This is a genomic window from Brevibacillus sp. Leaf182, from assembly GCF_001423865.2.
In the GTDB taxonomy this organism is placed as follows: Bacteria; Bacillota; Bacilli; order Brevibacillales; family Brevibacillaceae; genus Brevibacillus; species Brevibacillus brevis_C.
The window spans coordinates 462,972-520,642 of record NZ_LMPN02000015.1; the positions used below are offsets into that span (position 1 = coordinate 462,972).

General features: G+C 48.1%; 47 protein-coding genes and 1 pseudogene (1 of these 48 only partly in view). 19 read left to right on the forward strand and 29 right to left on the reverse strand.

Features of this window, described 5'->3' with window-relative positions; translation table 11 throughout:
• A partial coding sequence (locus ASG16_RS05035; protein ID WP_241970689.1) for a collagen binding domain-containing protein occupies positions 1-4,452 on the forward strand: 4,452 nt, incomplete at its 5' end.
• Between the two features lie 53 nt (positions 4,453-4,505).
• Here ASG16_RS05035 and ASG16_RS05040 read toward each other — a convergent pair.
• The gene (locus tag ASG16_RS05040) at positions 4,506-5,456 is read right to left on the reverse strand and encodes a lipase/acyltransferase domain-containing protein (protein WP_056489093.1); all 951 of its coding nucleotides are present in this window, start codon (positions 5,454-5,456) and stop codon (positions 4,506-4,508) included.
• Positions 5,457-5,697: 241 nt separating this feature from the next.
• Here ASG16_RS05040 and ASG16_RS05045 point away from each other — a divergent pair, with 241 nt between their 5' ends.
• Positions 5,698-7,320: a family 10 glycosylhydrolase gene (locus ASG16_RS05045; RefSeq protein ID WP_056489319.1), complete on the forward strand. Its 1,623-nt coding sequence runs from the start codon at positions 5,698-5,700 to the stop codon at positions 7,318-7,320.
• Positions 7,321-7,426: 106 nt separating this feature from the next.
• On the opposite strand, the gene ASG16_RS05050 is transcribed toward ASG16_RS05045, so the two are convergent.
• From ASG16_RS05050 to ASG16_RS05060, 3 genes are all read right to left on the reverse strand, one after another.
• The gene (locus ASG16_RS05050) at positions 7,427-8,362 is read right to left on the reverse strand and encodes a hypothetical protein (protein ID WP_056489090.1); all 936 of its coding nucleotides are present in this window, start codon (positions 8,360-8,362) and stop codon (positions 7,427-7,429) included.
• Entirely contained in the window at positions 8,331-8,918 is a 588-nt protein-coding gene (locus ASG16_RS05055; RefSeq protein WP_056489088.1) for an RNA polymerase sigma factor, read from the reverse strand. Before ASG16_RS05055 ends, ASG16_RS05050 begins: the two co-directional genes overlap by 32 nt.
• 100 nt (positions 8,919-9,018) lie before the next feature.
• Positions 9,019-10,116 (reverse strand): nitric oxide synthase oxygenase, encoded by a 1,098-nt coding sequence (locus tag ASG16_RS05060; protein WP_056489085.1) that lies wholly within the window; start codon positions 10,114-10,116, stop codon positions 9,019-9,021.
• 396 nt (positions 10,117-10,512) lie between these two features.
• Here ASG16_RS05060 and ASG16_RS05065 point away from each other — a divergent pair.
• Positions 10,513-10,932, forward strand: a pseudogene (locus ASG16_RS05065) (DUF4280 domain-containing protein); the annotation flags it as partial.
• Positions 10,933-11,901: 969 nt separating this feature from the next.
• Entirely contained in the window at positions 11,902-12,195 is a 294-nt protein-coding gene (locus ASG16_RS05070) for a hypothetical protein (RefSeq protein ID WP_056489083.1), read from the forward strand.
• Between the two features lie 378 nt (positions 12,196-12,573).
• On the opposite strand, the gene ASG16_RS05075 is transcribed toward ASG16_RS05070, so the two are convergent.
• The 8 genes from ASG16_RS05075 to ASG16_RS05110 all read right to left on the reverse strand — a co-directional run bounded on the left by ASG16_RS05075 (position 12,574) and on the right by ASG16_RS05110 (position 21,110).
• Positions 12,574-13,140: a glycerol-3-phosphate responsive antiterminator gene (locus tag ASG16_RS05075; protein WP_056489081.1), complete on the reverse strand. Its 567-nt coding sequence runs from the start codon at positions 13,138-13,140 to the stop codon at positions 12,574-12,576.
• 1 nt (position 13,141) lies between these two features.
• Positions 13,142-13,963 carry a sugar phosphate isomerase/epimerase family protein gene (locus ASG16_RS05080; RefSeq protein WP_056489080.1) on the reverse strand — a complete coding sequence of 274 codons (822 nt, stop codon included), beginning with the start codon at positions 13,961-13,963 and terminating at the stop codon, positions 13,142-13,144.
• Positions 13,964-13,981: 18 nt separating this feature from the next.
• Positions 13,982-14,785: a carbohydrate ABC transporter permease gene (locus tag ASG16_RS05085; RefSeq protein WP_048035320.1), complete on the reverse strand. Its 804-nt coding sequence runs from the start codon at positions 14,783-14,785 to the stop codon at positions 13,982-13,984.
• 14 nt (positions 14,786-14,799) lie between these two features.
• Positions 14,800-15,687, reverse strand: coding sequence for a carbohydrate ABC transporter permease (locus ASG16_RS05090; protein ID WP_007717821.1), 888 nt, complete (start codon positions 15,685-15,687; stop codon positions 14,800-14,802).
• Between the two features lie 27 nt (positions 15,688-15,714).
• A complete protein-coding gene (locus ASG16_RS05095) occupies positions 15,715-17,031 on the reverse strand; it encodes an ABC transporter substrate-binding protein (protein ID WP_056489077.1) in 1,317 nt (438 codons plus the stop codon).
• 25 nt (positions 17,032-17,056) lie between these two features.
• Positions 17,057-18,157, reverse strand: a complete 1,101-nt coding sequence (locus ASG16_RS05100) for an ABC transporter ATP-binding protein (RefSeq protein WP_056489075.1) — start codon at positions 18,155-18,157, stop codon at positions 17,057-17,059.
• A 61-nt stretch (positions 18,158-18,218) separates the two neighbouring features.
• On the reverse strand, positions 18,219-20,300 hold the full coding sequence (locus ASG16_RS05105; protein ID WP_056489073.1) for a glycerophosphodiester phosphodiesterase family protein: 2,082 nt from the start codon (positions 20,298-20,300) through the stop codon (positions 18,219-18,221).
• Between the two features lie 21 nt (positions 20,301-20,321).
• Positions 20,322-21,110 carry an HAD-IIA family hydrolase gene (locus ASG16_RS05110; protein ID WP_048035324.1) on the reverse strand — a complete coding sequence of 263 codons (789 nt, stop codon included), beginning with the start codon at positions 21,108-21,110 and terminating at the stop codon, positions 20,322-20,324.
• Between the two features lie 370 nt (positions 21,111-21,480).
• Between ASG16_RS05110 and efeO the strand changes: the two genes are divergently transcribed.
• From efeO to ASG16_RS05145, 7 genes are all read left to right on the forward strand, one after another.
• Entirely contained in the window at positions 21,481-22,380 is a 900-nt protein-coding gene (gene efeO / locus ASG16_RS05115) for an iron uptake system protein EfeO (protein ID WP_056489071.1), read from the forward strand.
• A 4-nt stretch (positions 22,381-22,384) separates the two neighbouring features.
• A complete protein-coding gene (efeB, locus tag ASG16_RS05120) occupies positions 22,385-23,662 on the forward strand; it encodes an iron uptake transporter deferrochelatase/peroxidase subunit (protein WP_056489069.1) in 1,278 nt (425 codons plus the stop codon).
• Between the two features lie 27 nt (positions 23,663-23,689).
• Positions 23,690-25,474, forward strand: a complete 1,785-nt coding sequence (locus ASG16_RS05125) for an FTR1 family iron permease (protein ID WP_056489067.1) — start codon at positions 23,690-23,692, stop codon at positions 25,472-25,474.
• A 223-nt stretch (positions 25,475-25,697) separates the two neighbouring features.
• Entirely contained in the window at positions 25,698-26,627 is a 930-nt protein-coding gene (locus ASG16_RS05130) for a decaprenyl-phosphate phosphoribosyltransferase (protein ID WP_048035328.1), read from the forward strand.
• Positions 26,628-26,666: 39 nt separating this feature from the next.
• On the forward strand, positions 26,667-27,023 hold the full coding sequence (locus tag ASG16_RS05135; protein ID WP_048035329.1) for an SMR family transporter: 357 nt from the start codon (positions 26,667-26,669) through the stop codon (positions 27,021-27,023).
• Positions 27,024-27,046: 23 nt separating this feature from the next.
• Positions 27,047-27,487, forward strand: coding sequence for a divergent PAP2 family protein (locus tag ASG16_RS05140; protein WP_056489065.1), 441 nt, complete (start codon positions 27,047-27,049; stop codon positions 27,485-27,487).
• A 27-nt stretch (positions 27,488-27,514) separates the two neighbouring features.
• On the forward strand, positions 27,515-29,203 hold the full coding sequence (locus tag ASG16_RS05145) for a hypothetical protein (protein WP_056489063.1): 1,689 nt from the start codon (positions 27,515-27,517) through the stop codon (positions 29,201-29,203).
• 325 nt (positions 29,204-29,528) lie between these two features.
• Here the strand turns inward: ASG16_RS05145 and ASG16_RS30635 are convergent, their stop codons facing one another.
• From ASG16_RS30635 to ASG16_RS05155, 3 genes are read right to left on the reverse strand one after another with little or no spacing between them, the layout of a single operon-like run.
• The gene (locus tag ASG16_RS30635) at positions 29,529-29,684 is read right to left on the reverse strand and encodes a hypothetical protein (protein ID WP_157966762.1); all 156 of its coding nucleotides are present in this window, start codon (positions 29,682-29,684) and stop codon (positions 29,529-29,531) included.
• A 14-nt stretch (positions 29,685-29,698) separates the two neighbouring features.
• Positions 29,699-29,914, reverse strand: coding sequence for a helix-turn-helix domain-containing protein (locus tag ASG16_RS05150; protein WP_056489061.1), 216 nt, complete (start codon positions 29,912-29,914; stop codon positions 29,699-29,701).
• Between the two features lie 13 nt (positions 29,915-29,927).
• The gene (locus ASG16_RS05155; RefSeq protein ID WP_056489060.1) at positions 29,928-30,263 is read right to left on the reverse strand and encodes a sigma factor-like helix-turn-helix DNA-binding protein; all 336 of its coding nucleotides are present in this window, start codon (positions 30,261-30,263) and stop codon (positions 29,928-29,930) included.
• A gap of 271 nt (positions 30,264-30,534) precedes the next feature.
• Between ASG16_RS05155 and ASG16_RS05160 the strand changes: the two genes are divergently transcribed.
• A complete protein-coding gene (locus ASG16_RS05160) occupies positions 30,535-31,134 on the forward strand; it encodes a hypothetical protein (RefSeq protein ID WP_056489058.1) in 600 nt (199 codons plus the stop codon).
• 35 nt (positions 31,135-31,169) lie between these two features.
• On the opposite strand, the gene ASG16_RS05165 is transcribed toward ASG16_RS05160, so the two are convergent.
• On the reverse strand, positions 31,170-32,129 hold the full coding sequence (locus tag ASG16_RS05165) for a DUF4855 domain-containing protein (protein ID WP_056489055.1): 960 nt from the start codon (positions 32,127-32,129) through the stop codon (positions 31,170-31,172).
• A gap of 326 nt (positions 32,130-32,455) precedes the next feature.
• Between ASG16_RS05165 and ASG16_RS05170 the strand changes: the two genes are divergently transcribed.
• Positions 32,456-32,923: an OsmC family protein gene (locus ASG16_RS05170; RefSeq protein ID WP_056489053.1), complete on the forward strand. Its 468-nt coding sequence runs from the start codon at positions 32,456-32,458 to the stop codon at positions 32,921-32,923.
• Between the two features lie 42 nt (positions 32,924-32,965).
• On the opposite strand, the gene ASG16_RS05175 is transcribed toward ASG16_RS05170, so the two are convergent.
• The 9 genes from ASG16_RS05175 to ASG16_RS05220 form a co-directional block, all read right to left on the reverse strand.
• Positions 32,966-33,799 carry an undecaprenyl-diphosphate phosphatase gene (locus ASG16_RS05175; protein WP_056489317.1) on the reverse strand — a complete coding sequence of 278 codons (834 nt, stop codon included), beginning with the start codon at positions 33,797-33,799 and terminating at the stop codon, positions 32,966-32,968.
• Positions 33,800-34,232: 433 nt separating this feature from the next.
• Positions 34,233-35,297 (reverse strand): glycosyl hydrolase family 18 protein, encoded by a 1,065-nt coding sequence (locus ASG16_RS05185; protein ID WP_056489051.1) that lies wholly within the window; start codon positions 35,295-35,297, stop codon positions 34,233-34,235.
• 27 nt (positions 35,298-35,324) lie between these two features.
• The gene (locus ASG16_RS05190; RefSeq protein WP_056489049.1) at positions 35,325-37,085 is read right to left on the reverse strand and encodes a polysaccharide deacetylase family protein; all 1,761 of its coding nucleotides are present in this window, start codon (positions 37,083-37,085) and stop codon (positions 35,325-35,327) included.
• A gap of 36 nt (positions 37,086-37,121) precedes the next feature.
• The gene (locus ASG16_RS05195) at positions 37,122-39,005 is read right to left on the reverse strand and encodes a glycosyltransferase family 2 protein (RefSeq protein ID WP_056489048.1); all 1,884 of its coding nucleotides are present in this window, start codon (positions 39,003-39,005) and stop codon (positions 37,122-37,124) included.
• 26 nt (positions 39,006-39,031) lie between these two features.
• Positions 39,032-40,345, reverse strand: coding sequence for a nucleotide sugar dehydrogenase (locus ASG16_RS05200; protein WP_056489045.1), 1,314 nt, complete (start codon positions 40,343-40,345; stop codon positions 39,032-39,034).
• A gap of 33 nt (positions 40,346-40,378) precedes the next feature.
• Positions 40,379-41,833, reverse strand: coding sequence for a polysaccharide deacetylase family protein (locus ASG16_RS05205; protein WP_056489043.1), 1,455 nt, complete (start codon positions 41,831-41,833; stop codon positions 40,379-40,381).
• Positions 41,834-42,067: 234 nt separating this feature from the next.
• A complete protein-coding gene (locus tag ASG16_RS05210) occupies positions 42,068-43,492 on the reverse strand; it encodes an aldehyde dehydrogenase family protein (RefSeq protein WP_056489041.1) in 1,425 nt (474 codons plus the stop codon).
• A gap of 26 nt (positions 43,493-43,518) precedes the next feature.
• The gene (gene gabT / locus ASG16_RS05215; RefSeq protein ID WP_056489039.1) at positions 43,519-44,868 is read right to left on the reverse strand and encodes a 4-aminobutyrate--2-oxoglutarate transaminase; all 1,350 of its coding nucleotides are present in this window, start codon (positions 44,866-44,868) and stop codon (positions 43,519-43,521) included.
• Between the two features lie 202 nt (positions 44,869-45,070).
• Complete coding sequence (locus ASG16_RS05220; RefSeq protein ID WP_056489037.1) at positions 45,071-46,474, reverse strand: sigma-54 interaction domain-containing protein; 1,404 nt, start codon at positions 46,472-46,474, stop codon at positions 45,071-45,073.
• Positions 46,475-46,618: 144 nt separating this feature from the next.
• Between ASG16_RS05220 and ASG16_RS05225 the strand changes: the two genes are divergently transcribed.
• Complete coding sequence (locus ASG16_RS05225) at positions 46,619-48,157, forward strand: hypothetical protein (protein WP_056489035.1); 1,539 nt, start codon at positions 46,619-46,621, stop codon at positions 48,155-48,157.
• 47 nt (positions 48,158-48,204) lie between these two features.
• Here the strand turns inward: ASG16_RS05225 and ASG16_RS05230 are convergent, their stop codons facing one another.
• Entirely contained in the window at positions 48,205-48,873 is a 669-nt protein-coding gene (locus tag ASG16_RS05230) for a class I SAM-dependent methyltransferase (protein WP_082517201.1), read from the reverse strand.
• 113 nt (positions 48,874-48,986) lie between these two features.
• Between ASG16_RS05230 and ASG16_RS05235 the strand changes: the two genes are divergently transcribed.
• Positions 48,987-49,361 (forward strand): BlaI/MecI/CopY family transcriptional regulator, encoded by a 375-nt coding sequence (locus ASG16_RS05235; RefSeq protein WP_056489033.1) that lies wholly within the window; start codon positions 48,987-48,989, stop codon positions 49,359-49,361.
• Positions 49,362-49,365: 4 nt separating this feature from the next.
• Complete coding sequence (locus ASG16_RS05240; protein ID WP_056489031.1) at positions 49,366-50,799, forward strand: M23/M56 family metallopeptidase; 1,434 nt, start codon at positions 49,366-49,368, stop codon at positions 50,797-50,799.
• A gap of 46 nt (positions 50,800-50,845) precedes the next feature.
• On the opposite strand, the gene ASG16_RS05245 is transcribed toward ASG16_RS05240, so the two are convergent.
• From ASG16_RS05245 to ASG16_RS05255, 3 genes are read right to left on the reverse strand one after another with little or no spacing between them, the layout of a single operon-like run.
• On the reverse strand, positions 50,846-52,012 hold the full coding sequence (locus tag ASG16_RS05245; protein ID WP_056489029.1) for an MFS transporter: 1,167 nt from the start codon (positions 52,010-52,012) through the stop codon (positions 50,846-50,848).
• A gap of 6 nt (positions 52,013-52,018) precedes the next feature.
• Positions 52,019-52,795 carry an arylamine N-acetyltransferase family protein gene (locus ASG16_RS05250; protein WP_056489027.1) on the reverse strand — a complete coding sequence of 259 codons (777 nt, stop codon included), beginning with the start codon at positions 52,793-52,795 and terminating at the stop codon, positions 52,019-52,021.
• A 59-nt stretch (positions 52,796-52,854) separates the two neighbouring features.
• Entirely contained in the window at positions 52,855-54,609 is a 1,755-nt protein-coding gene (locus ASG16_RS05255; protein ID WP_056489025.1) for a sigma-54 interaction domain-containing protein, read from the reverse strand.
• Between the two features lie 262 nt (positions 54,610-54,871).
• Here ASG16_RS05255 and ASG16_RS05260 point away from each other — a divergent pair, with 262 nt between their 5' ends.
• The 3 genes in view from ASG16_RS05260 to gcvPB are tightly spaced (at most 52 nt apart) and all read left to right on the forward strand, a layout consistent with a single transcriptional unit that may run on beyond the window.
• Positions 54,872-55,654 carry an SDR family NAD(P)-dependent oxidoreductase gene (locus tag ASG16_RS05260; RefSeq protein WP_056489023.1) on the forward strand — a complete coding sequence of 261 codons (783 nt, stop codon included), beginning with the start codon at positions 54,872-54,874 and terminating at the stop codon, positions 55,652-55,654.
• 52 nt (positions 55,655-55,706) lie between these two features.
• Positions 55,707-57,092: an aminomethyl-transferring glycine dehydrogenase subunit GcvPA gene (gcvPA, locus tag ASG16_RS05265; RefSeq protein ID WP_056489021.1), complete on the forward strand. Its 1,386-nt coding sequence runs from the start codon at positions 55,707-55,709 to the stop codon at positions 57,090-57,092.
• Positions 57,093-57,108: 16 nt separating this feature from the next.
• Positions 57,109-57,671, forward strand: partial view of an aminomethyl-transferring glycine dehydrogenase subunit GcvPB gene (gene gcvPB / locus ASG16_RS05270; protein ID WP_056489019.1) — the start only. Its footprint extends 1,027 nt past the window's final position; only the first 563 of its 1,590 coding nucleotides appear in the window; its start codon is at positions 57,109-57,111; its stop codon lies beyond the right edge, outside the window.

Below are 57,671 nucleotides of genomic sequence, written 5' to 3' on the forward strand. Positions count from 1 at the left end.
CCGGGCACAGGAACTCCTACCGATCCGGGCACAGGAACTCCTACTGATCCGGGCACAGGAACTCCGACTACTCCGCCGGGCACGGGAACTCCGACTACACCACCTGTTGAACCACCAGTTCCTCTACCCGAGGTACCGGTACCAGTTCCAGACCCTGAAGACAACATCATCAAAGACAACATCATCACCAGCGTAGTCATGAAGGACAAAGACGGAAACAACATTGAAGACATCCGCCCCGATCAGGGCTCGCGTGTTCAAGTTGATTTCACTTGGCAAATCCCTGCTGGACATCCTTACTCAGAAGGTGCCACCTTTACCTTCCCTCTCCCAGACAAGTTTCGGACCGATCGTGATTTGACCGGAGATCTGAACGGAGGCTACGGCACTTATGAAGTGACAACAGACGGCACTGTCACCTTCACTTTCAGTGATGCCATCAATGATGGCGCTGAGATCAATGACGGAACGTTCTTTGTGTGGCGGGAATTCGATGAGAAAAAGTTTGAGGGCGGCACGAGACAGGAGATCGATTTCAAATTCGATGGCATCGCCCCGATCTCTGTCCATTTCAAAGGCAAAAACAACAATGAAATCGACAAGAACGGAAAAGCAAACAAGGGCATGAATCCTAGCTATCTCGACTGGACCGTCGATTTTAACCTGAGTGAAAATCCGATTAAAGGCGCAGTCTTTACGGATGAGCTTCCAAGCGGTCTGGATATCGACATGAGCTCAATTAAGGTCTTCCCATTAGAAGTTCAGTTGAATGGCTCTGTTCATCCAAAGGCAGAGGTAACCACCTTCACTCCTGAGAAATTAACAGAAGGAAACGGGTTCAAAATTAACTTTGGCGACATCGACGGTGCTTATCGCGTCGCGTACAAGACCAACGTCACCGGTACGACAGATACAACCTACACGAATAAAGCCACTATCACAGGAACGAACCTTCCAAAGGATTTAATCGATTCCGCGAATGTCTCTGTCCGGTTCAGCCAGCCTTTGAACAAAAAAGCAATTGGCTATGATTACACCAAACAAACGATCACCTGGGCTATTCAGTACAACTACAATGAAAAACTGATCAAGCAAAGCGATGCATGGCTCGAGGATCGATTCGATACGAGTCATCAAGAGCTCGTGAATGGTTCCTTTACCGTTCATAAAATGACCATTGGTGACAACGGAAACGGAACAAAAGACGGGGCTGCCATCACAGAGTACAACGTAATCCCATCGCCTACCGGCTTCCGCTTGGAGTTTGGCCATGACGTGTCGGCTGCTTACGAAATCACCTACCAAACCAAAGCCAAAAATCGGGTCCACCAAGACAGCTACCTCGTGAAAAATGAAGTAGAAATCTATGATGGAACCAAAAAAGATGCATCCAGAGAGATCAATCAAGCAATCTTCTGGAAAAACGCAAAAAAGGAAAAAGTGAACTACCTGGATAAAACGATCGAATGGACGCTTAGTCTAAACGAAGACAATCAGGTGATGGATGAAGTCGTCATTACCGACAGTTATGCGGGTCAAGGGCTCACTCTTCTTCCTGACAAAGTAAAAATCAACGATTGGACAAAGGATTTGGAAGAAGGTCCTGACAAAGACTACAGCATCTCTCCGAATCCAAAATACGAAGACGGATTCAAGATCACCTTCCACAAACCAGTCACAAAAGGTCTAGTCATTACGTACCTGACGAAGTTCGATCCTACTTCCAAGGACCGTCCATCTGTGTACCAAAACAAGGCCGAACTGAACTGGAAGGAAAACGGGAAACCACAAGACCCTATCACGAAATCCGCTACTGTTAAACCAGACAACTACACCAACAATAACGGCAACAAAACGGGTACATACGACGCCCGCACAAAAGAAATCACGTGGACAATCGATGTGAACTACAACCTTCACAAGATTAACAACGCGATCATCCGGGATTTTTATACCGGAGAACAAACTTTTGTGAAAGACTCGTTACGAGTGAATAAGCTGCTGCTTACAGGTGGAGCAGACGGCGTAAAAGTGGTCGAAGGACCAGTTGTTCCTATCAAATTCGACCCACTAACCAACGGTTTTGAGCTCCATCTTGGAGAGATCGACTCTGCCTATCGCATCACATACACAACCAGTTTGGCTAATCTGCCTGTCGGAGAAGTGTACGAAAACAATGCCACTATGCATGATAGTGACATAACAGGCACTCCACTCTATAAAGGCAAGACGACCGTCAGACCGAAATACGGTGGGGAGTACGTCCTCAAAACAGGCGTACAAGGTACAGGAGCAGATTCAGAGTATGCAACATGGACTGTAAAAATCAATCCGAGCCAGTCTCATATTTCGGCAGGTGCTGTTTTAACCGATACCCTGTCAAGCAATCAAATCCTGATGAAAGACTCCTTCAAACTCTTTACGACAACCGTCTCTGAATCCGGTTCTTTGGCTATCGGAAAAGAAATGGCCTCCGAGGACTACACGCTAGAAGTGGTCGGCAACACCTTTAAACTGACTTTCAAAAACGATCTGCACACTGCCTACATCCTGGAATACCGTTCCTTTATCAATGCTGATCATGGTGAGGTCATCAAAAACGAAGCCTCCTTTGCAGGGAAAACAGTGGTAGGTAAAGGCAAAGACGGACAAGAGGGTATCAAAGTCAGCTTGTCCGGTGCTGGTGGCGGAGCCAGCACACCTGGTAAAGGCGACTTAAAAATCGTCAAAACAGATGCAGATACGAAAAAAGCATTGGCAGGCGCTACGTTTGGTCTGTACGACAAAGCAGGGAAGACCTTGCTGGAAACAGTCGTGACTGATGAAAATGGCGTTGCCACCTTCAAAGGCTACAAATTTAAAGCCTACAAGCTAAAAGAACTATCCGCTCCTGTTGGCTACGTCATCGCAGACGAGTACAGAAACGGAAAAGACATTACCTTAAAAGCTCCTACCGGTGCTGACCCTGCTGTTCCAGTTACAATCGAAATAACCGTCGACAACAAGCTGCTTCGTCAAGGATTTGAGTTAACCAAAGTTGACGCGGAGAATACTGGAAAAACGTTGGAAGGCGCTGTCTTCAATCTACAGGTTGAAAAGAGCGGAGCATACGAAACGATCGCTGAGCTGACAACCGGCTCTGACGGAAAAGTCTCTAAAGGCGATCTGGCAGAAGGAAATTATCAGCTAGTCGAAACGAAAGCTCCGAAGGGATACAAGCTGGATGCGACTCCTATTTCATTCAAAATCGCCTCCAACCAGACAGAAATTGTGACCCTTACGAAAAAGAACGCCAAAAATATCGGGTCCGTTCAATTGCTGAAAGTGGACCACTACACCAAAGAACCACTTCCTGGCGTAACCTTTGAGCTTCAAGATGCTGACGGGAAAGTACTGCAAAGTGGACTCACAACGAATAAGGACGGTATCCTTCTCCTCGAGAACCTGAAAGCAGGATTCTACCAGCTCGTGGAAACTAAAGCTCTTGCTGATTATGAGCTTGCTGAACCACTGAAATTCGAAGTGACAGAGGAAGGCACGACCTCTCTCACGTTGACCAACAGATTGAACCCAGGATCTGTGAAACTGACCAAAATAAGAAAGGGATACCCAAATCATAAGCTCACAGGAGCTGAATTTACGCTCCGCGATGAAAATGGTCAGGTAACCAAAGACAAGAACGGTCAAGAGCTGACAAAGCTGACAACTGATGCAAACGGTGAACTTCTAGTCGAAGGCCTAAACCCTGGCAAGTATGAGTTTATCGAGACAAAGGCTCCTACTGGTTATGTAATAAACAGCAAGCCAATTGCTTTCGAGATTAAACGAAACCAAGTAGTTGGCGAGCATGTGCTTGTTACTGCCGAAAATGACGTAACCTCTAGTGGTGGCGGCGGTGGTGGCGGTGGCGGCGGAAATCCTGAGCCAAAACCTGAACCGGAGCCCGAAAAGCCAGAACCGAAGCCAGAGCCTGAACCAGAACCAAAACCAGAGCCCGAACCGGAAAAGCCAGACAAACCGGATAAACCAGACAAACCGGATAAACCAGACAAACCAGATAAACCTGGCAAACCGGATCAGCCTGGCAACCCAGACCAACCTGGCAAACCGGACCAACCTGGCAACCCAGACCAACCTGGCAACCCGGACCAACCTGGCAAACCGGACCAACCTGGCAACCCAGATCAACCAAGCACTCCTGATGCAAGCAACGACAACACTACGAACCCCAACACTTCAGGAGAGTTGAATCAAATAAGAAATACAACCAAACCGAACGATTCAGGAGCTGCTAATAACTCCAATGTCTTGGAAACCAGCAACGAATCTCCATCTACAGGCAAAGTATTGCCGCAGACTGGCGAACAGGCTAACCCAATCCCGATCGTTGCAGGTATCGTTTCGATCTTGATCGGTATGTCGATCATGTATCGCAGAAACAAAAAAGCATAGCTCATCTAAAGGACCAAGTCCAGGGGATTTCCCGGCTTGGTCCTCTTTTTTCCCTACTCTAGCAACTGCCGGAGTAGCGGTTCACTTTTATACAGAATCTCCAGATGTGTCGCCTCTACGTAATACCGCTCACCTTCCAGCGCAAATACACTGTTTGCCATGACACTCCCATCCCCAGCGTCACTATTGATCGAACCCACTACTCTGCCATCGACCCATTTATCGGGAGACAGCGAAGGGACTGTTCGCAGGTAATGAATCGTTTCGTGTCCGATACCAGCTACCAGCGTGACGCGAATATTGCGGGCTGCGATAATCCCCATCGTTGCGTTCAAGTAGTCCATGTATTGATTTTTCACGACAATCTGTTCATAAGGTACGAAGGCTTCGACCCCCTGTGTTTTCTCCAGCAAATAATCGCCATATGCTGCTGATGGAGTGAGGTCAAGGAGACTGGGAAAATGTCTGTGAATAGCTTGTATACGATGAAAAGGGATGCTTTGCTCCAAATAAGCCAGATATACATTCATGTATAGCTCTACGACATTTCTTTTGGCAGAAACGGAGCGCGGCAGCTTCCCCCCTGCCCAATAGCTGTAGGCGACAGGCGATCCGGCGTTGGGAGTCGCAAAAATGAGCAGCTGATCCACATCGTTTTGGTAAAATTTGCTCTGGACATAGGCTCTAGCAACAAGGCCCCCCATGCTATGGCAAATGAGATTGACATAAGGGGAACCGGTCGTTTGCCTCGCTCGCTCGATGACAGGCAGCAAAAAGCGCTCGGCTGAAATATCAATCTGCCTTCGCCAATCATAAAAAGCGACAAATAATTGTTCATTGAGGGGGTACCCCATTTTTCCAAGTAAACGGATAAATGGCTCGTAAGCTGTTCGGGCAAACCCGAAGCCCCAGTCACCAGTACCCGGAATAATTTGATCACTCATCGACCCAAACAGCCCCGGAACAAAAACAATCGGTGCCTTTTGCGCAAGAAAAGAACTCATGCTTGCACTCCTCTCCCTCCCTTTTGTCCCATGACCAGAAGGAAAACAACATATGCTTTTGCCTATGCCAGAGCAGCTTGGGTGGTTCCCTTGCATCGATGAGTCTCGTCATTTTTTGCCGAAATGGAGCGAATCGTTACAATTATCTTCCCACTTGAGCGAAACAAAGCGATATAATAAAGCGTCTAACGAATTGGCTAATGTAGTAAGCAAATCTATACTTGTCGGAGGATTGGCAAAAATGAAGGTACGCAAGTGGTTTATGCTTTTGCTAATGTTCGTACTATGTATTCCAACGATGGGGATATCCGTGCAGGCCGCGCAGACATCCTCTGGCATCAGCATCTATTTGGACGGGCAACAAATCAAAAGTGACGTCGCTCCGTACATTGTTCCAAAAGCAAATGTAACGATGGTTCCCATGCGAGTGATCGGTGAAAATCTGGGAGCGGAAGTAAATTGGGAGCCAAAGTCTCAAACCGCAACGATCAGTAAGCAAGATACCTTGTTGTCCCTGCAGGTTAATCAAAAGAACGCTCTCGTGAACAACAGCAGCGTCCCACTCGATGCTTCTGTTCAGAACAAGCAAGGAAGAATCATGGTTCCGCTGCGTTTTGTCTCCGAGCAATTGGGTCTTGCGGTAAACTGGGAAGACAAAACAAGAACCATTCGCCTGCAAAGCGGCAACGTCGCTACCATGACTCCGCCACCACAGGATGTATTGAGTGAAACTGGCGGAATGGAACCAGCCACACCTGTCGTGACAAACGGAGATTTGCGCGGGGTATGGATATCTACGGTCTACAATTTGGACTGGCCATCTTCCGGTTCTTACGCAAACCCAGCGAAACAGCAACAAGAATACATACAACTGCTCGATGAGCTGCAAGCCATGGGAATGAACGCTGTTTTCGTGCAAGTGCGTCCATCTGGAGATGCGCTGTATCCTTCTACACTCACCCCATGGTCGAGATTTTTGACGGGAACCCCGGGGAAAGATCCTGGCTACGACCCCCTTGCATTCATGGTAGAAGAAACACATAGACGCGGGATGCAATTCCATGCTTGGTTCAACCCGTTCCGTGCCACTACGGATGCCAAAACAGATCAATTGCCAGCGAATCACGTGATCAAGCAGCACCCTGACTGGATTGTGAATGCCAACAAAAAGCTGTACATTAATCCGGGTATTCCGGCGGCACGTCAGCAAATTATCAATGAAGTAATGGAAGTCGTGCAGCGCTACGACATCGATGGCGTCCATTTGGATGATTATTTCTATCCTTCCAATGTCGCCTTTGCAGACGATGCAGCATTCAAGGCTTACAACAGCAAAAAAATCGTGTCGAAAGCAGACTGGCGCCGCGATAATATCAATCAGTTTGTTCAACAATTGAATCAGTCCATCAAGAGCGTCAAGCCTCACGTTCAGTTCGGGATCAGTCCATTCGGTGTATGGCGCAACAGCAACGTCGATCCAACCGGCTCCGATACAAAAGCTGGCGTTACTGCGTATGACCACATGTTTGCCGATGTGCGCACATGGATTCAACAAGGCTGGATCGATTATGTAACTCCGCAAATTTATTGGAGCTTTTCCTTCGCCCCTGCCCAATACGACAAGCTCGTTACGTGGTGGGCAAACGAAGTACAAGGGACGAACGTCAAGCTTTACATCGGTCATTCCCCTTACAAGCTAGGAACGGCTGAAGCTGGCTGGCAGAGTGCCCAGGAGATTATTAACCAGTTGAATTACAACGCGATGGTTCCTCAGGTTCAGGGCAGCATTTTCTTTAGCGCCAAGGACCTGCGGAAAAATCCACTCGGACTTCTCCCGGCGCTTACTAGCTACTTCAATCGGTAAATGACAGGGCTTGAAGATGCCTAGTCCATGAGAAGACAAAAACCCACGATCGGTACTTTGACAAGGAATGTTGTCCAGTACCAACACGTGGGTTTTCTTTTTATCTCTATTTTTTTTGAATCACGGCATTTACAAATTGACTGATATTATCTTTGGTCAATGTATTTCCTCTCGAAGATACTTCGTACTGTATTTTCTTTCCAGAAATCTCAACAACCCAGACTATGCTCTTGTAAACCCTATCTTTCCTGGTTTCTTCTGTATACAGCACTTCGATTTGCCCAACCTTAACTACCTGTTTTTTCTGCTGATCCAGGTCTACTATATAAGTTGTGCTGTCTTCTACCCCTTCATAATTCCTGATGTTCAAATGGATATAATTTTCCCCAGACTTATACGTTGCCATTAGTCTATCCATTTCATTCGTCCACTCCAATGGCTGTATGACGTATTCCTTTTTCTCCTGCTCTGCCTTTTTGTACAACGCTTCCTTGTCGAACTCCTCCTTGATGCCAAAGGTAAGAGCGGCATCCGAAAAGGTAAAGCCTCCTGGCAATGTCTCAGGTACAAATATCTGATTACCCAATTTCTGGCGAAGATCAGCCAAAGTGCTAAACGCAAAAGGGTTAAAGCTCTTTTCGATTACTTTTGTTGGATTGTGAACGGCGATATAGAGTGCGGCAGCAGTTCCCGGCTCCAAGCTGCTCTCAATTTCCCAGCGCTTATTGTCGTATTTCTCCGTTTCAGGATCGAGTTCTTGCACGATTTCCGATTTACTATCAAATTGCGAAATATCTTTCTCCTGATACAAAACCTCACCTTTTTCATTCTTCAATTGATAGTACTGTACAGCAGCATACCCCGTTGTGAGGCTTGCAATTAATCCGATCGCGACTAAAATACTCACCTTGTATTTCACAAAAAATCTCTCCTTGTCTCGTTTGATTTTTGTCATGACTTGATTGCTAATGTCAATCTCCTGCGGGATGCGCGGGTCATTGAACAGGTCCTTAATACTCTTTTGCGATTTGTTTGGACTCATCTTGAGCTGACCCTCCCTTCCCTAGCGGAGAATAAGCGGATCGGAACTTCGCTGCAGTGCGCTCGAATTTTTTTCGCAAGCTCGCTGCGTTTTTGTTCATGATCAACGAAATTTCCTCGTACGTTTTTTCTTCCACGCCGCGCAGCAAGAGGAGTGTTCTTTCCTCCACCGAAAGTGTTTGCATGGCGAGGAATACATCCTCGCTGAAATAAACATTTTCAATATGCCGCTCAATGTCTGATTGAGGTTCTTTGGCCTGCATCAAAAATGGCAACACTCTTGTCCATTTCCTTTTCCTGATGAGATCAATGCAATGGTGGTAGGCTATTTTATAAAGCCAAGCTGCAAACGGCATGGTTGGACTATATTTTTTCAAGTTGCGATAAGCCTTGAAGAAGACCTCCTGTGTGGCGTCTTCCGCTTCGTATCTGTTCCCCAAGATGTGATAGCAATAGTGAAATATGGGGGTTTGGTAGCTTTTCATGATGTCGGCGTAGCGGTCATCCGCCCCCTGAACAATCTCATTCAGGAGTTCTTCTATCTGTTTCGTGTCCACTCTCTCCCTCCTTCCAACTGGTATAACGTACCATATGCCCCTTGATGTGACATCCACGCAAAAAAAATGCCGCGAAGCAAATTCGCGACATGTGAAAGCCTTATTTTTTGCCGAGCTCCGGCTTGTCTTGGTAAAAGAAATTCGGCGTATGGATTGTGTTGTCGTACAGACTATGGAAAATGTGTGTAGCTGTTCCGGAGATCGGCGGAACCAGCCATGTCCAGTCACCAGTAACGGGTCGACCACATTTCTCTTCTCTTTCCTCAAAGCGCTTGAACTGCTGACTCGCCGTATGGTGATCGACTATCGATACTCCTTTTTCCTTGAAGGAATGTAGGACGGCTACGTTCAGCTCGATAAGCGCTTTGTCTCTCCACAGTGTCGCTTCCCTGCTCGTATCGAGCCCCATGACCTCTGCGACCTTTGGCAGCATGTTATATCGTTCTTGGTCAGCGAAATTGCGCGCACCTATCTCCGTTCCCATGTACCAGCCGTTAAAAGGCGCGGCCAAATAGTCGATACCGCCAATCTCCATGCGCATATTCGAAACAATAGGAACCCCGTACCATTGCAATTCCATATCAGCAAAGCCCGGCAAATCGGGATGCACGATCGGTACCTCCAAGACTAGCTTCTGTGGTATCTCAAAAAACTGCGGCGTCCGATCTCCAATCTGCACGACAAGCGGTAAAACGTCGTAGTTAGTGCCTTTCCCTTGCCATCCCAAGCTCTCACATAGCTTCGTCAACGAAAGCGAAATCGGGTCACCCAGTACGCCGTATTCTGTCTCGTATCCCGCGTAGCGAATCAATTGGTCGTTCCAGATGCGCATGGGAGCTCTGCCCGATACGGCAGGTGCAAAAACGGTGATGGTCGGTCGAATTTTCCCTCCATTGGTGGCAAAATCGATGTGTCGGAGCATGGCCTGCGCCATCTCTTCTTCTGTTTCGACATGCCGCTCATCTATCACCACTAACGATTCCCAAAAGAATCGCCCAATACATCGATTGCTATTGCGCCAGGCCATTTTCGCTCCGTGACGAAGCTCCTCGGCCGTATGCTCATAGTATCCCTGCTGGTGAATCAGCTCTCGTACTTCTTGCAGCCGTTGCTCGGTTTCATCCGTTGTCTTGTCCAGTTCACGATAGCATGTCCGAATAAATTGCTCTGCCGCTTCCATCAGTTGAATTGGTTCCATATAACCCTCTTTTCACGCTGAAGGGTGTCACTTCGCTGTTATTTTCTTCATCGTAGAATTTTGTTACCTACATTATAAAATTACTTGTGCTTGATTACCAATCATGTAGGCATATGGACACATATCTGTAAGAAACATTGGCCGACGTGGTACTACGCACGATAAACAAGTAGCTTTGGTAAAGAGACGATTGTTTTTGGATGGAACAATCCCAAATACCTATGTGTATATAAGCGAATACACAACTTTATATCTATTGTTAGCGACCGACTTTTACTCGATATTTCATTATATGGGCATAATTTACTTTTTATATATGGATTGGATATCTAACGAACCAAACAACATGAACACTTTTCATCTGAATCGAAAATTTTACAGAGAGGAGGAGACTCTATGCCCAATATTGAAGGTATCACCGTCCAGAAGTCGAATGCTGAACGAAAGAGCTATGTGGTTGTTGGTGCCATTTTATCGTGCAGCAGCGGAAGTCAACTCAGTCGTTTAAAAATGCCATTCAGCCATGGTGTTTTTGTAAAAGGGAAGCCGCAAATGAATAGCATGGACTTCGTTCCCAACATCAATATTATGCCATTTGGAAAGTGCAGCAGCTTGAAAAATCCCGCGGTCGCCTCTGCTACAGCAGCCAATAACGGCGTACTAACGCCGATGCCGTGCACACCAGTGATGACCATGGCATGGATCGATGGTAAACCAGATAAAATAGTAGGCGGACATCCAGCTTTGCTGAACAAATCAACAAATATGTGTTTCCACTGTGGGCTGATCAAGATAGAGGATGACGGTCAGGATTTAGGTGGTGTTACCGTAGGAAAACAGTCGCCCGCAAATAGCGAATCAGCCAATGCCAATTTTGAACAAGGACCAGCTTGTGAGAAGCCACAGGAAAAACCAAGCATGTGGGATTATTTCGTCAAAGGTATCTCGAAGCTGGGAGACGTTCCTGCTGCGATGCAAAAAGCGGCAAGTGAGCTGCCAGGGGCTTTGGAGAAAGCAACAAATGATTTGCCAAAAGGTTTGCAGAAGGCGGCAGAAGATTTGCCTAAGGGTATTGGAGTGTTTGTAAGGGAAGGTTATATCGAGCCAATACAAGAAGATTTGAATACGTTGCGTGATGATAAATTCAATCTCGCGGATGGAATTGCACTTGGTGGCCTTGCTTTGAATGTACTTACGCTGGGGAGAAGTAAAAACATTAAGAATGTAGTGAATGTGGAAAGGAAGAAAAAGCAGGGGAAGGGTAAAAATTTTATTGATACTAAAGGATATAGAAATGATACACCTCTTACCCAGGAACAAACAGATGAATTGGTTAGTTATGCAAAAAAGTTGGGTTTCCCAGAAGAGAACATTCACATTGCCGATAGTGTAAACACCACGCCTACAAGCATAATGTATGATACGATTCTGATAATTAATAATGATGTTTTTCCATCTAAATTACCAACCAAAAATCCAAATTCATTGATTAGTGGTAAGGGTACTATAGCACATGAAGTAGTTGGACATTATGAGACAGTTAAAAAGGGAACTGCTTTTAATCAATATGATTTAATAAACAATGAGATGGTATTAAATCCAAGAAATTATGCTCTAGATGAAGCACAAGCTAGTATAAGGGCGGCACGATTTGCTCCAGAGTTAAGCCAAGCAGAGAAAAGGATGCTTATAAAAGATGGTATTCAAAGACTAAGAAACGCAAATTTGAAGATTAAAGATGTCAGGCATTTACTAGATATTGTTGAAAGATAAGGAGAAATACAAATGATGTATGAACATATCATGCGGGTGGGAATGACCATTAATGATAAAAAACGAGGGGGAATTATTTTAGGAGGAGTTGATCCAACGTTCTCCTCAAACAATACAAAAGTACCAAATATTGCTGACAAATATATTATGGTCAAAACCACAACAGAAGAATTAAAATTTAAAGTTAAGAAAATGGATCTTTCAACTTCCATCACAGGAAATCTTAGTATTGGAATTAACATTTATGATTCGGATGATTTTATTAAGATAAAATCAGGTGATGAAGTGTTGCTAGTATTGGATTGAGTAATACATACGGGGTTGAAGCCTATGTCCTATTTTGAGCCGGCTGATGTCTTGGGCATCGCAAAAGCCGAACTGATCGAACACTAGATTCGAAAAGCGGCCTGATGCCTTGCAAGAAATGCTGCGAGAAGCCGCCTAATTATCCAATCTGCAATTCGTTACGAAAATCGCTGAAAAGTTCCTTGAATCTCCCCGTCAAGATACTGAAACGGTGTTGAAACGGCTATATGATCTAACTGTTATCATCACAGACAAAGGAAAAGACACGTATGAAGGTCAAAAAAGCTAACCTTAAGCAACCTCCGTCATAGCGTGAAAACAATGGTTGGAGTTGATAATATACAAAAAAGACAGGTGCTTACACACCCGTCCTTTCTCCTAAACAGTCATATGATTCCACATCTCCGACTTACTCAACGAAACAGCATCTGCTCCACCCTTCAACGCTTCGTTGACCTGCTCCATATTCCAAATCAACCCGCCCAAAATAATCGGTTGCGACAAATGCTCCTTGATATACGAAATAATAGAAGGCGCTATCCCCGGCATGATTTCAATCGCATCCGGCTGGTTTTCCAAGACGTTTTTGATGGTCGTCGTGAGGGAGGTCGAATCGATCAAAAAGACTCGCTGGATCGTCAGCATCCCTTCCTTTTTGGCTGCGCGAATCATCGGTCCTTTGGTAGTGACAATGCCCGTTGGTTGGATATAGGTCGACAAAAAACGAAAAGCCTCCTTGTCATTGGACAAGCCATTCATGAGGTCTGTGTGCAAAAAGATCGGCTTGCTAGACTGACGGATGGTCTCGGCTTCCTCCATCAGCTTGGTCAGCTTTCCGTACATCAAAAGGATCGCGCATGCTCGGGACGCCATCGCCTCTCCCAAGCGATCCTGTTCGGTCGCCGCAATAACCGGATTCGTTTTCAAAATCGTATGCATGTCCATGTTATTCGCCTCCTGCCCTCAGTAGCCGTTCAACACTTACCTCAGCGCAGCCAAGCTGCTTTGTCTCTACAACCCAATGACCCGCGAATCCGTTGTCTTTTAATAGAGACAGAATCGATTCGAATGGGATCGTTCCATCACCTATTGCCAAATGATCGTCCAGCTTGCCAAAGTTATCACTCAGGTGAAGAGCGGATAAATAAGGAAGCACCTCCTGCAATGCATCAATCGCATATCCCGGACGAATCAAATGAGCATGGCCTACGTCGTACACGATCCCCACGCGAGATGAGTTTACATGACGGCATATACGCACGAGATCCTCGACGTTCCACCCCAGCACTTTTGGATAAGGAGGAACATTTTCGACCGTCAGTATGGTTGTACTCTCTGCGGACAGCTCGGAGGTCAACACGCGGAGTGCCTGACTCACATTTTCCACACCTCTGGCACGCTCTGTTTCCGCGAGTCGATCTTCTACCTCCCCCGCATGCATCACGACGTGGGTGCAGTCGAGAAAGCTGGCAATCTCCAGGCAGCGCTTCATCGTGTCCATTGTTTGATCCCGGGTTGGTCCTGTATCCGCCGCCAGATTGCAGCCACTAATCGGTGCATGAATCGACCAGGCAATCCCGCTCTCGTCTCCCAGCTTCTTCAACTCTTTCAACTGCTCCCAGGACCAGTCCAAGAGGTCGGCATGATTCTCTTCACACATAATCTCGATGCCCTTCCAATCATGCTGCAAAAGCTGAAAGATAGCATTGCGCAAGGACAGATCAAATACCGCATAAGTGGATACGGCAAACGAGCTTTTGTCTCTCATCTTTCATGACCCTCCCTCTTATTTCACGCCGGAGTGGATGAAGCTGTTGATAAACTGCCGCTGGAACAACAAAAATGCCAGCAACAACGGGAAAATTACCATGACCGTCGCTGCACTTACCTCGGCCCACTGCGCCCCTGTCTCAAACGATTGGGCAAAAATCGCCAGACCGACTGTCAACGGGCGATTTTCCACGGAATTCGTAATAATCAGCGGCCACATAAAATTGTTCCAATGGTAGCTGACCGAGACCAAACCAAACGCAATGTAGGTCGGCTTCGCTAACGGAACGTACACCCGCCACAAAATCTGGAACCAGGAGCATCCTTCCATCCGTGCCGCCTCCTCCAGCTCGTGCGGGATTGTCTTGAAGGTTTGTCGCAATAGAAAGACCCCGAAGGCTGAAGCGAAGTACGGCAGCATAATGCCGATTTTGGTATCCAGTAAAGACAAGTCACGCAGGACGTTATAGTTGGGGAAAATCAAGATATCCGCCGGGACCATGAGCTGGATCAGAAACAGGACAAACAGCACATCCTTCCCCCAAAATTGCAGCTTCGCAAAGGCATAGGCTGCCAGTGTAGCCGTGATCATTTGCGCCACCAAAATACCAGTCACGATCAAAAAAGTGTTGATGTAGTACTGGTCAAAGGGCGCTGCATCCCACACCTTCGCAAAGTTATCGAGTGTAAAATCTGTACTGAACGACCACGAAGTCGCCAGCTCTCTCGGGCGAAAGGAAGTCCAGACCGCCCAGAGCAAAGGGAACAACCAGAGAACGGCCAAGCCGTACATTCCAGCCGTTGTGATTTTGCGAAGCATCTGCCATCCCACCCTTAGTTGTAATGAATCTTTTTATCCATACCAAAAAACTGAAAAGCAGCGACTAACAGCAGCAGCACGACCATGACAATCGTCAATGCCGAAGCCATTCCTTGATCCCAGAAAGAAAACGCCGTCTCGTATATGTAGTACAGCAAGAGATTGCTGGCATTATCCGGCCCACCTTTGGTCATGATCACCAAATGATCAACCAGCTTGAAAGAGTTGGTGAAGGCGATAATACTGACAAACATCGTCGTTGGCATAAGCAGCGGAAAGGTAATGCGGCGAAAAACCGTCCACGATGATGCCCCTTCCATGGAGGCGGATTCGTATAGCTCCTGTGAAATGTTTTGCAGCCCGGCCAAATAAAAGATCATGAAATAGCCCGCTTCCTTCCAAATGACCATGAAGATCATCGCCCACATCACATTTTTCTGATCGCCGAGCCAGTTCATGTCGCCTTTTCCGAACCACTCCATCACATGACTAAGCGCTCCGTACTCCGGTGTGTAAATAAACAGCCAGATGTTCGCCACTGCAATCATCGGAACAACTGTCGGGTAAAAATAAGCCGTGCGGATAAAGCTCTTCCCTCGTAATGCCTTGTTGGCGAACAGAGCCATAGCTAGCGCGAGAGCCACACTCGTCGGCACCGTTCCGATGGCAAACCAGATATTATTGGTCAGCACCTTCCAAAACACTTCATCTTCCACCATTTGTTTATAATTATCTATCCCGTTAAAAAACGGCTCTGGAGAACCCAGATCCGCTTGATGAAAACTGAGTATGAACGTTTGTATAACCGGATAGAAGGTAAACAGCAGCAGGAAGATGAGGGAGGGAAGGAGCAAGAGCCAGGCGTACATGTTCACTTTCCATTTTGCGCGTAGTTCCCCCATTGTCGCTCCCCCATTACCTTGCTTGATTTATTTGTTAAACGGCGCCAACATCTTGTCCGCTTCTTCCTGCGCTTTTTTCAATGCTTCCGCAGGCTCGGATTGACCAGTGATCACGGATTGCAGCGTGTCGTTCAAGAGCTTTGTCACTTTACCGTTATTGTGTGTAGAAAGCTCAGCATGACCGAATTCCAACTGATCACGAGCCACTGCTGCTGCCGGGAAGTCCTTGACGTATTGCTTCATAGTCTCTTCTTCATAAGCAGACTTTCGTGTAGCAACGTAACCCGTATCAACGCTCCACTGTGCAGCGCGCTTAGGCTCGGTCATAAAGCGTATGAACTTCCATGCCGCTTCCTGTTTCTTTGCATCCGTTCCCTTGAACATGTAGAAGTTGCCGCCACCTGTCGGGCTGCCGTAGTTCTTTTTCGCTGGCAAAAACGCTACGCCAAAATCAAACTTCGCGCTTTTCTTCACGTTCGTCAGGTTCCCTGTCGTATGGAACATCATCGCCGTTTTGCCTTCCAAGAAATCAGACGGTACAGTCGCCCACTCGTTGACTCCTTCAGGCATGACTTGATGCTTTTTGGACAAATCTAGCCAAAATTGCAGAGCTTCTACATTTTCTGGCGTATCAAAAAACACTTTTTTCCCATCTTCGGACATCAAGTTCTTACCGTTTTGCAGGGCCAGCGCTTGGAACATCCAATACGTGAAGCTCGAGGAAGGAATCTCGACGCCGTAACGTCCGTCCTTTTTCAATTTGGCCGCGTACGAAACCAGCTCGTCCCATGATGTCGGCGGTTTTTCCGGATCAAGTCCGACTTCCTTGAACGCGTCCTTGTTGTAATAGAGCACGATGGTGCTGCGCTGGAATGGAATGCTGTATGTCTTGCCGTCTACTTGGGAATTCGCCAAGAATCCCGGGAAGAAATCATTTACGTATTCGCTGCCACCATCTTTGGCAATGAAGTCGTCCATCGGAAGGATTGCATCCATATCCATCATCGTATGCAGCTCAGTCGAGAGCATCACCGCTACGTCCGGAGGAGTTTTGCCCTGTACAGCTGCCTGTACTTTTGTCGTCGTATCCTGATAGCTGCCCGTATAGACTGGTTTGACTGTGATATCTGGGTTCTCTTTGTTAAATTCCTCTGCCATACCATCCACGATCTTGGTCAAAGGACCGCCAACCGCAACCGGATAATAGAAGGACAGCTCTGTTTTGCCTGATGAATCGGCTCCTTGCGCCGCGTTGTTCGTGGACGAAGAATTGCCACTGGAGCAACCCGTGATCAGACTCATACTCATAACGACCGCAAACAAGCTTTTGACAACTTTACGCATCGCAGTACCTCTCCCTTTTCTTTTCTCAATTAGTCGTAACTGCTAGATTTTTTCCGGTTTCTCCATCAAACACGTTCACCTGAGCTGGATCAAAACGAACATGCATGGTTTCGCCTCTTTTGCAGTGCCATTGCCCGTTCCATTTGGCCTTCCACAGCTTGTCTCCCACGGTGAATTCCACAATAGTCTCAGAACCGAGAATCTCTACTCCCTTCACGGTGACAGGGAATTGGCAGGAAGCATCAACAGATTGCCCTTCAAGGACGGGTTGAAGTGACTCTGGACGCAAACCGAGAACGACCGGGGTTTGGTCCTTGATACCGTGAAACATAGAGAGTGGCAAAAAATGCTGACCTGCCAGCTCAATTCCTGCTTGATCGCCTGCCCGCCAGATGGCAGGTACCGTATTCATCGGGGGTGCCCCCGTAAACTCCGCCACAAATAAATTCGCTGGATGGTTGTAGACGTCGAGTGGTTTTCCGACTTGCTGGACCTCTCCGTCGCGCAGGACCATCATGCGGTCTGCCATCGTCATCGCTTCCACCTGATCGTGCGTCACGTAAATCATCGTGATGCCCAGCTCTTGCTGCAAGCGACGGATTTCCGTACGCATGTGCCCGCGCAGCTTGGCATCCAGATTGGACAAAGGCTCGTCCATCAGGCAGATAGGGTGCTGACTGACGATAGCCCTTCCGAGTGCAACACGCTGTCGTTGTCCCCCGGATAATTCCTTCGGCTTGCGTTGCAAAAGATGTGCGATACCCAACATCTCCGCTACACGCTCCAACCGCTTGCCCTGCTCCGCTTTGTCTACTTTTCGAACCTGCAAACCAAACAAAATATTATCTTTTACCGTCAAATGCGGATAAAGTGCGTAATTTTGAAACACCATGGAGATGTTTCGCCCGCTCGGAGGGACTTGGTTCATCGGCTTGCCGCCAATCAACAGCTCTCCCGTGCTGATCTCCTCCAGCCCGGCAATCATGCGCAGTGTGGTTGATTTCCCACAACCAGAAGGCCCTACCAGCACGAAAAATTCTCCTGGCAGAATACGAGCACTCACTTCATTGACTACCTTCTGGCCCCCATACATCTTGGAAATGCGCCGCAATTCCACTTCAGCCACGACTTTCCCCCCTGGATCTCTCGCTGTTTTTTACGTATCACTCGACTATAACAATTGCTTACTAAGGTAATATTTGGGTATTGTAAAGTTTTTGTGCATAGTCGGTAATAATCCCCCCGACTCCCGCCTCGGTTGCTCGTTTCATATCTGCTTCCTCGTTAACGGTATACACGGTCAAAATAATTCCCCGATGCTTGGCGAATCGGATTAGCTCTGGCGTGACGATTTGATGGTTGATAAAGTATTGGGCATTCAGTTGAACTGCGTCTGTTACCTGCTTTTCGGCATACTGTTCCAGTTGTTCCTTTGGCTTGGTCCCGCTCAAGGTAAAGCCTAGTCCCAATTCCGGATTGAGCTTGGCGAAACGCTCCAATACTTCTGAGCTGAAGCTACTGACAATCACATCTTCAACCATGTCCTGCTCTTTGATGACCTTCGCCATTTCCTTTTCGTACCCAATCCCCTTTGCTTCCAGAATGAGCACTGCTTTGCCCTTGGCCGCTTCCAGCAATTCATCCATGGTAGGGATGACAGCATCGGTAATATCGGGCTGGTACCAGGAAGGATTTGCTGGGTCGAGCTTGTTCGCGTTCAATTCGCGCAGTTCCTTCAGCGTGAAATCCTTTACCTTCCCTGTCCCGTTGGTGGTACGCTCCAGATCAAAATCGTGGATCAGGACAAGGTGGCCATCCTTTGTTTTGTGGACGTCTGTCTCGATGATTTCCACACCGAGTTCCATCGCTTCTTCAAAGGCGTACATCGTGTTTTCTGGTTTTAAAGAAGGGATACCTCGATGCGCCATCACCATCGGAGGTTGCGTGATGCTTTTCTCCGGGTACGCAGCCAGCAGCTCATGTACCTCTTTTGGATCGTGTGAGACAACCCCGGCCACACCCATCTCGATCATTTCACTCGCTTGGCTCTTGTTCGCCCGATCGATTCCCCACACGGACAACCCGCGATTGCGGAAGTAGCGAATGACATCCTCCGTCATCGCCGTTTGCGAGAGAACGATCACATTGGAACGACTGCTCCTGGCTGAGCGCACGAGCTCCTTTTGCTTCTTTTCGTTCAGCTTGCCGTCGATATACACGAGGGCACCACGGTATTCATTGTTTTTCTCCCGCATCTCTTGGACGATTTCCGGTCGGGAAGACACAATGTGCACATCAGTGAGGTTCTCTTTCTGGAGCAGGCGGTCTACCTCCGCTACCAATTTCTTGTCCTCGATATGAATCACCGGGATCGCCTTGCCCTTGATCTGCTCCAGTACCTCGTCCAGTGATGTGCCATCCTGAGTGACGACTCCGTTCTTCCCGGATTTTTTCACCGGTATAAAAATGGAAGACGCTTCTGCTTCCAGGATCGCATCGACCTCGGACTTCTTGTCGTACATGGCAATCACCGTCGGCGGAAGGACAATTCCCGTCTTAGGTTCAGGGACAATCAGCACGTCTTCCTTCAGATCAGAGACCGGAATCATGTCTTTTCGGGCATTCGGTCCAAACAACAACTCACCAGGGGTCGGCTTGGGCTGATCGACAAAATCTCTGGACGCATCATTCGTATCCTTTTCCGTCAGGCGTTCCATCGAGTGTCCGCCAGCTACTCCCGGATGAGAGGTGACTCCCGGAACCTTCGCATCCATATAAGCCATCGAATCCACCACATTGTACTCAGGGTCCATCAAAATGACGTGGTCGCCGCCATTCGCCATATAAATGCTGCCTGTGGCCCAATCCGTCGGCAATAGCTCAGGGACGTCCTCCATGGAATCGAACAATTCAAAATCAGGCGTGACGTCATGGCGTTCCACGATTCCGTCAGCATAGCGGGAAATGACAATCGTCTGGTAAGGATCAATCATGGTGCCCTCCGGAAACGCATGCATCCCCTCATTTCCTCCACGCTTTTCCTCGTCGCCGATCATGTAGCCACTCAAATCAATCGGATCGTCGGAGATATTGGTGATTTCGATAAACTCGCCTGTGCTTTCATCAAAGAGAGGATCATTGACAACTTCTGTGATGAGCAAGGTTTTGCTCACCGCGCTTTGCGCCATCACGGACGGCATACTGCCTGTCACCAGACTTGCTGCCATTAGTGACCACAACCATTTTTTGCTGCTCTTTCCCAACTCCATCTCCCATGCCTCCTCGTTTTCCTACTCGACTTGCACCATGGCTTCCATCGTCGGAAGGATGTAATCTGGCTGAATCTCTGTGGCTTCCAGTTCGCGGCTGGTTGTCACCCCTGTCATGACCAGCGCCGTTTTCATGCCGCTGTTTTTCCCAAGTAAAATGTCTGTTTCCAAACGGTCACCTACCATGACGCATCTTTCTGGCTGCACTTGGAGCTGTTGAAAAACCTGATCGGCGTAGTACCGGGACGGCTTGCCAGTCATCGCCCAGACAGAGGCTCCACCAGCCGTTTCAATCGCTCTCGCCAACGCCCATGTATCAGGAATAGCTCCCCCTGGCACCGGACATAGCGGATCGGGGTTCGCTACGATCAGGTGTGCTCCGTTTCGCACAGCGTCAGCAGCCTGTTGCAGCTTTTCATACGTAAATGCACGGTCCATTCCAACCAATACATGCGTTGCTTCCTCTGCATCTTGCACCTGCTTTATATGAAAGCTCGCAATCTCTTCCTCCAAGGCAGGCTCCCCAATGATCAGGACACGCGCTTGCTCCGCATTTTCTTGAAGATACAATCCTGCCGCATAGGCTGCCGTCATGATTTCTTCCCGCCGAGCAGCCAATCCGAGCTTCTGGAGGCGAGTCTGACAAGCTGTTCTTGTCTGTACCGTCGTATTGGTCAAAAACATGATTTTTTTCTGCTTCTCCCGCAGCGCGGCAAGTGTCTTTTCCACCCCAGGAAGCAGTTCATTCCCGAGAAAAATCGTTCCATCCAAATCAAAAAAATACGCATCGTACCTATCTGTATCTAGCAAATCCCCTGCTCGCTCCTTTCATTCGAAAACACAAAAAGCCCTCATACACGGCAATAGCACAAAGAAACAAACCGATCGAACGGTCTTTTTCGAATCTATTGCTGTATGAGGGCTTTCTCCACGTCTCGACCCACTTACAGACGTTATTCATTTGGTTGATAGATCGATCATAACAAGACATTGTTAAGGGATTGTTGAGCTACTTTTGGTTTTATGTGAACAACGCCAAAACTAACCAAGTGATTGATGCCAAAAAAAGATTGCAAACTGTCTAAGAAAGAGTAAAATTCTTTGTGGATGATAATGATATTCATTATCGAAATATAATCATATAATTATACACTCATATCATATGAAGGGATGTCTTTTCATGATTCAAAAATGGGGTTATCCAATCGCCGCAGTTGTTCTCGGCTCTTCCTTGCTCGCCGCTTGCGGAAACGCACAAACACAAACCGAAGAGAAAAAACCAGAAGCCGCGCAGCCTGACAAGCCTGCCGCTGCTGATCAGTCTGCATCAGCGAGCACTGCTTCTGCTCCTTCTCCTGAGCTGCAAGCTTCTATTGATCAATACCGAAAATGGGTCGTCGACCAAACCGACCAATTCGTAAAAGCAACAGAAAGCTTCACCACCGCCGTCAAAGCAGGCGATATGGAAAAAGCGAAAAAGGAGTATGCTCCAGCCCGTGCGTACTTTGAGAGAATCGAACCTATCGCAGAATCTCTCGGCGATTTTGACCCGTGGATCGATGCCCGCGAAGGCGATGTGCCTGATAACGAATGGCGCGGCTATCATAAATTGGAGAAAGCACTCTGGGAAACCAAATCGGTTGCTGACCAAGGAAAAGTCGCGGATCAACTGCTGCAAGATGTGAAGCAGCTCCGCGTAAAAGTAGAGAGCGTCGAAATCGATGTGCCTATGCTGGTAACGGGTGCGGTTGAGCTCTTGAACGAGGTATCGACGAGCAAGGTGACTGGCGAGGAAGAACGCTATTCCCATACGGACTTGTACGATTTCGCTGCGAACGTGGAAGGCGCTCACGAAATTTACAAAGTATTGAAGCCTGCTGTTACGGCGAAAGACTCTGCTCTTGCAAATGAAATTGAAGCTCGCTTCGCTGATTTAGACAAAGCACTCGCACCATACCGCAAAGGCGACGGCTATGTGCTGTACACCGAATTGAAGGAAGACCAGGTGAAAAAGCTGAGTCAGTCCCTCGATGCATTGGCTGAACCATTGTCCAAAATGGGTACGATCGTAGGAGGCTAACAAGATGAATGACAAGCATCTCGCAAACACCACAGCGAACAAATTCACACGTCGAGAAGCTCTGAAGTTGGCTGGTGTCGGGGGGATTGGACTGCTGTTGGGGGCGACTGGGGTCAATAGCCTTTTACCCTCCTCTCCTAAAAATGAGCAGACAAGTGCCACTCCGACCGGTGCAGATGAGGTCATTCCCTTTTATGGCAAGCATCAGTCCGGGATCATTACACCTATGCAGGATTTTATCTGCATGGGTGCTTTTGATTTGACGACGACCTCGCTAGGGGATGTCCGCACCTTGTTTCAAAGCTGGACGCAGGCAGCAGCACGCTTGACTGCCGGCAAAAACGTCGATGAAGAGAGCGATAACACCCTTCTTCCTCCTGTCGACACCGGGGAAGCCATGGGCCTGCGCCCAATGAAATTAACGATCACATTTGGGCTTGGTGCTTCCTTCTTTGACGAGCGCTTTGGCCTTGCAGCCAAACGCCCAGCTCCCTTGGTCGATTTACCTCGCTTCAACAGTGATGAAATGCGAAAGGAATGGTCGGGTGGCGATATTGTCGTGCAGGTGTGTGCGAACGATCCACAGGTCGCCTTCCATGCCCTGCGGAATTTGGCCCGGATCGCTCGAGGCAAAGCTGTCCTCCACTGGCTACAGGAAGGCTTCCAGCGTACCAGCGCATCCGACCCGACTGGCTCCACACCACGAAATCTGATGGGCTTCAAGGATGGCACGAACAATCCGCAGGTGAACGATCCCGCTACCGCAAATGAAGTCGTCTGGGCTAACACTGCTGAAAGTCCTGCGTGGATGGCAGGCGGAAGCTACATGGTCATGCGTCGAATCCGCATGCGGATCGAGGTGTGGGATCGCTCCACCCTCACCGATCAGGAGAATACGTTTGGTCGTCACCGTCTAACCGGAGCTCCGCTTGGCAAAGCAAATGAGTTCGACGAGCTGGAGCTGGATCGCAAGGATGCCAAGGGCAAACCCGTCATTCCTGTGGATTCCCATGTCGCCTTGGCCCATATGGAGGGCAAGGTAAAAATTTTGCGGCGCGGTTACTCCTATTCCAGTGGAATGGATCTCAAAACTGGACAGCTCGATGCTGGACTTTTGTTCATTTGCTTCAATCGTGATCCGCGCAAGCAATTCATTCCGATGCAACAAAGGCTCGCATCCGTCGACCTGCTCAATGAATATATCACCCATGTTGGCAGTGGTTTGTACGCCTGTCTTCCTGGTGCAAGTGAGGGCGGATACATCGGGGACACACTATTTTAACCAACTACCAGGGATGGAGTGAACACCTTGAAACGCTATCTGTTTATCATTTGTACCTGCATGCTGCTATGGACATCTGCTCTGTCTGCTGCTGTAGCCGCCCCGCTGGTGCCAGAGCAGCTCAAGCAAATAATCGCCCTCTCTAGCGATGCCTTGATTAGCAGTGGAGATAACAACTGGGAAGAAGCAGCGAAAGCGATCAGCAGTATGAAGAGCATCTGGGAGGGCAATTCAGAAGAAACCTCCGCAGATGCACAAGCATTGACGCAAGCAATCGCGGAAGCAGAACAAGCCCTTGCCCAAGCGAAGGCGAATCCTGACACTGCAAAAGCAGCCATCTCCAATCTGGCAAAAGCAACGGATCGTTACGTCTCATCCAAAGAAGAAGGCGGTCAGCCAAAAGAACGCGCGCACAAGCAAATTGCCGCATTGCTACCTCTCTTGCAAAACAGCATGACAGCCATCACGGAAGGCGATCTGCCGAAAGCCAAGCAATCGTACAACAGCTTCGTCACCGGCTGGTACAAGGCAGAGGGTCTTGTGCGAGCGGAAAATGCCGCAATCTACGGGGATATGGAAATCAAAATCAGCAGTGCACGCATTGCCTTGAATACAGAACCACCCGACCCTAAAAAGAGCGCAGAGAAAGTACAGGCACTCATTACTACCGTGGACAATTATTTATCAGGAAAAGCAGGCCAACAGGCAGCTACGAATGCTTCTACTGAGCAGCCGTCCATCTCGTCTCTACTGGAACTCCTTGCCTCGGTAGAAACAGATATCGCCAATCAGGATGCAACCGCTGCTTCGGACAAAATGGAGACCTTTATCACCGCTTGGCCCTCTGTGGAAGGCGTGGTCATGACTAAATCACAAGCTACCTACAGCAGCATCGAAGCCAAGATGGTCGCCATCCCGACACTCATCCTGTCCAATCCCCCGCAATGGGAAAAGGCCACGGCTCATCTTGCGGAAATGAAGACAGAGCTGGCGCCATTTGCGACAACGTCCTCGTACACCGCTTGGGATGCGGGACTCATCTTGTTCCGCGAAGGACTGGAGGCTATCTTGATCATCGTCTCCCTGCTCACTGTCCTGAACAAGTCAGGCAATGCCGACAAGCGCAAATGGATTTGGTCTGGGTCCATTGCCGGGATCGTAGTTTCCGCCATTCTTGCCGTCATCCTCAGTTTCGTTTTCTCCAACCTCTCCACAGGCAACTCGCGAGAAACGATTGAGGGAGTAACTGGACTGATTGCCGTCTTCTTTATGGTGACGATCGGTGCCTGGTTGCACAAGAAGTCCAATTTGCAGGCATGGAATCAGTTTGTCGAGAAATCTATCGGCTCTTCTTTGGCAAAAGGAGCTCTGTTGTCACTCTCCTTCACTGCCTTTCTCGCTGTCGCCCGCGAAGGGGCAGAAACGATTATCTTTTATATGGGGATGGCCGCTACAATCTCCATGACAGACCTGGTGGTTGGCATTTTGAGCGCACTTGTCGTTTTGGCCGTGATTGGTTTGGTCATCATCAAGCTCAGTGCACGTATCCCGGTTCGTCCGTTCTTTTTTGTAGCCAGTCTCTTGCTCTACTACATGGCGTTTAAATTCGTCGGCGTCAGCATCCATGCTTTGCAGGTGACGGGAAGCTTATCTGCACACAGCAGCGATTATTTGTTGTATGCACCAACTCTCGGCATTTACGCTAGCTGGGAAACGACGATCCCGCAATTGATCATACTCGTGATCGTTCTCGTCAATTTGTTCCTGTATTCGCGAAAAAAAGCAGCCACTCCGATTCCGCGGGTAAACTAAAAGAGAGAAAACCTGAAAAACGCAGCTCCTTCATGAGGGCTGCGTTTTCTTGTAAACCCCGATATTATTTTTGGCAATCATTCTTTATCGCAAGTTCACATTTTTTCTGTTATCGTTAAATATTTATGGGACAAGTTATGTTACCATATTACAGGTGTAACCTTCTTTTTACATTTTTCGTCATTAGAAGGTACGCGATTCGATACTAGGATAGGAGTTAGATATGGGGGCAACATCAAATTCTGTTAAAGTTGACGTCAAAACAACGCCACGCGTTCGACAAAATATGGTCTACCTATTAGTGAAGCAGCTTCGTCCACATCAATGGACGAAAAACCTGCTTGTCTTTGCTGCCTTGCTATTTTCCTTGCACAAAGTAAGTCCGGATGTCATTGGAAAATCAGTGCTGGCCTTCCTGCTGTTTTGTTTTGTATCTGGCTGTGTCTACATCCTCAATGATTTTGTCGATATCAAAAATGACCGAAATCACCCGGAAAAACAGTTCCGGCCCATGGCTTCTGGTGCATTGCCGCCAGCGCTCGCATTAGCATTCGGTGCGTTTTTGCTACTGGGTTCCCTTTTTAGTGCTTATTACTTTGACCGATTATTCGCGCTCGTACTGCTCGTTTACTTTGTGCTTAACGTCGCTTACTCGTTGAAGCTGAAGCATGTGGTCATTCTGGACGTCATGATTATTTCAGCCGGTTTTGTTTTGCGTGCCATCGGTGGAAGTCTGATGATTCAAACGCCGTTCACCCCGTGGTTTTTGCTCTGTACGATGCTGCTCGCGCTGTTTTTGGCCATCAGCAAACGTCGCCACGAGCTGATTTTGTTGCAGCAGGATAAAGGAACGCATCGCAAAGTGCTCGACAGTTATTCCTCCGAGCTGTTGAATCAGTTGAATACGATTGTGACGACCATGACGATCATCAGCTATTCCTTGTTCACTTTTACATCTGGACGCACGATTCACTTGATGTGGACCATTCCGCTCGTGATCTTTGGTATTTTCCGTTACCTGTATTTGATCACCGTCGCAGGCCAGGGCGGCAGTCCGGAAAAAGTTTTGTTGCAGGACAAGCCGATTCTCATTACGGTGTTCCTGTATGTTGTCATGGTGGCCGGGATTATTTACGTATTTGAATTTAAATAAGGAAGTATTTCCTTGCACAGATAGGTTGTGGATCAGGCTATGCCATCAATTGTTCTAATCATCATTTCCGTGGTCCTCAGCGCGTGTGGACAAGTCGCGATGAAGATGGGCGCATCCTCGCTCACCAGCAACAATGACATGCTGCTACTCAAGTTCCTGCACTATTTCACGAACCTGCCGATTATGGTGGGACTTGCGCTTTACGGACTTTCTGCGTTTATCTGGATTGCTGCGCTGGAAAAGGTGCAGCTTTCCTATGCTTATCCCATGGCAGCACTCGGATACGTGTTGGTAGCTGTGCTGTCCTTCTTGGTCTTCAACGAACCATTGTCCCTTACACGTATTGTCGGTCTGGCGATTATCGTCGTGGGCGTCGTCGTCATTTCCCAGTCGTAATCATCATGTAGAGGAGTTTTACCATGTTATATGCGGTAGCGCCGTTTATCGGCTGGCTTGTGTCCGGAATAACCAAATTTTTGATTAATTACCTCCGCTTTGGGTCCCGGGCCAAAGAAATGGTCGGGAACGGCGGGTTTCCCAGCACGCACACAACTGTTATGGTCACAACTGTGTTTTTGATTGGTTTGCAGGAAGGCTTTACTCATCCTGCATTCGGGCTGGGTGTGGCTGTGACGTTTATTGTGATCATCGATGCGACTGGATTGCGCAGAGCGGTAGGAAAACATGCAGAAGCACTCAACAAGCTCGCAAAGGAACATCCGGACGTGTTTCCCACCAAACCTTTGCGCGAAAGCATGGGACATACCAGATGGGAAATTGCCGGGGGTCTGGTGCTCGGGGTACTGCTTGCAACCGTATTGCATCTGCTGGCAGCGAACCTCCCTAACCTCATTGGCTAGTAGATTCGTAGACAGGAGATTATGTTCATGAATAACCGTACAGCTACGTACTCGTTCCTGCTCGGGACGACTTTGCTATTGTTTATGGCTACGATTGTGCTTAGCACATCGGTTTTATTTTTGTTCGGCGTATCCGTGACGGCTGCCAGCTTTTGGATTGGCCTTGTTGCGGCTTTGGCTGCGATGGGCGGGATGGTGTCAGTCTTCGTAAGTTCACGTCGTCGGGCCTGGTTTTTCTCCCTGTTGGCTGGACTGGCGATTGTGTCAGGCATCAGCTACTCCATCAGCGCCAATACGTTTGATCTCTCTTTTGACGGACAAACGTATCATCAAGAAGCAATCGTGAAGATAACCGAAGGCTGGAATCCGGTTCATGACCAGCCTATCCTCAAGCCTCCTGGTTCAAAAGAAGTGGAGGAGATGGATAATAGAGAGGTTCTCTCGGCCTTTCACCTGTGGATCAATCATTACGCCAAAGGTCCTTGGATGCTCGATGCCGTCATGTATAAACTGACTGGTCAGATCGAGGTTAGCAAAATATTTAACCTGTTGTTGATTGCATCGTCCTTTTTCCTGACACTCGCTGCCATCCAGACCGCTTTCCCAGAGAAAAAAGGGGCGGCGATTGCCTTCGCGCTGCTCGCAGCGTTCAATCCAGCGGTGATCACGCAATCGACTTCCTTCTATATTGACGGACAGCTTGGCTCACTCGTGCTCATCATCTGCGCTCTCGGCTATCTGCTGTATAAGCGCTACCATGTTTGGACGCTACTAGCGCTGTGCGCAACACTCATGCTGCTGGCGCAGATCAAATTCACGGCATTGGGGTATGCCGGATTGCTCGGCTTGGCGATTCTCGTGCTCTTCTTTTTCTACGATCGCCGTCAACACATCAAGAGCATGCTCGCGTGGCTTTCGGTTAGTCTGGTTATCACGGTAGGGGTTGTTGGGTACAATCCGTATGTCACCAACACGCTAACAAAGGGACATCCCTTTTATCCGTTGGCGGGTAAAGGCGCCGTTGATATCATGACCTCGAACAGCCCGCATGGCTTCAAAGACAATACGAGCATAGAAAATCTGGTTATTTCCTTATTTTCCAAATCGGAAAATATCGCAACTCCCCATAGCCCTACATGGAAAGTGCCATTTACGGTCACAGGGAAAGAGCTCGCCGTGTTCTACTCTCCTGACGTGCGTGTAGCCGGATTCGGACCGCTTTTCGGAGGAGCTATGATTGTCACATGCCTGATTCTCGTCGCCTTGCTTTTGGGGACTCATCGAAAAAAAGCGGCACCTTTCTTGTGGATCAGTCTGGCGCTCTTCGTGACTGTGCTCATTAATCCGGAAAGCTGGTGGGCGCGCTATGTTCCGCAGCTTTGGTTGATTCCACTCCTAATTGCGCTGGCAGTTTGGGATGTCCAGAAGGGCTTTTTCCGCCATGCGGGCAAGGTCTTGGTCGTCATCTTACTCGCCAATATGGTGATGGTAAATGCTTCTCATATCATTGGACAATCTGGCGCCAATGCGTTTGTGAAAAAGCAGTTGGAAGAGATTAAGGCAAGCAACAAAACGCTGGTCGTAGACTTCCACCATTTCAATGCGGTGAAAGTACGTCTGCAAGAAGCTGGCATTCCTTTCGTCGAGCAAAAGCTGGATAAAGGCGAAGAAGTCAAAGGATTTATAACTACGCGTGCGGTTTATCTCTTAAAGTAATGAGTAATCCCCTTCACAACCAAATGGAAGGGGATTTTTGTTTATCGCTGGCTAAAATGTTGACCTCTTTGCTCACCAAAAGTTACCCACCTGACAGACTGAGGGTAAATCGAAAGTGCCTCCAATTCAGCTCCTCCACCTACTTCTTAATTGCTTTTAGCTCTTTAGACAATTTTTGTTGACTTATGAGTATCTGGACCAAAGCAGCACTCGATACAAGGAATAATATCGTAGACAAGAGGCATGCTCCTATTCACAATAAGATAGAGGTAGAAGGAAAAGACCCTTTCCCTTCTACAATTTATAGAGAGAAGGAATGACCGCCTTACGGTGATTCTTCTTTTTCGTCATTCTTAGTGGCACGTAATGTTACATTAATCAAATCGCGAATTTGTACTTTCAACTCAACATGCTTATGGATCACCAACAAAGTCAAAATTGCGATAAGTATTGCAATGATGACTGTAACTGTTTCATTCATTCAATAGCCTCCTTTTATGTAGGAGTGGCCGTTGATTGGATCAGCTCCACCAACATTAGCTTTAGAGATTGCATACTATCTTCATGTGGCATACGAATAAACCAAGTCATCTTTTTCATATCGGGTTCGTAGTGCTGGATTAAGGCTTCAATTGCAAGCGTATTTCCTTTTTGAGCATCATCAACTAATTTACAAAAGTCTATTTCGGATAATGTCTCAGCTATTACCACACTACTCCCCCTTTTAGGCTAATATGAGTTTATTTCGCAAACGTTGTAGGGCCTGTACTTTACATGCGTGTAGTCGAGAGGGAGAAAGTTCTAACCTCTTTGCGACTTCTCTTTCAGATCTTCCCTCAATGACCACCTGTTTAATGATGAAACGTTCTCGTTCTGGTAGACTGTTCAGTAACTCCTCAACAAACATCTGGGAATCAACTTCTTCTGTATGACCGATGTCCCACTTTTCGTTGGTAAACTGAATTTCCATACGATATTTTTTCTTTGCCTCGTATTGCAACTTCCAAGCTGATCGTTTCAACTGCTGCCTTATCTTCTCCTCAAGTGATTGTTCTGTCATATAATCCCCCCTACCTACTAGGTAAAATAAATGGGTATTTGCTCACAGATTTTTAAGAAAAAAGGAGATCATACGTTCTATTATACCGCAAAAACTGGCAATTTTCGCCATGAAATTCAATATTTTGATACGTTATTGCATCATAGTTCTATGAGTATTTAGGATCATTTTCAAGCAGAATTCTTTATAACACCATGATAAACGGAACTTTTTCCCAGTCGGAACGTCTAACAAGTAAAGCGGGAAATTAACTTAGGGGGAGGTAATAGCCGTGGTAAAAACTTCGCTTCTCACATCATTGGCCTTGGCCATTTCAATTGGATTTTCAGGAATTATTGCTCCGTCAGTTTCTGCGAATACTCCTATACCAATTCAAAACGTTCAGTCCCAGCCTTTGATTGAACATGTAAAATCCATAAAAACAGAACATAAGGGTATTTTCTCAACTGCAATTACTGAAGAATGGTTTAACCCACAAAATGGTTTTCTACGAGAGGACAATTTTGTAAAAGAACAAGAAAAAATCACTTTAAAATCCAAGGTACGTCAATACCCTAACCAAAAATCACTGTTTAAAGAAACAATTGACCGGTATCAAGACAAGGATATTTGGACATATTTAAGTGTTGAGACTTTAAATGGGCAGCAAGTTAAAAAGATGAAAACCATTATTGAGCCGAAAAGTGGTATTTATCACATCGCGTACGTGAGTTCATCTACGGGGTTACCCATAAAAGAGTATAAATTTGATAACCAGAACGATTTATTGGCTACTTATGTCTACTTTTATGCTCAAGTAACCGATCTGAATGGTGAGATCTTTAAGGTTAAGGAGAAAAATTTAGAGATCGATCTGCAAAAAACGAAGTGATTATCACTTCGTTTTTTGCATTCTCAACTATGAGATTACACTTCGTAGAAATTGTTGATTGCATCAAAAAGTGAGTTATTATTTAGAAGGTTATGCGTCGATCCAGCATAGAAAACCATTGGCGCTTCTTTAACAATTCCAGAGAATGTATCAACATAGTAATCGAACCTGTCAGATCGGCTTTTGCGATAATTATCATCACCTTCCATGGTTACCCCAATTAATGCGGTGGCCGAAGTCTTTCTTCCACCTCCAACAACGTCTCCATCTAAATCATAGACCTTTTGACGATTGGCACTATCAAACACTTTATCCACGTTCTCTTGGTAAGGATCTCCTTGAAAATAGTATTGTGGTTGGATGCAAATGATATCAAAAATGTCTGTTCTGTTTGCAATTACCCCTAGATTATGAGTGATATTCTCTGCGTACGTTCCAAAGCCATAGTATGGCGCCCACATAAACTCTTTTTTATGTGTATTCCGGACTCTGTAAGCAATATCATTCAACAATTTAACCATTTTGTTCGAAGTCGGGTTTGTACTGCTGATCTTCTGATCAATTGGAAAAATCGTCTCTGTTCGGAAGTAAAATCCTTCGATACGGAACTTCCATTCCTTTTCACCTAAAATCTCGATACAAGTGTCTTCTACTTGTCGCATATAGGATCGATAGTCGGAATAAAAATCATCGATATTTTTAATTGTAGTAATATCATTACTAAGTGCTGGCAACGAAATATACAAGTCTTTATGGTCTACATCTGATGCTTTGTATTCAGGTAAAAAATCAGCAAGATCATCAATCATTTGATCAATTACAGCTTTACGGTCTGACTTGCCCTTTCGATAGTCAAAAAACACTCTATCCATGTTTCCCAGGTGCACTACGAAATCATGAATGTTAGTACCGTCGAAATCATTTAGCATCTCTGTTGTTACCGTACCATAACCTTTTCCCGTATAAAGATGAATTCCACGCATTCCTTTAGACATATTCACAACACTCCTATTTTAGATTCGGCGTAATTTTGACCGGTCATCATTTCGCCTTCACTATCTAGGTAAAAAAAAGAAGGGTTTGCTCACCCTTTTGGAAAGATTTTTGGAATCAAATTTGTTGTTGAAAGTGGCGTCTATCCGCCTAGCCACTTTTCTCAAATCAATAGGAACAAATGGAAATGCAAAATGATGAATTTATGTCAACCTACTACTAGCTTGTATGCTAGCTTAAATAAATGTAAAAATTTTCATAATTGTTTCTGGAAGACTATGGTAAAGTTTACTTGTGTTGATTATCCAGAAAGAAGGGAGTGTGCATCATGCCTGTTGAAACATTCAAAGCAACTGCCCATCTACAAAAGGGAATGGTTGTGAAGGCCAGTTCCAGAAATTTCGAGATAACCATCGATGAACCGAAAAGCTTGGGGGGAACGGATACTGGGATGAACCCGGTTGAACTCGTGCTCTCCGCATTAGGCGCCTGCCAATCTATCGTTGCCAGAGTATATGCGAGGAAGTTTCATATTCAACTCGACGATTTTTGGGTAGAAGTCGAAGGCGATCTCGATACAGATGGCTTCATGAACAAATCGGATGTACGACGCGGGTATTCCGAGATTCGATACACCTTTCATATCAAAACCGATGCTCCTAGAGAGCAAGTAGAGTCTTTTGTGGAGTTTTTGGAACAGACATGCCCGGTTGGAGATACGATTGCGAATCCTGTCAGTCTTAAATTAAACGGAATTGTTATTGAAAAGCCGAGCGAGATAAAGGCGAATGAGTAAAATAAGGCTCCCAATTGGGAGCCTTTGTCGTATTTTTGATTTTTACATAAACACAAAGTAAATGACCGCTGCCAGCACCAAACGGTAAATCGCAAACGGTGTCAGCTTAATGCGATTGATCAGCTTCAGGAAGAAACGGATCGATAGAAGCGCAAACACAAATGCGCTAATAAAACCGACGACGAAAAATGGAATGCTGTCCATCGTAATCGCATCCCAGCGCTTCAACAGCGACAAAAAACTTGCGCCCGCCATGATCGGCACAGCCATAATAAACGTGAAGTCTGCCGCCGCCCGATGGCTCATACCCAACAGTACGCCCCCCGAGATCGTGGAACCCGAACGGGAAAAGCCAGGCCACAGGGAGAAGCATTGAATAAGTCCGACCAGAAACGCTTGCTTGTACGTAATTTGGTCAACCGACTCGATCTTGGCACGCTTTGGTCGGAACCAATCCGCAGCCAACATGAGCAGAGCGCCCAGCACCAGACCGATTACCACGGTCTTCGTGGAGAACAAATATTCATCGATGTAGTCGTCAAACAGAACACCCAGAATCCCCGCAGGAATCAAACCGACAATGACCGTAGCCAAATTCAGCCGAGGTCCTGCCGAAACCTCACTCTTACCCGCCAGCTTGTTCAAGCCGAGCAAGCTCATGAACCGATCCCACATCAAAACGACAACAGCCAAAATTGAGCCGAGCTGAATGACAATCTTGAAGGTGTTCGCCACTTCTGGTGAAAACATCTCCTTCGTTTGGAACAAAAAGTCATCCACGATAATCATGTGACCCGTAGAGGAAACAGGGGCAAACTCAGTCAAACCTTCTACTAGCCCCAGCACAATCGCGACAAAAGCTTCCCAGAGACCCAAAAATTCCACGCTCCTATGAATGATGTCCAAAATCAATATGCAGCAGCCACCCTGTAAAAGAGCAGACTACTGCTTCTAGCATTATAACGTTCATCTCCGGTACAAAGTTACATTGTGATAGAAAAACCTTCAGGCAAATTCTTGAGAAGGTGCCTCACAGTAATAACTATCACGCTCTTTCTATTTTACCTTTGCAAGATGTGAATCGAAAAGCCGCGTTGGAAGAAGCGAATTTCCAGTCCAAGCGCCTCTGGAGCCCGCCCCAGCTTTGGAAAAAATGGCGGGGAATTTCAGCTTCACTTATGAATGACATCCTCGAAACTTCTACCTTTGAAGCGCTCCCGCCATTTATTCCGAAGCGGACAGTCATACCCCTTGCGGGGCGTAGGCCGAAGCGTAGACTGGAAATTCGCTTCTTCCCCCACCAAAACCCCTACCGATTCACATATTGCAACGTCCCTTCCCCCATGTCACCTAGTCGCCAAAGCGCGATTTTCTCGATGCCCGCCTTCTTCGCAACTGCAACCCATTGAGATAGCGTCTCTTCATCCGCATACCAAACCGTGTGCTTTTGTCCGTCTTCACCCATATAGTCGAAGTACAAACTGCCACTCGCTTTATCCCGTTTTGGCGGCTCGATACTGGAGATAGCAAAGTCTGCTGCCTGTTTTTCCGTCACAGCCGTCACTTTTCCATCAGAAGCCCAATCAAATCCGCCTACAGAAAGGGCCATGATTTTGTCACCCGGCACTTTTTGCATGCGATGGGCAAGCTCCTCAATAAATGCATGATCGGCTTTGGGACCTGGCTCTGTATTCGTACCGTACAAATTATACGCCATCATGACGTAAGTAGGCCCCTTTGGCAATGCCAACTCTTCAATCGGCGCGCGAGGCTCCAATACGATGCGAAGCGACTTCCCCTCCTGCTCCATATGCTGGTACAAGGTATGGATAAAAGTAAGGAAGTTGTCCCAGTCCTTCTCGTCAATTCTCTCATAATCGATTTCTAAACCATGAAAGCCATTCTGGATCACAGCATTCTTGATCTCCATAATGTGCTTGGTACGGCTATCATCTGTCGCCATGAGCCTACTGACAATCGACGGGTCCTTTTGAATCTGCGTGCCATCACGGTTAAGACGATCATTCACAATAGTCAAATCGAGATCGACATAGCTGCCCTGCTTCGAAGCTTCCTTGATCTCAGGCATCGCCTTGGTCATGCGGTCTGTAAAATGCAGCTTGGCATTTTCATCAAAATACGCCGCGAAGACTTGCACACTGGACAAACCATCTGTCATCCTGCGGAAATCCTCCAAACCGGATTCCCACTGCCAGTCTACCACCCAGGCAGTCAATTCCGTCGTTTTGTTGGCAGCATCTACAATCTCCAAGCTTTCGATATCATTCCATTTCATCATGTACCACACGAGGGTGATACACACTACTATCAGAAGAGCAGTCAAAATGATCGATCGTTTCTTGATGTTTGACACCTTACACGGATCCCCCTTGTTTCGGATTTAAAAGGTGTCGATGACCCAGTCCATTGTGGCAGAAAAAACTTTCTTGATCGAACTGACGACTCCTGCAAGCCCTGTCTGCACATTACTGAACAGCATCTGCTGGTCACCATTCGGTTGCCCCAAGGACTCTATCTTTACATCCGCAAACACCCCGTCATAAATGTCGTCCTTTTTGTTCCCCTCACTATAGGCCGCTTCCAATGCGACACCACCGCTGCTAATGCTTGGGTCGATCTGTTGCTTATCCAAGCGCGGTATCTTGTCCACGGAAACACTGAGATGGTCACCTTGAACAGTCATTTCGAATGGACGCGTATTTTTTATGTTGATCGGGTATTTTTCCAGCTCGGGAGCACCAGACTCGCCTTGCTCTCTCGTATATACAGAGGCACGGTCGAAGGTCAAATCCTCAGGATTCCAAATCACTTGGCTCAATTCCGTCTTGAAAAGCTCCTGAACCTCTCCTTTTTCCTTCTTCTGCTCGACGCGCAGCTCATTATCATGCAGGACGACCCGTACAAAGCTACCTTTTTCCTGATCATAGCGCAAATAAATCGACTGTTTGCCGATTACATTCCCTTCCAGCTTGGCAGAAAACTTGATATCTTCCTGGCTGTCGCTGTTTTTTAAATATAACATGCCAGAGCCAGTAGCTGGAGAGGTCAGGACGATCTGATCCTCCATAAATTGCGCGGCCCCACCGAGACGATCCCACTCGTTGGCCTGCTCTTCATCGCCGCGAACGAAGCGAATCTTTTCGTCGGTGTCTTTTTGGATGCGCATCAACAAATGATTCGTGTACCAGTAAGGCTCTGGCTGCACGCGAGTCAGGTTGTACAGATCACCCTCCCTGTCGTTGTAGGCTTTTCCTTCCCGGTTAAAGTGCATCGTAAAATACTTTTTGATATTCGCGTCGTTCGCATCTGCTACCAAGCGATTCATTCCGCCATACAGGGTGTTCGCGTGCATAATCATATAGGCACCCGGGACAAAGCCCAATTGATCCATATACGTATCATTCATCAGCTTGTAGTCTGCGTTGATTCTCGCTTCCATCTTGTTTCTGTCTTCTATCGGGATCATATTGCTGTCACGGATAAAGTCCATCAAGTAGTGGTTATAGTAGCCCACCTTTGTTTTATTCGTTAATTCACTCTCATCCTTTACCCCGATGAAATTGCCCTGATCATCAAACACATTGATATACGTCAACCGATAGCCGTTGGAACCGAGCTCCCAGAAGCCATTTTCCATCATTTTTTTCAAGTCTTCCGGCTGCAGGAATTTGTTCTCGCTGTTTCCCATCTTGTTGCCGTAAGACAATGCCGTTGCTTTGAAGTTGTACTTCTCCAAAAGCGGCTGGGCAAATAAGCTCGAATCGTTGCGACCATCTTCAAAGGCTAAGAACAGTGCCTTGTCAGGAAGTGGCTTATTCTTCTTGTAAAAGTCCAAGATATCTTGTTGCGAGATCGTTTGATAGCCCTGGTCATACAACGCCTGAAGCTGCTCGTCCAATTGCTTCTTGGCTACTAATTTCGGTGTACCCGAACGACCTACACCAAAATAAGAAATGGCGATAAAGCCTTTTTCATTCGTCCAGCTCGCTTTATTCGGTTCCTCGTACCTTTTCCAATCAAAGACGGCATTGAATAACATGACGCCCAAGACGACTAGGATAGCGACCTGGATCAGCGTCTTGATGAATTTATTGCGATCTTTTTTCCGATAGTCCAAGACATCGCTCGTCGTTTTCCCCATAACTCCTGACACCCTCACTCCCTTTGTCTTTCCCTCTTAAAATGGCAGTCCAAAGCCCTTCTTGTTCTTCTTTCGGGCTTCCTTTTTCAATCTCGCTTCGACATCCTGTGGCGTTTCTCGCGTACCCCAAGTAGATTTCCAGAATGTCACCCAAGCTACTGGCATCTGCCATAACAGCACCAGCTCATAAAACACACAAAAGACAATCCCGAAAACCCACAGCTTGCTTCGACGGAAAAACAGATGGGCCAAGCTCATTAAGAGCGCCATCAACAGCAAGCCTATTAAAAACGTACCCGGGAAAATGTGATGAACGAGCGGAACGTATACGAGGTTGTACAGTACGATGACGGGAGCAGCGATAGGAACAATTAGACCAATGTAAAAGAAGATCGCCATAAAAGGCTCCTTGCGCCAAATAAAGCCGCTGGCACGCAAAGATTCCCTCAACCACGAACGCTTCCAGCGCATCTGCTGCTTCAAAAATACGTTCATGTCTGACGGCACAATCGTCGAGCAAATCGCAGAATCCTGATAACCTGTCCGATGTGTTCGCAGTATAAAGTTGGTCATGCTTCGGTCATCGCCAAAAGTGGCGGGTTGCCCGAGAAACTTCTGATTCAGCCATGCTTCAGAATGCTGCAAAATCAATTCCTTGCGATAGCAAGACAGCGGCCCAGACAAGCAAGTGACACTGTCAAACCACGACTCAGCCGCCTTCATGATACGAAAAGCAATGTAGTAACGAACCGTTTGCAGCTTGGTGATCGCGTTGGTGAACTTGTTTTCCACATCCGTACGCCCTGCGACACCACCCATTTTCGGGTCTTGGAAAGGCTGTACGAGGTTGCGAATCGCAGTCGGTTCCAAAAAGCTGTCCGAATCAACGAAGACTACCAAATCGTGCTTGGCCATTTCCACACCTTTTACCAAAGCGACCCGTTTCCCCCCGTTTTCCGGAAGAATGTGCATCTTCACACGTTCGCGGGTCATATAGCGCTCGGCCTCGTTATGAATCATATCGATGACCTTTTGAATCTCTTCTGCTGATCGGTCCGTCGAGCGGTCGTCTACCACGATGACCTCCAGCTTATCAATCGGGTAGTTCTGATTCACACAACTCAAAATCGTCCGGTGAATCCACTCCTCTTCGTTAAAACACGGAATAATGATGCTCACGCCCGGTGTATAGTCAGGATTGACGGGAACCTCTCGATAAAGAGCACCGAATAAATACCGTGTCAGCAAAAAGGCAGCGGCAATCAAGCTGTACAAATACAAGTACATGTTGTATTTGAAATAAATCACGCTCTCCGCGCGCATGAGCACGATAAACGCCGCAGCGACAAACAGGGAAGAACTAGCGATATAAATGGCGTAACCCCAGCGCTTTTTGCGAAAATACTCGGTCAGCGGTTTGGAAAATTCGAAGGCGAGCATGAACTTCTGACGCCCGTCCTCTTCCTGCGTAAACCGGCGAACGACCGTTGCATCCAGCTTCACCGTTGACTCATAGCCTTCTGGCATTGTGCCTGGTGGGATCGTGCATTGGATCATAAACACTTGTCCCACCTGGATGTCTTCCATCTCAGAATCTAGTTCAACTAATAGGCCCGTCGAAGAAATGTCGACGGCTCTGGCCTTGATTCCATCCTGGACCCGTTGTTTCTTGGTCAATAGCGTCACCGGGAAATCCGCCATATAGCGCAGACTCAGCATCCGAATGCGATTTAAATATTCCGGGTCCTCCAACTGTCCTGGCTCATCCGTATCTTTCGCACCGCGTCGGTCCACTTGGACACGAATTTTCTCCGGATCTGGCACATTCGATAGCACGCGCCTCTCCGTTTTGGAAACCGTCAGCACTTCTTCGATTTTCTCTTTCTTTTTCGGCTTTATTTTCTCTATCAACTGTTTCATCCCTGTCGCTCTCTCCCCTCCACTGCCTACAAGCTCCAGTAATGAAATCCACTGTTTTCAAAGTCAGCTTTGGAATAAATCTCTTTTATATCGATCATGATTTTTGCTTCGTTCTTGCCGTACATCGCGGCAAAATCAGCGACTTCCATCTGGGCAAAGCGAGCATGCGGTACCGCTACAACCACAATGTCCAAGTCATGGAGAGCCTTCGTTTCTGACAACTCGATGCCGTATTCCTCATATGCCTCCCGAGGATTTACCATCGGGTCTACGACTAGTGGATTGATCCCGTACTCCCTCAGCTCCTCAATGATATCCGTCACCTTGGTATTTCTGATATCCGCGCAATTCTCTTTGTAGGACAGTCCGAGTATGCCAATCCGTACATCCTTGAGGTCGAGCTTTGAACGAACAGCCATTTTGATAATTTGTTGGGCCACATATTTCCCCATGCCATCGTTAATGTGTCTGGCCGCCAAAATGATGCGGGAGCGATAGCCGCTGTCTTCTGCTTTGTATGTTAAATAGTAAGGGTCGATACCGATGCAATGCCCGCCAACCAAGCCCGGTGAAAAAGGAAGGAAGTTCCACTTGGTTCCTGCCGCTTGCAATACTGCTTTCGTCGGAATATCCATCTGGTTGAACAGCATGGCCAGCTCATTCATAAACGCAATATTGACATCCCGCTGAGCATTTTCAATGACTTTCGCCGCTTCCGCTACCTTGATGCTTTCTGCTCGATAAACGCCTGCCTTGATCACGAGCTCGTAGACGCTTGCTACGATTCCCAGTGTTTCTTCATCCATCCCCGATACGATCTTGACGATGTTTTCCAGACGATTTACCTTGTCTCCCGGGTTGATGCGTTCAGGTGAATAGCCGACCTTGAAGTCTAGGCCACAACGCAGGCCCGACTCCGCCTCGATGATTGGCAAGCAGACGTCTTCGGTTGCCCCTGGATAAACGGTTGATTCAAAGACAACGATTGACCCTTTTCTCAACTGTCTGCCAACCATGCGGGATGCACTTTCTACATATTTCAGGTCGGGGACATTGCCGCTTTTGACCGGAGTAGGTACTGCCACGATAAAAAATCGCGCTTCCTGCAATCTATTTTCATCTGAAGTGAATTCAATAGCGGTGTCACTCGTCAGCTCCTGATCCACGTCAGCATCATGAAAGTGTCCCTTTTGATAGGCTGCTACCTTCTCTTTGTTTACATCGAATCCAATCACAGCAGCACGCTGGGATAGTGCCATCGCAATCGGCAAGCCTACGTACCCAAGACCGACGACAGCAATTTTTTCTTTCCTCTCCACAATCCCTTCGTACAAACTCATAAGCTGGCTCCCTCTCCCTGTTCTATTTTGGCTTTATTGGCCAAACATCGCTGTCATGGGTACAAGCGTGTATCCCTTGCTTCTAAGCTGATCAATTACGATTGGTAGCGCCTCTATTGTGTGAATGTCATCGAGCATATGCAGCAGAATCACGCTTCCGCTCCGCGTCTGCTCCATAATGGTTTTGACGATATCGTCCGCACTCCGTTTCTTGTCGTAATCGGACGGCGTCACATCATAAATCGTAATATCCTCGTAGCCCGTCGCTGCAATCGCCTTGAGTGTCTGTTCGTCAAACGCCCCAGTTGGCGGTCTGAAATACATCGTCGGCTTCTGCTGAATCGCTTCGGTAATAATCTGATGGGCTTTGACAATCTCTTTTTGCAATGCTTCCGGCGCTATTTTGGTATTCACCGGATGAGAATAGGTGTGGTTGGCTACGTCGTGTCCCGCTTCCGCAATCGCTCTCGCCAAGTTTGGATTTCGCTCTACACCATCTGCACGAAGGAAAAACGAAGCCTTTACTCCTTTTTTGTCCAAGATATCGAGAATCTTCGTAACTGTTTGATCCGTACCCCAATCATCGAAGGACAAGGCGACCATCTTCTTGTCTGTTTCTTTTCGATAGATGAGATTGGGCTTGGACTCGTGATACGCCGCATTGATTTTTGCTGCATCAAAACCCGGAATTTCTTGCAGCGGCTTACGCTCCTGGCCTTGTGCAATCAACTCGTGTAATGGGACGAATCTGTATCCGACATCCGTAGCTGCTTCTGCGAGAAGACGGATGTTTTCGATTACAGACTTGTTCTCCTCTGTGTCCATCGCGATGATGCCGCCGCGATTCATGTACTTTCTTAAGTAATGATTTTTTTGCTCTTCCGTCTCTTTTTGCCAATTGTGCAGAAACAGACTGGAGGACACGACCGCTTCTTGTCCATTGTGAGCAGCTACCAATCGAAGATCGTCGGAGTAATCGCCCAACTTCGTTCTGATATACTGCGGTGTTTTGTCGGTCTCTCTTTTGATGATCTCATTAGCCAATTTGATATCTTCGTACATTTTCTCGTAAGGTTGGCCCTGCAAATCCGACTTGTTCAACGTATTGTTTTCGATCTCGTGGCCTCTGGCGACAATTTCTCGCGCAATGTCAGGCTCTTCCGCTACTCTCATTCCTGGCATGAAAAAAGCTGCCTTGATGTGGTACTTGTCCAACTCATCGAGCAGTCTTTTCATCGTGTCCTTATCTGCCATCCCATTAAAAGTAAGAGCAAGCTGTCTTTGCGTCGTGTAGACCATAGACACTGCCTTGCTCTTTTCCCCTTGGTAACGCTCGATTTTTTCAGGTTTGGCTGGCGCTGGATCGTTATCTGCACCGTTTTCTTTCCCCTGAAACGGTGAACAGCCTGCCAACAATGCCACGATCGCTACCAGGGAGATCCAGTGAAATAATTGGAACCCACTGGCCCCTTTTTTATGACTAATCATGATTGTCCCCTTTTCATGTAAGAAATGCCCTTTACGCATAAAAAAACGACTATTTCATCTGCGTAACAAGTAAAGTGTAATCAAACACTCATCCGCAAAAATGAACATAGTCTACCTCCACACGCTAGACTAACATAACCACCTATACCAAACAACTTTATGAAGCGGTTTCAAATATGACAATTTATGGAGAACATAAAAAAAGACGAGCCTCATCGGGCCCGTCATTCGCTGTTACAGTTTGATCGCGATTAATTTTAGTTCCGTTAATTCCTCGACGGCATACTTGATACCTTCGCGGCCAAAGCCACTGTCTTTTACACCGCCATACGGCATGTTGTCCACGCGGAACGTCGGAATGTCGTTGATCATCACGCCTCCGACCTCCAGCTCTTCCGCTGCACGCATAGCCGCGTGAATGTCACTCGTATAGATGCCTGCCTGCAAGCCGAATCGGGAGTCATTTACCGCCTCAATTGCTTCGTCCATCGTCTCAAACGGTGTAACAACTACGATTGGACCGAATACCTCTTGGCAAGAAACAGCAACGTGTGCGCCCACATTCGTCAGAATCGTAGGAGCAAAGAGGTTGTCGCTGACAGCCTTCCCGCCAGTAACTACATGTGCCCCTGCTTCTACTGCTTCCTGTACCCATGCTCCCATGCGTTCATGATCCTTGGCGGAGATTACAGAAGACATGTCTGTCTCTTCGTTCAGCGGATCGCCCAGCACGAGCTTTTCAGTGCCTGCCTTAAACTTCTCCAGGAACTCTTCGTACTTGCTCTGGTGAATATAGACGCGTTGCAGTGAGATACACACTTGACCACTAAAGGAGAAGGCACCTGTCACACAACGATCAATCAACGCTTGCGTGATTTCCACGTTGTGGTCGATGATGACTGCGGAGTTGGAGCCAAGCTCCAAGGTCACGCGCTTGAGTCCCGCTTTGTTTTTCATCGCGATTCCAACCGCAGGGCTTCCCGTAAAGGTGATCGCGGCAATACGGCTGTCACTGACCAGCTTTTCGCCTACGACTGCGCCTTTTCCAGGCAAAATATTGAGCGCTCCTGCTGGCAAGCCTGCCTCTGCGAAAATATCGGCCAGGATCAGCGAGCTAAGCGGCGTCTGACTCGCTGGCTTCAGCACGACGGTATTTCCTGCGGCAATAGCAGGCCCGACCTTGTGTGCTACGAGATTAAATGGAAAGTTAAAAGGCGTGATCGCGCCGACTACGCCGATTGGCTTGCGTACCGTGAAAGCAAGACGTCCTTCACCACCCGGTGCTGCATCGAGTGGAACCGTCTCTCCGTGGATGCGCTTCGCTTCTTCTGCTGCGAACTTGTAAGTCTGGATCGTCCGAGCGATTTCTACACGACCCGTGCGAAGTGGCTTGGCGGCTTCCTGTGCGAGGATGACCGCCAGTTCCTCCTTGCGTGCTTCCATAATCGCAGCGGCCTTTTCCAGTATCAAGGCGCGCTGACTGGCTGGCATTTTCGCCATGACTTTGGCAGCAGCTTTTGCCGCCTTGATTGCCTCGTCAACATCATGATCGTCTGCCTGAGCGATTTCAGCCAGCAGCTCCCCAGAATAAGGGGAATAGAGTGACGCGTATTCTTTTGCTTCTTTCCATTGTCCGTTGATGTAGAGATGCTTTTTCATGAGTATGGAGAACCCCCTCGGGCGTTTTAGTTCGTCACGTATTGGCTTTTCAGAACATCTGTCATAATGTCCAGTGCCTCTTCCAATTGCTCGTCTGTAATAACCAGTGGAGACAGGAAGCGCAGTACGTTGCTGTGGACGCCAGCAGAAAGCACGATGACACCAGACTCGTAGCAGCCTTTGGTCAAGCCAGCAACGAGCTCTTTTGCTGGTTGTTTGGTTGTTGGATCGATAAATTCGACAGCGCACATCGCCCCCAACCCGCGCACTTCTGCGATCACAGGGAAATCTTTTTGCAACGCGTGGAAATGTGCCTTGATCTTGTCCCCGATCACCTGTGCACGACCAGACAGGTCTTCGCGCTCCATTTTTTCAATGACTGCCAAAGCCGCTACGCAGCCAAGCGGGCTTCCTCCATAGGTACCGCCAATCTCACCTGGGTTTGGCGCGTCCATGATTTCTGCGCGTCCCGTAACCGCAGAGATGGGTAAGCCTGCCGCGATGGATTTGGACATGGTGATGAGATCTGGCTCGATACCGAAATGGGTAGAAGCAAACATGGCACCAGTACGACCGAAGCCTGTTTGAATCTCATCGGAAATAAATAGGATTTGATGCTTTTTACAAATGTTATAGACACCTTGAACGAAGGACACAGGCGGAACGATAAAGCCGCCTTCTCCCTGAATCGGTTCCATAATTACAGCAGCCACTTCTTCCGGTGCAACCTCAGTCAAGAGGAAGTCCTCGAACTGACGCACGCAGAATTGCGCGTACTCATCATCTGTCATGGATTCTGGTTTGTTCAGTGGATACGGGAACTGCGCTTTATACGTAGCTGGAGCGAATGGACCCATCTGGAATTTGTACGGCTTCACCTTGGAAGTCAGTGACATGCCCAGAAGCGTACGACCGTGGAAGCCGCGGCTAAAGGAAATGATGCCTGGGCGTCCTGTGTATTTGCGGGCGATTTTCACCGCGTTCTCGACTGCTTCTGCTCCACTGTTTGCGAGCATCGTCTTCTTTTCAAAGCTGCCTGGCGTGATTTGCGTCAGCTTCTCAGCCAAGGCCACATAGGGCTCATACATTCCTACGTGGAAGCAAGGATGGATGTATTTGTCCAACTGCGCTTTTAATGCCTCGACTACTTCCGGCGGACAGTGTCCTGCATTCAGTGTACCGATTGCTCCGGCAAAATCGATGTACGTATTGCCATCTACATCCGTAACCAATGCACCTGAAGCTGACTCTACAAAAACAGGGGTGTTGTTGCCGACACCTTTTGGAACGAACTGCTTTCTTTTTTCAATCAGGGCCGCTCCCTTTGGACCTGGCACACCAGCAGCTACGTTTACAAATTGACGTTGTTTGGACATATCGTTTCCTCTCCTCGTTCGAGATGGTATTAGTTGAATGGCTTGCTTGTAAATTCAACCACGATATGTAGCAATACCTATGCCAAACGCCAGAGCTTGATGAAATCGCGTTTCTGGTGCTACGGTCACATCGAATTATTTAAAAATGAATCAAAACACCAGAATGCTCGATTCATTTTTGAATTAACAATTCATTTTTGAATTACCTGGAACGAATCCGATATTTTTGCAGCTTCCGTACGACAGAAGGCTGGCTGATGCCGAGAAACTCCGCGATTTCTCCCGTGGTCCGGCAGTGCTCGGATGCATAGCGCAGCCATTTTTCCTCTACCTGCTCCAGTGCTTCGCGAAGCGACATCTTGGAAGTAGCCAGACTCGGCTCCATCGCTGCCTGCTCTTCCCCTGCCAACCTGATTTCCGCGGGCAGATGCTGAGAAGTGATCACCTCTTCATCCGCTGTGACCACCATTCTCTCCAAGACGTTCTCCAGCTCGCGCACATTGCCGGGCCACTCATAATGCATCAAGCCATGTGTTGCAGCAGGGTCCAGACGCTTGTCCATTCCGTATCGTTCATTGAGCGAGCGCACGACGCGCTTCAGAAGAGCGGCGATATCCTCTGGCCGATTTCGCAACGGCGGGACGTGGATCGGGACAACATTCAGGCGAAAATACAGGTCCTGCCGAAACTTCCCTTCCTTCACCATCTTCTCCAAATCGCGATTGGTGGCGGCAATCAAACGAAAATCCACGTCGCGGTACTGTGTGCTCCCAACGCGTTGCAACCGTTTTTCTTGAATCACCTTCAACAGCTTGGCCTGCAAGGTCAGCGGTAGTTCCCCCAGCTCGTCCAAGAGGAGAGTCCCCTGGTTCGCCATCTCGATAATCCCTTGCTTGCCCTGCTTGGCGGCGCCTGTAAACGAACCAGCCTCATAGCCAAACAGCTCCGATTCCAGCAAGCCCTCCGGGATCGAGCCACAGTTGATCTCCACGAATTGCCCACCCGCTCGACGGCTATTGCGATGAATTTCTTTTGCGATCACATTTTTCCCGACACCCGATTCCCCGAGGATCAGGACAGTCGAATCGACAGCCGCGACTTTTTTGATGAGACGCTCAATGGCTTGCATCGGCTGACTCACTGCCACGAAGCCCTCCTGATGCTTTTCACGCAGCTCCTCAATCTCGGTTTCAAACTGCTTGAGCTGCTCTGTCAGACCTTCGTAGCGCCGTTTCAATTCCATAATTTCAGTCAGGTCATGGGAATAGCTGATGATCGAATGCATACTGCCATCCTCGTTCCAGACGGGAAACGCCGTCACCATCAGCTTTCGACCGCCGGGTATTTCCTGCATGATCGTCTGCGGTGTCTTGGCATCCATGACTTTTCGCGTGACAGATGGAGAAAAGACCTTCCTTTTTTCCAGCTCGATGACGTTTTTACCCAAGAGCTCTTGCTTTCCAATGCCGTATATTTCATAGGACGAATCGCCAACCAGCCTGATGTAGCCCTCATGGTCCGTGATTAGCAAATGATCGCGAGACGTTTCAACAATCGCTTCCAATACGCGGCTCATCCACTTCTCCGTGCTCTCTTCTCTCTTCATTTCTTCGCCGCCTCTCACACGCCGTTGTATCCGATCTGTGTTTATTTTTTCATTATAGAAAACAGCAAGATCAACGACAACCTATGAAAAATATGTAAAAATAGCGATATTAACAAGCCTTGCGAGATGGAAAGGATGGTAGGAATGACGCCCACAGTCGGAGACATCTACTGTGTTTTTGTCGAGAGGCTGCAAAAGTACGCAGCTTGCCAGGTTACATCGGTAAAAGAGTCTGGCACGAGTAAATCCAACCTCATCAGTATCCTCGAGCTGGACTGGAGCAGCGCTACACTGCCTGATGAATCAGAGCTGCACCAGATGAAGCCCTTATATTGTGACTACTTCTTCTGTAACAATGTGCTCGAGCACAGCTATGTCGATAGTGTCGTGCCTAAAGGCTACATAAAAGCAGGGAATATACCCCCTCTCGTGACAGAAGAGACAAGGAGTTACGGCAGTTGGGATGTCGGAGGAAGCCTGTACCGTCAATACAAATGGAATCAAATTCCCCAGGAGCGTCGCCAGCTATTTAAGCAAGCCGCAAAAGATGACACGGTGATTTCGTTAGGCGGGGTGAACCTGCGCCGATCAATCAACGTCCTTCATGCCGACATCCTGCAAAATCTGACGGACATCTCTGAATTGGAAAAGCTCCCTTGCCTGACTCGCATCCATGCAGAGGAGCCGACCGATTCTTTGCTTGCCTTTGTCCAAAGCAATCCATTTATTCTGGAGCTGCACCTGGAAAAAGCCAATGGCTCTTCTCTTGATCTGACAGGAAGCCAACTCAGTAAATTCTCTCTCCAAAACGCGGACGGGCTGGAGTCATTGCATTTGAACGATTGTCTTAGGGAACTTATTCTGGACAAGGCCATTTCATCAACCCTGTGGATAGAAGCCGAACAGGATGGGCATTGGCTGACCGCTTCGTTCTCAGATTCACTGCCGCTTCACCGTGGACTCGACCATTTAGGAGCATTTCGTCTGCGTAATGTGACAGAGTTGGACTTGCAGCCACTCGTCCAGCGGTATCCCTCGCTCCGGGACATCCGTCTGTGGGGCAAACCTGGCACCCTCAGCAATCTGGGCAGTATCAAGCACTTGAAGGAGCTACTGACGTTTACGACCTACGATCTGTTTGGCTTCTCCGGGGACGAGTTCCCTTCGCCAGATCAATGTCCCAAGCTCTCCTCGCTCTGGATGACGAGCCTCCCGGCAGAAGCGGCCAAGACCATTAAAGCCGCCTACAAAAAAGAAGTGAAAAATGGGCTGGATTTGTCCATCACCAAGCCGCGCAAGCCCGAATGGCTGGCGCATAATTTGACCAATCCGTTTCGCGATTGGGATGGCAGGGAGCACATCACAACAACCAACGCCAACAAGGCTGCCAATCTTTATAAAAAAATGAACACCGCGATCAGCGCGCTTGAAAAGCAAAGCAGCGAAGACACGACGAATGCGGAAGAAATAAAAACCGCTTTGCGTGCATTGGTCAAGGAGTACACAGAGACTTTCAACAAAATGGATCGCCGGACTGGCTTTATCGAAACGGTTGAGCGGGAAGAAATTTTCGTTGTACTCGATGAGCTGCTTCACTCGGCAAAAAGGAATTTGGCTACAGCGGGTGTGGAAGTAGATGTAGACGAGCTTTTTGCTATTTTTGATCAGACACGTGATTTTTGAGTGAGAAAAAAGACGCCGCCTCTCCTACAGGAAGGCGGCTTTTGTGCTTAGGCATTCTTTTTGATTACCCACGTACTCATGCAACGCTGTCCAGCTACGTTCACCGTTTTGATTGGCTCCAGGAACACGCCTTGCAGTTTTTCTGTCATGCCCACCATCGTCCGTTCATTTACGAGAAAACGGGTGCTTCCGTCCGGCAACAAATAACGTTCGTTCCCTAGTGGCTGCACAGCATCCTCAATCCCAATCGAGGACGCAAGACGCATGAATAGAATGCCTTCTGGTTTCAGTACCCGCCACAGCTCCTCCAGCATCTGGCGAAAATGCTCTTCGTTTTCAGCAAAATGTAGAACGGCATTACTGATGATGATATCAAAGCTTTCGTTTTCAAAGCTCATGCTCTCAATCGGTTCCACACGAGCGCGCTCCGCTGACCAGCTCGGCGCCAGTTGTGATGCCATTCGCTGTACAGCCTCGATGGCTTTTGCCGATTGGTCAATCGCATACACCGAATAGTCATTTCGCAAAAAGTAGACCAAATTCCGCCCCGAACCGCAACCGGCATCGAGTATCTGCATTTCCTTCGTAACCCTTCCCTTTAACAACTGATCAAACAAGTAAATATCCATATCGCCAAACTGCTCGGCCAGATTCATGTTTATCACAGCCTTTATCCGTTTTTTCTTCAGTGTACCAATTCGCTCTTCATCTTCCAACGATGGTCACATGGAACGGATTTACAAAAATGATTGTTGACACCCTCTGACTACAAGTGTAATCTTTAAAACAGAATCAACGACTACAATTGTAATCGATGGAGGTGTCCTACTTGGACGAGCAACCGCGAATCTCGGATGCCGAATGGGAGATTATGAAGGTCATCTGGGCTAAGTCACCCGCTACAGCAGCCGATGTCATCCACGCCCTGCGAGACAACAAGACGTGGAAAGACAACACAATCAAAACCTTGCTCAGCCGCCTGTTGCAAAAGGGCATTCTCACTTATGAGCAGGTCAATCGAGTCTACTATTACTCTCCTGTGCTCACTGAGGAAGAATGCAAACGCCAAGAGCGCCAATCCTTTTTGCAGCGCGTGTACGGCGGAGCCTTAAAGCCCATGCTGGTTCACTTTTTAAAAGAGGAAAAGCTCTCGTCCCATGAGATTGACGAGCTGAAAAAAATCCTTTCTGAAAAGGAGAAATAAGCTGGTGGATTGGCAATGGCTCACACTCACCCTCAATCAAGCATTTACGTGGACACTGTATAACTCCATCGAGGCCAGTCTTCTTGTGCTCCTGATCTTGCTCTGCCAGCAGCTCGGCAAAAAGCATTTCCCCATCCGCTGGCACCACGCCGTGTGGTTCCTGCTTCTCTGGAAGCTCGCGGTTCCTTGGTCGATAGACAGCACGATCAGCTTGTATAACTGGCTGCCTACTTCTTCCTGGACATCCATGCAGGAAGCACACCCGCCTACAGAACCGATTGTTCTCGCTACAGAGGCACTAAATCGGCATGAATCTGCCTTCCAATCAGATGCCTCTTTAGTAAACAAAGCGAGCTTTTCCTGGATCAGCCTGCTTTCTCTCATCTGGATTGGCGGTGTCGCCATTTTCGCTGGCACCATGACTATCAGTACATACCGATTGCTCTCTCCGCTAAAAAACGATGAGTTCGTACAGGATGAAGCCATTTTGCGCGTCTTTTCCCAATGCCAAAAACAGATGGGCATCTCCAAATCTATTCCCCTGCGCATGAGTCACCAGATGACAAGCCCTGCTTTGATGGGAATCTGGAGACCGCAAATCTGGCTGCCCGCAAATCTTTTGGACAAGCTCAACGAGCATGAGCTGCGCCACATCTTTTTGCATGAGCTGGCGCATTGGAAAAGACGAGATATTCCTGTAAACAGCATCATGAGCGTGCTGCTGATCCTCAACTGGTTCAACCCGCTGTTATGGTACGCTGCTTCCCGCATGCGTCAGGATCAGGAAATGGCTTGTGATGCCTTGGCTTTGACTTATTTGCAGGAAACAGAGGTTCCCCGCTATGGATACACCATGATCAAAATGCTCGAGCTGTATGCCTGTCCCAAACAGATTCGCTTTACAGCCGGGTTCTCCAGCTCCAAAAAACAGGTGAAAAGGAGAATAGAAATGATTCGCCACTTTCAAAAACGGGCTTATACGTGGACCCTATCTGGTATTGTGGTCGTCTTGGCTTTAGGCGTCTTCACTTTGACTGATGCAAAAAAAGCACTAGGGAACGAGGTTATCTTCGCCGTCCCCGCAGAAGGTACAATCAAAAGCCCCATTGATCAAACAATCGGCTTGAGAATCGTAAACGACCTGAATACGCCCGTTCAGGCAGCCGCGGCTGGCAAGGTAGTCAAGGCTGAATACGATACAAAGACAGGGAAAGGCAACCAGATCATTCTGGAGCATGAAGGCGGGTATCAAACCGTTTACTCTCATTTGGAAAAACTGGAGGTCACCGCTGGAGTTGCTGTGACCCAAGGCCAGCTCATTGGTCTGTTGGGAAGTACGGGACGCAGTACGGGACCGCATCTTGCTTTTCAGATTCTCGAAAATGGTATACCTGTTGATCCAACGAAGCTGTTAGTCGACATAGAAGCAAAAGAATAAAGACCAAAGGCCACAGAAAAAACATCTGTGGCCTTACTTGTTACGCTTATTGATTCGTAGACAAATCTTGTTTGTTACCTGAAAGCACCTTGTACAGAATAAGTGCAGTCACCAAGGCAATACAACCGTTCAGATAAAAAGAGGTCGCCGCGCCAAACTCTTGCCATACCCAACCGGTAAGAAGGGATGCAGGCAACAAACCGATTCCTGTAACCATCGAGTACATACCCAGTGATGTTGCTTTCAAATCTTTCGGTGCAGAAGACGCAACCAATGACTTTTCTATTCCCTTCGTCAACGCGATATAAAAACCATACAGAATGAATAACAACCATAAGCCTGTTATCGAGTTCACCATTCCGAACCCAATATATACGAAGCCATATAGGATATAGCCAACGGTTAAAATGACTTTGTGTCCGAACCGATCGGAAATGGCACCTGATGTATAGGAAAACAGCGAAGCAACCAAATGAAGGACTAAATACAGTAACAATACACTCGTAGCAGAAATCCCGAGATCAGTTGCTCGCAGCAATAAAAAAGAATTGGACGAATTGGCAACCGTAAACAGCATAATGATCAAAAGCAATTGCTTGGTCTCACGATTTAACTTCTTCCAGCTCGGCTTTGTTTTCGGTTCACGCGAAATAACCTTCGTATTTTCCCGCTTCTCCTTGATGGCAAAGAGCAGGCAGAAGCCAATGGCGACAGGAACCAATGAATACAAGAAAACACTCTGGAAGTCTTTATTTCCATCCATCGTTAATAGGAGATATGCGATGCCGATTCCAATCGCCGCCCCGAGCATATCCATCATTTGATGCAAGCCAAATGAGCGTCCTTGCTTTCGTTTTCCTCCTGCTTCCGAGATGATCGCATCGCGAGGAGCTGTTCGTATTCCCTTACCGGTACGATCGATCAGCTTCCAGACAAAAACACCCACCCATGAACTGGCTATTACAAGGACTATCCTGCCGATCCCGGATAGTCCATACCCTAGTATGGCTAACAATTTTCGTTTCTTGGAACGATCGGAAACATAACCTGAGACGAACTTGAGCAGACTGGTCAGAGCCTCGGAAACTCCATCGATGATCCCGATAATCATCGGACCCGAAGAGGCAAGAAAGATCGGAATTAACGGGGTAACCATGTATGTACCCATGTCTGTGAAAAAACTGACGAAGCTGAGCAGCCATACGTTGTTCATGATTTGTTACAACCCAAAACGCTGTTTCGCCAGCTCTTTGAATCTCGCATTGTCGATTTCCTCTTTGGTAACGACTCCATCCACCCATTGCGTAAAGGACGTACTCGTCAACGTAACATTACCTCTCTCTGTCAACTGCGTAAGCAAAGGGCTTTTGTTGAACGGTGACTGTTCATGGTCAGCGATAATCGTCTGAATCTCGTTTAATTCCGTTTCATCCGTCACCAGCTTCTGCGAATCAAACGTATAGCCGATCCTCCAGTCCTTATCCTTGTGCCGGAGCTTCATTTCGAGTACATAATCGCCGTACTCCGTCTGTTCTTTTTTGATCCGAAACTCACCATTGCGCGAAGAGACGGTCTCTCCGGTTAACGGAACAGGCTTCAACGGCAGGTTCGAACCAAAACCCGTATCGAGCAAATACGTTTGTCCCTCATGTGTAAGCAAAATCGTGGCATGCGTCCGACCAATCGTGTAATACTCGCCAACGTCATGCCTATAAACAACTCCGCGAGTCAGATGGGCGTCAAAGCCATTTTCCAGCAAGAAGAAATAGAGCATCGGATTGAGCTCGTAGCAAAGTCCACCTTCGTTTCTGACCAGTAGCTTCTCCATGACGGACTGTCTGGAGATTACGCTCGTTCGCTCTTCCACAATGCACAGGTTTTCAAAAGGAATCGCCAATGCTGTCAGATCAAGGAGGCGATCCAATGTATCGAAGGTAATCGTTTCATTTTCTGGCATGCCGATTCTTTTCCGAAATAAGGCATTCAGCTCACTCATGCTTCTTCCTCCCACATCGTATCTTCCTCAAGTTTACACCAAGCTCCTCCCCGAATGCCTTACATATCGAGCAGCTTTAGCTTCCGATACAAGGTGCGAAGCCCGATCCCGAGTTCTTCTGCTACCCGCTGCTTTCCTTTCAAATCGCTGCCGTGCTTTTGCAGCGAAGCGCGAATGGCGTCCGCTTGTGCATCGGCGACCCTTGCTTTGATAGCTGGACCTGAATGCGAAGGAGCCACTGTAGGACGAGTACGAAGGCGCGGAGGCAAGCTGTCCGCAGTCAAAACCGTGTCTTGCTCCATGTTCATGGCGTACTCAATGGCGTTTTCCAGCTCCCGCACATTGCCCGGCCAGTGATAGTGCGTGAGCAGGTTGATGGCCTCCCGAGCTATTCCGAAGAAGGTACGTCCTGCTTGCTCTCCGTACTTCTCCATAAATGAAACGGCCAAGAGCTCGATGTCTTCCTTGCGCTCTGTGAGTGACGGGACGTGTATCGGAATAACGTTCAACCGATAGAACAAGTCGGCACGAAACGCTTTTTTCTCCACGAGCTCCTCCAGGTTCTGATTCGTCGCCGCGATGATTCGTACATTGATGGGAAACGACCGCGTGCCGCCGATGCGTTCCACGACCTTCTCCTGCAAGACTCGCAGCAGCTTGGCCTGCAACGAGAGTGGCATATCGCCGATCTCATCCAGAAAAAGCGTACCTCCCTCTGCCATTTCGAACCGCCCTGGCTTTCCTCCCTTTTTGGCTCCGGTAAACGCACCGTCCTCGTATCCGAACAATTCGCTTTCGAACAGATTTTCCGGAATGCTGGCGCAATTGATCGCGACAAACGGATAGAATGCTCGCGTGCTTGCCTCGTGAATCGCTTTTGCCAGATGTCCTTTGCCTGTCCCTGTTTCGCCGGTAATCAGTACCGTAGAGCTGCTGTTACCGATTTTCATCGCCATTTCTTTGACCTGTTTGATGGCTGGGCTGTTTCCCACGATTTGAGCCAGGCTATCCGTTTTGCCAGACGAACGGCTCCCTTGATGATCGATCAAACGTGGAACGGTTAACGATCCCCTCTGCACGCGAAGCACGCCGCCAATGAGCTGATTGTTGACAATGATCGGAGTGGCCTCGGTCGGAGCATCCAGCTTGTCAACGAGACAATTGGCGATCGGCAAGGAATGCGCAGCCATCCCGGATAACGACGGCAGCAGCATCCGTGAAATCTCCGCTGGCAGCAGCTCATGCTGGGACAGCAGTCTACGTGCGCTGGCGTTCGTGTGAATGACATTGCCACTTCGGTCAAAGGTGAAATACGCATCGGCAACGGTATCCAGCGCTCCCTCCAACAGCCGTATAGAGTCATCAGACGATTCGATCTGTCTCGTCGCATGGGACTGTACAATCGCCGTAATCATCTCGCTGACTTCTGTCAGGATTTGCTGGTATCTCTCTGTATGCTTGGACAGGCGATTTTGACCTTCCTTCGTAAAGGATGTGAGGGAAACGACCCCGATTGCATGATTGGCTACCTTAATAGAGGAGAGCAGCTCGACTTTGGCGGGGCAACTGTCGAGAAAACGGCATCCTTTGCACATTTCCATGGAGCCGGGTTTGTCTACCACATACTGACCTTTTGCCAACACGAATTCAATCGAGGGCACATGCACATTTTCGCCTTTTTGTTTCAAATAGCGCTCTGTACTCACGACCAAGAGGCCTCGCTCGTTAATTACCGCAGCATCCACGTTCAATATATCTGAAATGCTTGTAATGACCTTTTCGATGGCTGGTTTGCACAGATCCAACGAAACCATGGATATCCTCCCTACTTATTGTCCTTGCTCTCCATTTTACGAAATATTTAGATAGTTCACAAACGTTTTGCCACTGATGTTTGCCAATAATGACAACTTATTGCCACTTTTGTCACTGTCATGACGGTACAAAACACAGGCGGAACCTCGTAAAATCAGCTTTTTTACGATTAAGCATGGAGCATGTTACCCCGCGAGGTTCATTCCACACTTGGCACAGTGATTGCATTATAAACTTTTCAACTAGGGGGAGTGATCAACCATGGTAAACACGAACGAGGTATTCAATCTGCAAGGAAAGGTAGCCTTGGTGACAGGCGCTGCTTCCGGTATCGGACTTGCAACAGCGCAACGACTGGCCCAATTCGGAGTAAACGTCATGCTGCTTGATATCAACGAGGAGCTCGGGGAAAAGGCGGCACAAGAAATCGTAGCGGATGGCGGGGCAGCCCGTTATTTTACATGCAATGTAGTTTCCCAACAGGATTGTCGTGAAGTAACGCAAGCGATCGAGGAAGCTTACGGTCGCATCGATATTTTGTTCAACAATGCAGGCGTGATCAGAAGAAAGACAGTCGTCGAGCTGGAAGAGGACGATTGGGATCTGGTCGTCGATGTCTCCTTGAAGGGGGCTTACAACCTCTCCAAATTCGTCATTCCTGTCATGGCGAAAACAGGAGGAGGCAGCATTATTAACACAGGCTCTGGCTGGGGCATCAAGGGCGGTGACAAGGCGGCGGCCTACTGCGCGGCAAAAGCAGGCGTCGTCAATCTGACACGGGCAATGGCGATTGACCACGGTCCGGAAAACATCCGTGTGAATTGCGTGTCACCCGGCGATACCGACACACCTCTGTTGCGTGAAGAAGCGCGTCAGCTTGAAAAAGAAGAAGGAGCATTCCTCGTCTCCTCCGCCCAAGGGCGTCCGCTGGAGCGTCTCGGTTCTCCGCAAGATATTGCCAATGCCGTCCTGTTCTTTGCCAGCGATCTGTCATCTTGGGTCACGGGCTCCGTACTGGTCGTCGACGGCGGCGGTTTGGCTTAATGCATCGTTATTTCGACTGAATATTCCAACGAAGAAATGGAGGAACCATGTGATGAGCGTACAGCGTTATGCCCACCCGTATATTCCGAATTCTGCACCTGCAGTCAAAGAGAAAATGCTTACCGAAATCGGCTTTTCCAGCATCGAGGATATCTATGCGGACATTCCCGGGGAGCTGCGCCTAAAAGAAAAAATGAACATCCCGAAAGCTTTGACCGAATACGAGCTGGAGCGCCACGTCAACCAACTGATGAACAAAAACCAAACCACAAAAGAAAATATCAGCTTTCTCGGCGCAGGTTGCTGGCCGCATTTTGTTCCGGCTGTTTGTGATGAAATCAACTCCCGCGCAGAGTTCGTGACGGCGTATGCTGGCGAGCCTTACGAAGACAAAGGGCGCTTTCAGGCGCTGTTCGAGTATCAAAGCCTCGTAGCTGAGCTGGTCGATATGGATGTCGTGAATGTTCCGACCTTTGACTGGGCACAGGCCGCTTCGACTGCTCTGCGCATGGCAGCACGCATTACCAACCGTACAGAGCTTTTGGTCTCGAAAAATATCCATCCCGACAAGCTCTTGATCATCAAAAACTACACGTCTCCTGATCTTACCGTCACCTTGATCGACTTTGAGAACGAAACAGGCAGACTTGACCTAAATGATCTAAAAGCAAAGCTCAGTGTAGATACAGCAGCGGTTTACTTCGAAAACCCGACCTTCCTCGGCTCTGTGGAAGTAAACGGGCAGATGATTGCGGACTTGGCTCATGCAGCCGGTGCCATTTGCGTAGTCGGCGTCGATCCCATCTCTCTTGGCGTGATGGAATCTCCGGCGAATTACGGCGCGGACATCGTTTGCGGAGATTTGCAGCCGCTTGGCGTACACATGCATTACGGCGGTGGGCAATCCGGCTTTATCGCGACGCATGACGATCCGACCTACGTCATGGAATATCCGTCCCGCCTGTTCGGAATCGCTCCGACAGAGGTCGAAGGCGAATACGGCTTCGGAGACGTCGCGTACGACCGCACCTCTTTTGCCAAACGCGAAAAAGGCAAGGAGTCCGTCGGAACGCAAACCGCGCTATGGGGCATTACCGCAGGCGTGTACTTGGCGACGATGGGACCCGTGGGCATGGAAGAAGTCGGGCAAGGCATCATGCAGCGCTCCCAATACGCCGCCAAGCAGCTCTCTTCCATTCCCGGCGTAGAGGCCAAATTCTCCGCTCCTTTCTTCAAGGAGTTCGTGATCGACTTTTCGCAAACAGGCAAAACCGTCAAAGACATCAACGCTGCGCTTCTCGCCAAAGGAATTTTCGGCGGAGTTGATTTGACTGAACACTACCCGGAATTGGGTCAATGTGCACTCTACTGCGTCACGGAGGTTCACACCCAGGAGGATATTGATACACTCGTTGCCGCAATAAAAAACATCGTGTAAAAGGAGGAAACCGCCCATGAAAACATCCGAAGGAACAATCGGCAAAATGAAACGAATTCCGAGAGACCATAAGGTACGCCGCTTCCACCAAGCAAAGTGGGATGAGCCTGTCATTTTCGAGCTGAGCCAGCCCGGCGAGCGTGGCGTCGAGGTTCCACCTGTCGAGCCACAAATCGTGGAGACCGTAGGCGATGGCATCTCTCAGCTACCAGACAGCCTGCGGCGGAAAAAACGGCCGAATCTTCCCGAGATCAGTCAGTACCGCGTGATCCGTCATTACTCCCGCATTTCGCAGGAAGTGCTGGGGTCGGATTTCAACGTAGAAATCGGGCAAGGCACCTGCACGATGAAATACTCCCCGAAAATCAATGAACGCTTCGTGCGCTCGCCGAAAATGGCGGAGCTGCATCCGCTGCAAGACGAATCCACTGTCCAAGGGATGCTGGAGATGACGTATCAGCTCGATCTGTACCTGCGCGAGATTTCGGGAATGGACAAATTCTCGTTCCAACCGGGCAGCGGCACACAGGCGTTGTTTACCCAAGCCTCTATCGTGCGCAAATACCACGAATCTCGTGG

Coding starts and splice junctions, on each gene's coding strand:
- ASG16_RS05040 (WP_056489093.1), bottom strand. CDS start 5,456: ATGAGTTCTTTTCTTGCGCAAAAGGCACCGATTGTTTTTGTTCCGGGG.
- ASG16_RS05045 (WP_056489319.1), top strand. CDS start 5,698: ATGAAGGTACGCAAGTGGTTTATGCTTTTGCTAATGTTCGTACTATGT.
- ASG16_RS05050 (WP_056489090.1), bottom strand. CDS start 8,362: ATGAGTCCAAACAAATCGCAAAAGAGTATTAAGGACCTGTTCAATGAC.
- ASG16_RS05060 (WP_056489085.1), bottom strand. CDS start 10,116: ATGGAACCAATTCAACTGATGGAAGCGGCAGAGCAATTTATTCGGACA.
- ASG16_RS05070 (WP_056489083.1), top strand. CDS start 11,902: ATGATGTATGAACATATCATGCGGGTGGGAATGACCATTAATGATAAA.
- ASG16_RS05075 (WP_056489081.1), bottom strand. CDS start 13,140: ATGGACATGCATACGATTTTGAAAACGAATCCGGTTATTGCGGCGACC.
- ASG16_RS05080 (WP_056489080.1), bottom strand. CDS start 13,963: ATGAGAGACAAAAGCTCGTTTGCCGTATCCACTTATGCGGTATTTGAT.
- ASG16_RS05085 (WP_048035320.1), bottom strand. CDS start 14,785: ATGCTTCGCAAAATCACAACGGCTGGAATGTACGGCTTGGCCGTTCTC.
- ASG16_RS05090 (WP_007717821.1), bottom strand. CDS start 15,687: ATGGGGGAACTACGCGCAAAATGGAAAGTGAACATGTACGCCTGGCTC.
- ASG16_RS05095 (WP_056489077.1), bottom strand. CDS start 17,031: ATGCGTAAAGTTGTCAAAAGCTTGTTTGCGGTCGTTATGAGTATGAGT.
- ASG16_RS05105 (WP_056489073.1), bottom strand. CDS start 20,300: ATGGAGTTGGGAAAGAGCAGCAAAAAATGGTTGTGGTCACTAATGGCA.
- efeO (WP_056489071.1), top strand. CDS start 21,481: ATGATTCAAAAATGGGGTTATCCAATCGCCGCAGTTGTTCTCGGCTCT.
- efeB (WP_056489069.1), top strand. CDS start 22,385: ATGAATGACAAGCATCTCGCAAACACCACAGCGAACAAATTCACACGT.
- ASG16_RS05130 (WP_048035328.1), top strand. CDS start 25,698: ATGGGGGCAACATCAAATTCTGTTAAAGTTGACGTCAAAACAACGCCA.
- ASG16_RS05135 (WP_048035329.1), top strand. CDS start 26,667: ATGCCATCAATTGTTCTAATCATCATTTCCGTGGTCCTCAGCGCGTGT.
- ASG16_RS05140 (WP_056489065.1), top strand. CDS start 27,047: ATGTTATATGCGGTAGCGCCGTTTATCGGCTGGCTTGTGTCCGGAATA.
- ASG16_RS05145 (WP_056489063.1), top strand. CDS start 27,515: ATGAATAACCGTACAGCTACGTACTCGTTCCTGCTCGGGACGACTTTG.
- ASG16_RS30635 (WP_157966762.1), bottom strand. CDS start 29,684: ATGAATGAAACAGTTACAGTCATCATTGCAATACTTATCGCAATTTTG.
- ASG16_RS05155 (WP_056489060.1), bottom strand. CDS start 30,263: ATGACAGAACAATCACTTGAGGAGAAGATAAGGCAGCAGTTGAAACGA.
- ASG16_RS05165 (WP_056489055.1), bottom strand. CDS start 32,129: ATGTCTAAAGGAATGCGTGGAATTCATCTTTATACGGGAAAAGGTTAT.
- ASG16_RS05170 (WP_056489053.1), top strand. CDS start 32,456: ATGCCTGTTGAAACATTCAAAGCAACTGCCCATCTACAAAAGGGAATG.
- ASG16_RS05190 (WP_056489049.1), bottom strand. CDS start 37,085: ATGGGGAAAACGACGAGCGATGTCTTGGACTATCGGAAAAAAGATCGC.
- ASG16_RS05195 (WP_056489048.1), bottom strand. CDS start 39,005: ATGAAACAGTTGATAGAGAAAATAAAGCCGAAAAAGAAAGAGAAAATC.
- ASG16_RS05200 (WP_056489045.1), bottom strand. CDS start 40,345: ATGAGTTTGTACGAAGGGATTGTGGAGAGGAAAGAAAAAATTGCTGTC.
- ASG16_RS05205 (WP_056489043.1), bottom strand. CDS start 41,833: ATGATTAGTCATAAAAAAGGGGCCAGTGGGTTCCAATTATTTCACTGG.
- ASG16_RS05210 (WP_056489041.1), bottom strand. CDS start 43,492: ATGAAAAAGCATCTCTACATCAACGGACAATGGAAAGAAGCAAAAGAA.
- gabT (WP_056489039.1), bottom strand. CDS start 44,868: ATGTCCAAACAACGTCAATTTGTAAACGTAGCTGCTGGTGTGCCAGGT.
- ASG16_RS05220 (WP_056489037.1), bottom strand. CDS start 46,474: ATGAAGAGAGAAGAGAGCACGGAGAAGTGGATGAGCCGCGTATTGGAA.
- ASG16_RS05225 (WP_056489035.1), top strand. CDS start 46,619: ATGACGCCCACAGTCGGAGACATCTACTGTGTTTTTGTCGAGAGGCTG.
- ASG16_RS05245 (WP_056489029.1), bottom strand. CDS start 52,012: ATGAACAACGTATGGCTGCTCAGCTTCGTCAGTTTTTTCACAGACATG.
- ASG16_RS05250 (WP_056489027.1), bottom strand. CDS start 52,795: ATGAGTGAGCTGAATGCCTTATTTCGGAAAAGAATCGGCATGCCAGAA.
- ASG16_RS05255 (WP_056489025.1), bottom strand. CDS start 54,609: ATGGTTTCGTTGGATCTGTGCAAACCAGCCATCGAAAAGGTCATTACA.
- ASG16_RS05260 (WP_056489023.1), top strand. CDS start 54,872: ATGGTAAACACGAACGAGGTATTCAATCTGCAAGGAAAGGTAGCCTTG.
- gcvPA (WP_056489021.1), top strand. CDS start 55,707: ATGAGCGTACAGCGTTATGCCCACCCGTATATTCCGAATTCTGCACCT.